General features: G+C 73.4%; 53 protein-coding genes. 38 read left to right on the forward strand and 15 right to left on the reverse strand.

Annotation, left to right across the window (positions count from 1 at the left end):
• Positions 1-42 precede the first annotated feature (42 nt).
• From E1300_RS11430 to E1300_RS11440, 3 genes are all read left to right on the forward strand, one after another.
• Positions 43-423 (forward strand): TraR/DksA family transcriptional regulator, encoded by a 381-nt coding sequence (locus E1300_RS11430; RefSeq protein ID WP_131756993.1) that lies wholly within the window; start codon positions 43-45, stop codon positions 421-423.
• A gap of 68 nt (positions 424-491) precedes the next feature.
• Complete coding sequence (gene lspA, locus E1300_RS11435) at positions 492-1,136, forward strand: signal peptidase II (RefSeq protein ID WP_242619082.1); 645 nt, start codon at positions 492-494, stop codon at positions 1,134-1,136.
• Positions 1,136-2,068, forward strand: a complete 933-nt coding sequence (locus E1300_RS11440) for an RluA family pseudouridine synthase (protein WP_131756940.1) — start codon at positions 1,136-1,138, stop codon at positions 2,066-2,068. Before lspA ends, E1300_RS11440 begins: the two co-directional genes overlap by 1 nt.
• Positions 2,069-2,154: 86 nt before the next feature.
• Here the strand turns inward: E1300_RS11440 and E1300_RS11445 are convergent, their stop codons facing one another.
• Positions 2,155-2,541, reverse strand: coding sequence for a chorismate mutase (locus E1300_RS11445; RefSeq protein WP_131756941.1), 387 nt, complete (start codon positions 2,539-2,541; stop codon positions 2,155-2,157).
• Between the two features lie 536 nt (positions 2,542-3,077).
• Here E1300_RS11445 and dnaE point away from each other — a divergent pair.
• Complete coding sequence (gene dnaE / locus E1300_RS11450) at positions 3,078-6,608, forward strand: DNA polymerase III subunit alpha (RefSeq protein ID WP_131756942.1); 3,531 nt, start codon at positions 3,078-3,080, stop codon at positions 6,606-6,608.
• Between the two features lie 28 nt (positions 6,609-6,636).
• Positions 6,637-7,017, forward strand: coding sequence for a hypothetical protein (locus E1300_RS11455; RefSeq protein ID WP_131756943.1), 381 nt, complete (start codon positions 6,637-6,639; stop codon positions 7,015-7,017).
• 7 nt (positions 7,018-7,024) lie between these two features.
• On the opposite strand, the gene E1300_RS11460 is transcribed toward E1300_RS11455, so the two are convergent.
• Positions 7,025-7,735, reverse strand: coding sequence for a DUF6882 domain-containing protein (locus E1300_RS11460; RefSeq protein WP_131756944.1), 711 nt, complete (start codon positions 7,733-7,735; stop codon positions 7,025-7,027).
• 154 nt (positions 7,736-7,889) lie between these two features.
• Between E1300_RS11460 and E1300_RS11465 the strand changes: the two genes are divergently transcribed.
• Positions 7,890-8,492, forward strand: coding sequence for a hypothetical protein (locus E1300_RS11465; protein ID WP_242619083.1), 603 nt, complete (start codon positions 7,890-7,892; stop codon positions 8,490-8,492).
• Here the strand turns inward: E1300_RS11465 and ybaK are convergent.
• Together ybaK and E1300_RS11475 are read right to left on the reverse strand one after the other, a co-directional pair.
• Entirely contained in the window at positions 8,376-8,873 is a 498-nt protein-coding gene (gene ybaK, locus E1300_RS11470; protein WP_131756945.1) for a Cys-tRNA(Pro) deacylase, read from the reverse strand. The genes E1300_RS11465 and ybaK overlap by 117 nt on opposite strands.
• Before the next feature lie 49 nt (positions 8,874-8,922).
• The gene (locus E1300_RS11475; RefSeq protein WP_131756946.1) at positions 8,923-9,585 is read right to left on the reverse strand and encodes an LON peptidase substrate-binding domain-containing protein; all 663 of its coding nucleotides are present in this window, start codon (positions 9,583-9,585) and stop codon (positions 8,923-8,925) included.
• A 167-nt stretch (positions 9,586-9,752) separates the two neighbouring features.
• On the opposite strand from E1300_RS11475, the gene E1300_RS11480 reads away from it, so the two are divergent.
• The 7 genes from E1300_RS11480 to hisF all read left to right on the forward strand — a co-directional run bounded on the left by E1300_RS11480 (position 9,753) and on the right by hisF (position 15,882).
• Positions 9,753-10,577, forward strand: coding sequence for a PhzF family phenazine biosynthesis protein (locus E1300_RS11480; protein WP_131756947.1), 825 nt, complete (start codon positions 9,753-9,755; stop codon positions 10,575-10,577).
• Positions 10,578-10,664: 87 nt separating this feature from the next.
• Complete coding sequence (gene hisD, locus E1300_RS11485) at positions 10,665-11,972, forward strand: histidinol dehydrogenase (RefSeq protein ID WP_131756948.1); 1,308 nt, start codon at positions 10,665-10,667, stop codon at positions 11,970-11,972.
• The gene (locus E1300_RS11490; protein WP_131756949.1) at positions 11,969-13,081 is read left to right on the forward strand and encodes a histidinol-phosphate transaminase; all 1,113 of its coding nucleotides are present in this window, start codon (positions 11,969-11,971) and stop codon (positions 13,079-13,081) included. Before hisD ends, E1300_RS11490 begins: the two co-directional genes overlap by 4 nt.
• Positions 13,078-13,671 (forward strand): imidazoleglycerol-phosphate dehydratase HisB, encoded by a 594-nt coding sequence (gene hisB / locus E1300_RS11495; protein WP_131756950.1) that lies wholly within the window; start codon positions 13,078-13,080, stop codon positions 13,669-13,671. Before E1300_RS11490 ends, hisB begins: the two co-directional genes overlap by 4 nt.
• A complete protein-coding gene (hisH, locus tag E1300_RS11500; protein WP_131756951.1) occupies positions 13,671-14,318 on the forward strand; it encodes an imidazole glycerol phosphate synthase subunit HisH in 648 nt (215 codons plus the stop codon). Before hisB ends, hisH begins: the two co-directional genes overlap by 1 nt.
• Before the next feature lie 71 nt (positions 14,319-14,389).
• Positions 14,390-15,109: a bifunctional 1-(5-phosphoribosyl)-5-((5-phosphoribosylamino)methylideneamino)imidazole-4-carboxamide isomerase/phosphoribosylanthranilate isomerase PriA gene (gene priA, locus E1300_RS11505; protein WP_131756952.1), complete on the forward strand. Its 720-nt coding sequence runs from the start codon at positions 14,390-14,392 to the stop codon at positions 15,107-15,109.
• The gene (gene hisF / locus E1300_RS11510; protein ID WP_131756953.1) at positions 15,106-15,882 is read left to right on the forward strand and encodes an imidazole glycerol phosphate synthase subunit HisF; all 777 of its coding nucleotides are present in this window, start codon (positions 15,106-15,108) and stop codon (positions 15,880-15,882) included. The genes priA and hisF overlap by 4 nt, the downstream gene beginning before the upstream one ends.
• Positions 15,883-15,906: 24 nt before the next feature.
• Here hisF and E1300_RS11515 read toward each other — a convergent pair whose 3' ends face one another.
• From E1300_RS11515 to E1300_RS11525, 3 genes are all read right to left on the reverse strand, one after another.
• Positions 15,907-17,649, reverse strand: a complete 1,743-nt coding sequence (locus E1300_RS11515; protein ID WP_207399651.1) for a CocE/NonD family hydrolase — start codon at positions 17,647-17,649, stop codon at positions 15,907-15,909.
• Positions 17,650-17,782: 133 nt separating this feature from the next.
• Positions 17,783-18,751: an acyl-CoA dehydrogenase family protein gene (locus E1300_RS11520; RefSeq protein WP_131756954.1), complete on the reverse strand. Its 969-nt coding sequence runs from the start codon at positions 18,749-18,751 to the stop codon at positions 17,783-17,785.
• Positions 18,751-19,884 carry an acyl-CoA dehydrogenase family protein gene (locus E1300_RS11525; RefSeq protein WP_242619084.1) on the reverse strand — a complete coding sequence of 378 codons (1,134 nt, stop codon included), beginning with the start codon at positions 19,882-19,884 and terminating at the stop codon, positions 18,751-18,753. Before E1300_RS11525 ends, E1300_RS11520 begins: the two co-directional genes overlap by 1 nt.
• A 103-nt stretch (positions 19,885-19,987) precedes the next feature.
• Here E1300_RS11525 and E1300_RS11530 point away from each other — a divergent pair, with 103 nt between their 5' ends.
• Genes E1300_RS11530 through E1300_RS11545 form a run of 4 tightly spaced genes read left to right on the forward strand, consistent with a single transcriptional unit; the run spans position 19,988 to position 22,770 of the window.
• The gene (locus E1300_RS11530; RefSeq protein ID WP_131756956.1) at positions 19,988-20,638 is read left to right on the forward strand and encodes a hypothetical protein; all 651 of its coding nucleotides are present in this window, start codon (positions 19,988-19,990) and stop codon (positions 20,636-20,638) included.
• Positions 20,639-20,695: 57 nt separating this feature from the next.
• Entirely contained in the window at positions 20,696-21,235 is a 540-nt protein-coding gene (locus E1300_RS11535; RefSeq protein WP_242619085.1) for a sigma-70 family RNA polymerase sigma factor, read from the forward strand.
• Positions 21,232-22,422 (forward strand): hypothetical protein, encoded by a 1,191-nt coding sequence (locus E1300_RS11540; RefSeq protein ID WP_131756957.1) that lies wholly within the window; start codon positions 21,232-21,234, stop codon positions 22,420-22,422. The genes E1300_RS11535 and E1300_RS11540 overlap by 4 nt, the downstream gene beginning before the upstream one ends.
• Positions 22,423-22,440: 18 nt before the next feature.
• On the forward strand, positions 22,441-22,770 hold the full coding sequence (locus E1300_RS11545) for a hypothetical protein (protein WP_131756958.1): 330 nt from the start codon (positions 22,441-22,443) through the stop codon (positions 22,768-22,770).
• Here E1300_RS11545 and E1300_RS11550 read toward each other — a convergent pair.
• Together E1300_RS11550 and E1300_RS11555 are read right to left on the reverse strand one after the other, a co-directional pair.
• Positions 22,760-23,935 carry a winged helix DNA-binding domain-containing protein gene (locus tag E1300_RS11550; protein ID WP_131756959.1) on the reverse strand — a complete coding sequence of 392 codons (1,176 nt, stop codon included), beginning with the start codon at positions 23,933-23,935 and terminating at the stop codon, positions 22,760-22,762. The two genes, E1300_RS11545 and E1300_RS11550, sit on opposite strands and share 11 nt — an antisense overlap.
• Positions 23,936-23,986: 51 nt before the next feature.
• Positions 23,987-24,319 (reverse strand): hypothetical protein, encoded by a 333-nt coding sequence (locus E1300_RS11555; RefSeq protein ID WP_131756960.1) that lies wholly within the window; start codon positions 24,317-24,319, stop codon positions 23,987-23,989.
• 144 nt (positions 24,320-24,463) lie between these two features.
• On the opposite strand from E1300_RS11555, the gene E1300_RS11560 reads away from it, so the two are divergent.
• Positions 24,464-25,159: a phosphorylase family protein gene (locus tag E1300_RS11560; protein ID WP_165502798.1), complete on the forward strand. Its 696-nt coding sequence runs from the start codon at positions 24,464-24,466 to the stop codon at positions 25,157-25,159.
• Positions 25,160-25,213: 54 nt separating this feature from the next.
• Here the strand turns inward: E1300_RS11560 and E1300_RS11565 are convergent, their stop codons facing one another.
• Positions 25,214-25,786, reverse strand: a complete 573-nt coding sequence (locus E1300_RS11565) for a TetR/AcrR family transcriptional regulator (protein WP_131756962.1) — start codon at positions 25,784-25,786, stop codon at positions 25,214-25,216.
• A gap of 116 nt (positions 25,787-25,902) precedes the next feature.
• On the opposite strand from E1300_RS11565, the gene E1300_RS11570 reads away from it, so the two are divergent.
• Entirely contained in the window at positions 25,903-27,087 is a 1,185-nt protein-coding gene (locus E1300_RS11570) for an FAD-dependent oxidoreductase (protein ID WP_131756963.1), read from the forward strand.
• Between the two features lie 40 nt (positions 27,088-27,127).
• Here the strand turns inward: E1300_RS11570 and E1300_RS11575 are convergent, their stop codons facing one another.
• From E1300_RS11575 to E1300_RS11590, 4 genes are all read right to left on the reverse strand, one after another.
• A complete protein-coding gene (locus E1300_RS11575; RefSeq protein WP_242619086.1) occupies positions 27,128-27,583 on the reverse strand; it encodes a hypothetical protein in 456 nt (151 codons plus the stop codon).
• A 94-nt stretch (positions 27,584-27,677) separates the two neighbouring features.
• On the reverse strand, positions 27,678-28,931 hold the full coding sequence (locus E1300_RS11580; RefSeq protein ID WP_242619087.1) for a hypothetical protein: 1,254 nt from the start codon (positions 28,929-28,931) through the stop codon (positions 27,678-27,680).
• A gap of 145 nt (positions 28,932-29,076) precedes the next feature.
• Positions 29,077-30,885, reverse strand: a complete 1,809-nt coding sequence (locus tag E1300_RS11585) for an ABC transporter ATP-binding protein (RefSeq protein ID WP_131756964.1) — start codon at positions 30,883-30,885, stop codon at positions 29,077-29,079.
• A complete protein-coding gene (locus tag E1300_RS11590) occupies positions 30,882-32,765 on the reverse strand; it encodes an ABC transporter ATP-binding protein (RefSeq protein WP_207399652.1) in 1,884 nt (627 codons plus the stop codon). Before E1300_RS11590 ends, E1300_RS11585 begins: the two co-directional genes overlap by 4 nt.
• A 141-nt stretch (positions 32,766-32,906) precedes the next feature.
• Between E1300_RS11590 and E1300_RS11595 the strand changes: the two genes are divergently transcribed.
• The 19 genes from E1300_RS11595 to E1300_RS11685 all read left to right on the forward strand — a co-directional run bounded on the left by E1300_RS11595 (position 32,907) and on the right by E1300_RS11685 (position 54,555).
• The gene (locus E1300_RS11595; protein ID WP_131756965.1) at positions 32,907-33,632 is read left to right on the forward strand and encodes a TIGR03085 family metal-binding protein; all 726 of its coding nucleotides are present in this window, start codon (positions 32,907-32,909) and stop codon (positions 33,630-33,632) included.
• A gap of 254 nt (positions 33,633-33,886) precedes the next feature.
• Entirely contained in the window at positions 33,887-34,093 is a 207-nt protein-coding gene (locus E1300_RS11600; protein WP_018657218.1) for a cold-shock protein, read from the forward strand.
• A gap of 1,016 nt (positions 34,094-35,109) precedes the next feature.
• Positions 35,110-35,493, forward strand: a complete 384-nt coding sequence (gene hisI, locus E1300_RS11605; protein ID WP_131756966.1) for a phosphoribosyl-AMP cyclohydrolase — start codon at positions 35,110-35,112, stop codon at positions 35,491-35,493.
• The gene (locus E1300_RS11610; RefSeq protein ID WP_131756967.1) at positions 35,490-36,074 is read left to right on the forward strand and encodes a Trp biosynthesis-associated membrane protein; all 585 of its coding nucleotides are present in this window, start codon (positions 35,490-35,492) and stop codon (positions 36,072-36,074) included. The genes hisI and E1300_RS11610 overlap by 4 nt, the downstream gene beginning before the upstream one ends.
• The gene (locus tag E1300_RS51475; RefSeq protein ID WP_131756968.1) at positions 36,071-36,736 is read left to right on the forward strand and encodes a response regulator transcription factor; all 666 of its coding nucleotides are present in this window, start codon (positions 36,071-36,073) and stop codon (positions 36,734-36,736) included. The genes E1300_RS11610 and E1300_RS51475 overlap by 4 nt, the downstream gene beginning before the upstream one ends.
• Before the next feature lie 9 nt (positions 36,737-36,745).
• Positions 36,746-37,165, forward strand: a complete 420-nt coding sequence (locus tag E1300_RS11620) for a DUF2752 domain-containing protein (RefSeq protein WP_131756969.1) — start codon at positions 36,746-36,748, stop codon at positions 37,163-37,165.
• A gap of 136 nt (positions 37,166-37,301) precedes the next feature.
• Positions 37,302-38,108, forward strand: a complete 807-nt coding sequence (gene trpC / locus E1300_RS11625) for an indole-3-glycerol phosphate synthase TrpC (protein ID WP_131757000.1) — start codon at positions 37,302-37,304, stop codon at positions 38,106-38,108.
• Between the two features lie 115 nt (positions 38,109-38,223).
• The gene (trpB, locus tag E1300_RS11630) at positions 38,224-39,453 is read left to right on the forward strand and encodes a tryptophan synthase subunit beta (RefSeq protein ID WP_131756970.1); all 1,230 of its coding nucleotides are present in this window, start codon (positions 38,224-38,226) and stop codon (positions 39,451-39,453) included.
• Positions 39,450-40,274, forward strand: coding sequence for a tryptophan synthase subunit alpha (gene trpA, locus E1300_RS11635; RefSeq protein ID WP_131756971.1), 825 nt, complete (start codon positions 39,450-39,452; stop codon positions 40,272-40,274). Before trpB ends, trpA begins: the two co-directional genes overlap by 4 nt.
• Positions 40,275-40,464: 190 nt before the next feature.
• Positions 40,465-40,959, forward strand: coding sequence for a vitamin K epoxide reductase family protein (locus E1300_RS11640; protein WP_131756972.1), 495 nt, complete (start codon positions 40,465-40,467; stop codon positions 40,957-40,959).
• 56 nt (positions 40,960-41,015) lie between these two features.
• Entirely contained in the window at positions 41,016-41,792 is a 777-nt protein-coding gene (locus E1300_RS11645; protein WP_131756973.1) for a DsbA family protein, read from the forward strand.
• A 215-nt stretch (positions 41,793-42,007) separates the two neighbouring features.
• Positions 42,008-42,727 (forward strand): DsbA family protein, encoded by a 720-nt coding sequence (locus E1300_RS11650; protein ID WP_131756974.1) that lies wholly within the window; start codon positions 42,008-42,010, stop codon positions 42,725-42,727.
• Between the two features lie 137 nt (positions 42,728-42,864).
• Positions 42,865-44,331 (forward strand): prolipoprotein diacylglyceryl transferase, encoded by a 1,467-nt coding sequence (gene lgt, locus E1300_RS11655; RefSeq protein ID WP_131756975.1) that lies wholly within the window; start codon positions 42,865-42,867, stop codon positions 44,329-44,331.
• Positions 44,332-44,360: 29 nt separating this feature from the next.
• Positions 44,361-45,077: a VIT1/CCC1 transporter family protein gene (locus tag E1300_RS11660; RefSeq protein WP_131756976.1), complete on the forward strand. Its 717-nt coding sequence runs from the start codon at positions 44,361-44,363 to the stop codon at positions 45,075-45,077.
• A 71-nt stretch (positions 45,078-45,148) separates the two neighbouring features.
• On the forward strand, positions 45,149-45,952 hold the full coding sequence (locus E1300_RS49970) for a hypothetical protein (RefSeq protein ID WP_165502799.1): 804 nt from the start codon (positions 45,149-45,151) through the stop codon (positions 45,950-45,952).
• A 52-nt stretch (positions 45,953-46,004) separates the two neighbouring features.
• Entirely contained in the window at positions 46,005-47,483 is a 1,479-nt protein-coding gene (locus E1300_RS11670) for a hypothetical protein (protein ID WP_131756977.1), read from the forward strand.
• 350 nt (positions 47,484-47,833) lie between these two features.
• On the forward strand, positions 47,834-52,390 hold the full coding sequence (gene gltB, locus E1300_RS11675; protein WP_131756978.1) for a glutamate synthase large subunit: 4,557 nt from the start codon (positions 47,834-47,836) through the stop codon (positions 52,388-52,390).
• Between the two features lie 18 nt (positions 52,391-52,408).
• Positions 52,409-53,872, forward strand: coding sequence for a glutamate synthase subunit beta (locus tag E1300_RS11680; RefSeq protein WP_131756979.1), 1,464 nt, complete (start codon positions 52,409-52,411; stop codon positions 53,870-53,872).
• Between the two features lie 107 nt (positions 53,873-53,979).
• Positions 53,980-54,555 (forward strand): GNAT family N-acetyltransferase, encoded by a 576-nt coding sequence (locus E1300_RS11685; RefSeq protein ID WP_131756980.1) that lies wholly within the window; start codon positions 53,980-53,982, stop codon positions 54,553-54,555.
• 186 nt (positions 54,556-54,741) lie between these two features.
• On the opposite strand, the gene E1300_RS11690 is transcribed toward E1300_RS11685, so the two are convergent.
• The gene (locus E1300_RS11690; protein ID WP_131756981.1) at positions 54,742-56,172 is read right to left on the reverse strand and encodes a pyridoxal phosphate-dependent decarboxylase family protein; all 1,431 of its coding nucleotides are present in this window, start codon (positions 56,170-56,172) and stop codon (positions 54,742-54,744) included.
• Positions 56,173-56,615: the final 443 nt, after the last annotated feature.

Raw genomic sequence — 56,615 nt, forward strand, 5'->3', positions numbered from 1 at the left:
GGGTCCGGCGGGGCCGGGCGGGCCTCCGCGAAGGCGGCCGAGCTGCCGGTCCGCGCGGGCGAGGGCCACTGGACCGCCGCCGAGCTCGCCGAGGTCCGGGCCGGGCTCCAGGAGCAGGTCGCCGCCCTGCGCGCCGAGATCGCGGCGACCGCCAGCCAGATCGCCCAGGGCGACAGCAGCGAGGGCGCCGGCGACGACCAGGCGGACGCGGGCGCGAAGACCTACGAGCGCGAGCACGAGCTCGCCCTGTCCTACAATGCGCAGGACCTGCTCGCCCAGACCGAGCGGGCCGTCCAGCGGATGGACGCCGGCACGTACGGGATCTGCGAGTCGTGCGCGAAGCCGATCGGCAAGGCGCGCCTCCAGGTCTTCCCGCGTGCGACCCTGTGTGTGACATGCAAACAACGCGAGGAACGTCGCTGAGCGACTCAACGAACCCAGAGGGCGGGGCCGGGGAATCCACGGGATCTCCTCGGCCGCGCCGCGTCGGCGTGCTGGTCGCCGTGGCCCTGGCCGCGCTCGCCGCCGACATCCTGTCCAAGACGATCGTCGTGGCGGCGCTTCAGGACGAGGAGCCGATCCGGCTGCTGGGCGGCCTGCTGACGCTGCGCGAGACCCGCAACAGCGGCGCCGCGTTCTCGATCGGCACCGGCTACACGATCGTGTTCACCGTGATCGCGTGCGGGGTCGTGGTCGCGATCCTGCGCACCGCCCGCAACCTGCGCAGCCTGCCCTGGGCGGTCTGCCTCGGACTGCTGCTCGGCGGCGCGATCGGCAACCTCATCGACCGGCTGTTCCGGGCCCCGGCCCCCCTCAAGGGCCACGTCGTGGACTGGATCCAGCTGCCGCACTACCCGGTCTTCAACCTCGCCGACTCCGCGATCGTGTGCGGCGGCGTCATCGCCGTCGTGCTGGCCGCGCGCGGCCTCCAGATCGACGGGACGCGCATCTCCGGCAAGGACGGCGAGGACCCCTCCGGCGACGCCGCCGAGAAGGCGCCCGCCGAACCCGAGCCGGAGCCCGCGCCCGCGAAGCCCGCGCCCGCGGCGGCGAAGGCCGCGGAACCGGCCCCGGAGCCTGAGAAGGCCGCCGAGCCGGACTCCGGTGAGGTCGCCTCCCCGGGGGAGAAGGCCTGATGGCGGACGTGCGCGGCCTTCCGGTGCCCGACGGCCTGGAAGGCGAGCGGATCGACGCCGCGCTGGCCCGGCTGTTCGGGCTGTCGCGGGGCAGCGCCGCCGACATCATCGCCGCCGGGGACGTCTCGCTGGACGGCCAGGCCGTGGCGACCAAGTCCGAGCGGCTGCACGCCGGGGCCTGGCTGGAGGTGGCGCTGCCGCCGCCCGCGGCGGCCCCGGCGCCCGTCGCCGAGCCCGTCCCGGGCATGGGCGTCCTGTACGAGGACGACGACATCGTCGTGGTGAACAAGCCGATCGGTGTCGCCGCGCATCCGACCACCGGCTGGACGGGCCCGACCGTCCTCGGCGGGCTGCTTGGGGCCGGGCACACGATCGCCACGAGCGGCGCGTCCGAGCGGCAGGGCATCGTGCACCGGCTCGACGCCAACACGACCGGCGCGATGGTCGTGGCGAAGAGCGAGGTCGCCTACTCCCGGCTGAAGCGGGCGTTCAAGGAGCGCCGCATCGACAAGCGGTACCGGGCGCTCGTCCAGGGCCATCCCGACCCGTTCCGCGGGACGGTGGACGCGCCGATCGACCGGCACCCGTCCGGGGACGGCCGCTTCGCGGTGGTGGCGGGCGGCAAGCCGTCGGTGACGCACTACGACACCGTCGAGGCGTTCCGGGCGGCGACGCTGCTCGACATCGACCTGGAGACGGGCCGCACCCACCAGATCCGGGTGCACATGTCCGCCATCCGGCACCCCTGCGTGGGCGACATGGCCTACGGCGCCGACCCGACCCTCGCGGCCCGGCTCGGTCTCACGCGGCAGTGGCTGCACGCCGCCCGCCTGGGGTTCGAGCACCCGACCCGGGGCGACTGGGTCGAGTTCGAGAGCCCTTACCCGGACGACCTGGCCCGCGCCCTGGAGATCGTGGCCGAGGAGTCCTGACCGAGGCCGGGCCGTGGCCGGGCCGTGGCGGGGCTGCGCCGGGCCGCGCCGGGGCCGTGGTGGGTTGCGGCGGCGTCGCGGCCGGCTCAGGCGTCGGATGCGGCGGCGGCGTCGAGGCCCGCCTCGATGACGGCGTTCATGATGCGGGCCAGCCGGTCGGGGCCGAGGGAGGGCGCGCGGGCGGCCATGGCCGCGACGATCTCGCGCTCGCGCTCGGGGTTGCGGCCGGCGAAGCCGCCCACCGGCTTCAGGCGCTGGACGGCGGCGGCGACCGCGGCGCGGTGCTCCAGCAGGACGGCGAGGGCGGCGTCGAGGCCGTCGATCGCGGCGCGGGCGTCGCGCAGCGTCGTGAGGTCCGCCGCGGACGGCAGCGGGACGCGGAGTTCGCCGGGCCCGTGGGGCTCCGGGCAGGCGGGGCAGGCGGCGGTGCCGTCCGTCCCAGACGCGGCGGGGTCGATGACCTGGTCGTGCATGCGCGGGGTCTCCCTCTGTCGCGGCGGCCGTGCGCAGGGGAGTCGAGGCCCGGGGCCGCCTGGTCGATGTGACGGGGTCGTCCATGACGAAAGGCAGAGCCCTCGGGGGCTCTGCCTCGGTGCCGGCTCCGGGGTCGTCGCTCAGGTCGTGGCGCCGACCGGCTCGCCCGGAGCCGGCCGCGTAAACCTGGGATGGCGACGTTCCATGCCCGCGATGGTAGGCGCGGGAGGCGGGGCGGCGTCAAACCCGCGGACGGAACGTCCCACATGCCGAGACGCCGAGGAATGTCGGCGGAGGCCGGAGGAGGTCGCGGGGAAGCGGCGGCCGTGCACCCTCTGTAGTGGGACGAATGGGACACACGAGGCATCCGGAGTGTCGGGAAGCGCCGCCCCGGATCAGCGGTTAGGCTCTCAGAACCGCGTCATCCCGGCGGCCGTCCGGGATGGCGATCTTCCCCCGGGGACCGAAATGCCGACGACCGCGTGCCGACCGCACGCGGGCGGTCGCATGTCGACGATCAGGAGGCGCATCAGGCATGGCGGACTCGTTCGTTCATCTGCATGTTCATACCGAATACTCCATGCTCGACGGAGCGGCGCGGTTGAAGCAGATGTTCGAGGAGGTCGGCCGGCAGAAGATGCCCGCGATCGCCATGACCGACCACGGCAACATGCACGGCGCCTACGACTTCCACAAGCAGGCGACGGCGGCCGGGGTCACGCCGATCATCGGCATCGAGGCGTACATGGCGCCGGAGTCGCGGTTCCACAAGAAGAAGGTCCAGTGGGGCGAGCCGAGCCAGAAGCGCGACGACGTCTCCGGCGGCGGCCTGATCAACCACATGACGCTGTGGGCGCGGAACAAGGCGGGCCTGCACAACCTGTTCAAGCTGTCGAGCCGCGCGTACACCGAGGGGTTCGTCTTCAAGTACGCCCGCATGGACGAGGAGCTCCTCGCCGAGCACGCCGACGGCCTGATGGGCACGACCGGCTGCCCGTCCGGCAAGATCCAGACGCGGCTGCGGCTCGGCCAGTTCGACGAGGCGCTGAAGGCGGCCGCGACGTTCCAGGACATCCTGGGCAAGGACAACTACTTCCTGGAGCTGATGGACCACGGGCTCGACATCGAGCGCCGGGTGCGGCAGGGGCTGCTCGACATCGGCAAGAAGCTGAACATCCCGCCGGTGGTGACCAACGACTCGCACTACACGCACGAGTCGGAGGCGACGGCGCACGACGCGCTCCTGTGCGTCCAGGTGGGCAAGCAGCTCGCCGACCCGGACCGGTTCCGGTTCGACGGCAGCGGCTACTACATCAAGACCGCCGACGAGATGCGCGGGATCGACGGCTCGGACGCGTGGCTGGAGGGCTGCAAGAACACGCTGCTGATCGCCGAGAAGGTCGATCCGGCGGGGATGTTCGAGTACCGGGACCTCAGCCCGCGGTTCCCCGTCCCCGAGGGGGAGACGGAGGAGAGCTGGTTCCGCAAGGAGGTCTGGAAGGGCCTGGAGCGGCGCTTCCCGCAGGGCCTGCCCGAGGGGTACAAGGAGCAGGCCGAGTACGAGATGGGCGTCATCCTCGGCAAGGGGTACCCGTCGTACTTCCTCGTCGTCGCGGACTTCATCATGTGGGCGAAGGAGAACGGCATCCTCGTGGGGCCGGGCCGCGGCAGCGCGGCGGGGTCGCTGATCGCCTACGCGATGGGCATCACCGACCTGGACCCGATCCCGCACGGGCTGATCTTCGAGCGGTTCCTGAACCCCGAGCGCGCGTCGATGCCCGACATCGACATCGACTTCCCTGAAGACCGGCGGGCCGAGGTCATCCGGTACACGACCGAGAAGTGGGGCGCCGACAAGGTCTCGTTCATCGCGACGTTCGGCACCATCAAGGCGAAGGCCGCCATCAAGGACGCGGGCCGCGTCCTCGGCTTCCCGTACGCGCTCGGCGACCGGATCTCCAAGGCGTTCCCGCCCGCGGTCATGGGCAAGGACATCCCGCTCTCGGGCATCTTCGACGAGAAGCACCCGCGCTACGGCGAGGCGGGGGAGCTGCGGAAGCTGTACGAGGAGGAGACCGACGTCAAGCAGATCATGGATCTGGCGCAGGGCCTGGAGGGGCTGATCCGCCAGACCGGTGTGCACGCGGCCGGGATCATCATGTCCGGCGAGACGATCACCGACCATGTGCCGATCATGCGCCGGGACGCCGACGGCGCGATCATCACGCAGTTCGACTATCCGACCTGCGAGACGCTCGGCCTGCTGAAGATGGACTTCCTGGGCCTGCGCAACCTGACGATCATCGACGACGCGCTCAAGGGCATCAAGAAGAACAAGGGCGTGGACGTCGACCTCCTGGCGCTGCCGCTGGACGACAAGCCGACCTACGACCTCCTCGCCCGCGGCGACACGCTCGGGGTGTTCCAGTTCGACGGCGGCCCGATGCGGTCGCTGCTGCGGCTGATGAAGCCCGACAACTTCGAGGACATCTCCGCCGTCGGCGCCCTGTACCGGCCGGGCCCGATGGGCGCGAACTCGCACACGAACTACGCGCTCCGCAAGAACGGCCAGCAGGAGATCACCCCGATCCACCCGGAGCTGGAGGAGCCGCTCAAGGAGATCCTCGACACGACCTACGGCCTGATCGTCTACCAGGAGCAGGTCATGGCGATCGCGCAGAAGGTGGCGGGCTACACGCTCGGCAAGGCGGACCTGCTCCGCCGCGTCATGGGCAAGAAGAAGAAGGCGGAGCTGGACGCGCAGTTCGTCGGCTTCGAGCAGGGCATGATCGACAACGGCTTCTCGAAGGACGCCGTGAAGACCCTGTGGGACATCCTCGTCCCGTTCTCCGACTACGCGTTCAACAAGGCGCACAGCGCCGCGTACGGGCTGGTCTCCTACTGGACGGCCTACCTGAAGGCGAACTACCCGGCGGAGTACATGGCGGGCCTGCTCACGTCCGTCGGCGACGACAAGGACAAGAGCGCCCTCTACCTGTCCGAGTGCCGCCGCATGGGGCTGAAGGTCCTGCCGCCGGACGTGAACACGTCCGAGGCCGACTTCACCCCGCTGGGCGACACCGAGATCCGCTTCGGCCTGTCCGCGGTCCGCAACGTGGGCACGAACGTGGTGGACGGCATCGTCGCGGCCCGCCGCGAGAAGGGCGCCTACACCGACTTCAACGACTTCCTGAACAAGGTCCCGCCGATCGTCTGCAACAAGCGGGTCGTGGAGTCGCTGATCAAGGCGGGGGCGTTCGACGAGCTCGGCCACCAGCGCAAGGCCCTGCTGATGGTGCACGAGCAGGCGATCGACTCGGTGATCGACATCAAGCGCAAGGAGGCCATCGGGCAGGACTCCCTGTTCGGCGCGCTGGAGGACGACGGCGGCGAGGACGCGTTCGCCGTCGCGATCCCCGAGGGCGAGGAGTGGGACAAGACGACCCTCCTCGCGTTCGAGCGGGAGATGCTCGGCCTGTACGTGTCCGACCATCCGCTGCTCGGCGTCGAGCACATCCTGGAGCGGGAGGCCGACTGCACCATCGCCGTCCTCAACGAGGGGGAGCGCCCGGACGGCCAGGTCGTGGTCGTCGCGGGGCTGCTGTCGGGCCTCCAGCGCAAGGTGACCAAGCAGGGCAACTCGTGGGCCATGTTCAGCCTGGAGGACCTCGGCGGCTCGATCGAGGTGATGTGCTTCCCGTCGTCCTACCAGCTGTGCTCGACGCTGCTGGCCGAGGACGCGATCCTCGTGGTCAAGGGCCGGCTGGACCGCCGCGAGGACGTCGCGAAGATCATCGCGATGGAGGTCACGCAGCCGGACCTGACGGTCACGGACGCGACGGGCCCGCTCTCGGTCACGCTCCCGATCGGCCGGTGCACGCCGCCGACCGTGTCGCGGCTGAAGGAGGTCCTGGTGACCCACCCGGGCACCGCGGAGGTGCACCTGCACCTGCTGAACGGCCCGCGCACCACCGTCGTCCGGCTGGACGACAAGCTCCGCGTGGCGCCGTCCCCGGCCCTGATGGGCGACCTGAAGCAGCTGCTCGGCCCGTCCTGCCTCGGCTGACGTGCCGCTCCGCCCGTCCCGCTGCTGCGTGGACCCCAGGACGACCCCGCTGATCGTCCTGGGGCGCGACGCCGCGGGCCACTACCTGGTCGGCGCGTGCGCGTCCTGCGGCGGCGGGGTGATCGAGAAGTACTCGTTCGACGACTGGGACACCGGCGCCCCGGAGACGTACGACATGTACTGGTGGTGGCGGATGGACGCGGCGGACACGGCGGCCTTCCGCGAGATGCTGCGACCCTGCCCCGCGCCGCTGGACCCGGACTGCGCCTGCCCGATCCACGAGAGCCTCCGCGCCGAGACACCACGCCCCCTGCCACCGGCGACGAACTCATCGGCGGCCCCAGCCGAAGTACCCCGCACCCGCTGGAAACTGACCGACGGCATACCGCACTGGACGGAACCCGCCTAGAACCCGTCTAGGCGAGTGCGGTGGGCCGGGATTGAGTCAACACCGACTCCCACTCAACGAAGCGGCCCAGGCCGTCGAAGTGGGCGCGGGCGGTGCCGCCGCCGGGCGGCCACAGCTCGGTGAGGACGTCGGACTGCCGGTAGGGGACGCGGTGGTGCGAGAGGAGGCCCGCGAGGGTGAGCCGGGGCTCGTGCGGGAAGAGGCTCACCGCGTTGGTCAGCAGCCGCGGGACGGGGATCGGGTCCCAGGCGGCGGGCGGGGCCTGGGGGTCGTCCACGTGCAGGTAGGCGGAGCCGCCGTCGTAGCCGGCGCCGATGTAGCCGGCGCCGCCGAGGACGCCGCCCGCCGCCATGGCGATCAGCTCGCCGCCGTGCCCGGCGGGGCCGTCGTACCAGGACAGGTCGACCTCGGGGGTGGTGAACTCGGTGACGCCGAGCCGCTCGCCGAGGGAGCGGATGACGAGGGTCGGGACGACGGCGGGATGCGCGTCGCCGAACTGGGGGTTGGCCCAGCCCCACAGCCAGGTGCGCTCGCGCGCGGCGTAGCTGCCGAGCAGCGACACCCGGACCGTGACCCCGCCGCTGGCGTAGGTGCGCGCGGTCAGGTCGGCGCTCCAGTCCTCGCGCGGGAGGAACTCGGCGAGCGTCTCCTGCTGCTGCAGGACGACGGCCGCCAGGGCGGCGCCGAGGCGTTCGAACGCGGGGCTGAATCCGGACATGTCGGGCACATTATCCCAGTGATCGGGGCGGCTGTGGGCGGGAATCGGGCACCGTGCGGTGGTCGATTCGGCTGACCTGGGCAGGCTAGGCTTTCGCTGGCGGCAACACCCCATCAGGACATCCATCGAGTCTCTTCCCCTAGGAGCGTACGAGGTGCGGCGACCGACCGGGAGGCACTTCGCGACCTGGCTGGTCACCACCGCCATCGTGGCGCTCCTCGGCCCCCTCGCCGGGCTGCTCTGGGCGAAAACCGTCCCCGGGGTGAGGTACGTGATCGTGCAGGGTGAGCCCCTGCTGGCCGACCCCGAGGGGCAGGGCCCCATCGGGATCGACGCGCGGTTCGCCCTGATCGCGCTGATCGCCGGGATCCTCTGCGGCGCCGTCGCCTACCTGGCGGGCGGGCGCGGGAACGACGTCGCGCTGCTGCTCGGGCTGGCCGCGGGCGGTGCCGCCGCGGCCGTCCTCGCCTGGAAGACCGGCCACCTGATCGGCCTCGACCGGTTCCACGACGCGGCGCGGCACGGCAGGGACGGCACGGCCGTGACCGGCGTCGCCGACCTGCGGGCCAAGGGCGTGCTCGTGTTCTGGGCGCTGCCCGCGGTCGCCGTGTACGGGCTGCTGGAGCTCGTGTTCCGGCGGCTACCCGCGGGCGATGGCCGCGACGAGGGCGCCGGTGAGGCGGACGAGGTCGGCGGGGGCGAGCTCGATCTGGAGTCCGCGCCGTCCGGCGGAGACGTAGAGGGTCGCGAGCGCTGACGCGGACGCGTCCACCACGGTCGGCAGCCGCCTGCGCTGCCCGAGCGGGCTGATCCCGCCGACGACGTACCCGGTGGCGCGCTCGGCGACGTCCGGGTCGGCCATCCGCGCCTTCTTCCCGCCGGCCGCCGCGGCGAGCGCCTTCAGGTCGAGGCTGGCCGACACGGGGACGACGCCGACGGTGAGCCGCCCGTCCACCTCGGCCAGCAGCGTCTTGAAGATCCGGTCGTGCGGGATCCCGAGCGCGTCGGCGGCGGCCGCGCCGTAGGACTCGGCGTCCGGATCGGGCTCGTAGGGGTGCAGGGTGAAGTCGATCCCGGCCTTGGCCGCGGCGACGGTGGCCGGCGTGCCCTTGCCTCCCTTGGGCCTCGCGGTGCTCATGGCCCCAGTCTCCCGCACCGGCGGAGCGGTTCCCTCCCGGCCGGCAGCGTCAGTTGGGCGTGAACGCGCCGTCCAGGAACTGCCCCGCCGGGATCATGGGGAGCGCGTCCAGGATGCGGTTCTCGCGGGCGAGCAGCTCGGCCTCCGCCCGCAGCCGCAGCGTCGCGTCCTCGTGCTCCAGCAAGCGCTGCTTCTCGTGCGGGTCCAGGACGACGGAGGCGGCGATCAGGTAGGACAGCCGCACCGGGTCGTCCGGCAGGTCGATCTCCTCGGCCGGGCTCGCGCCGGTCGCGGCGAGCCGCTCCCGGTACACCCGGAACATCCGCCGGACGCGCCGGGCCGACGCCTCCGCCCCGGCGCCCGGCTCGTCGGGCAGGAACTCGACCTCGCCCTGGAGGTAGGGGCGCGACCGGTCGACCCGCTTGAGCCGGAACCGGCGGGCGCCGACGGTGACGATGTCGTACCGGCCGTCCTCGTGCGGGGTGACGTCGTGCAGCTCGGCGACGCAGCCGACCGCGGCGAGGCGGCGCGCCGCGTCCGCGCCGACCTCGTGCCCGAGCTCGATGCCGACGACGCCGAACCGGCGCGGCTCGGGCCGCTCCAGCAGGTCGCCGATCATCAGCCGGTAGCGCTCCTCGAACAGGTGCAGCGGCAGCACCAGGCCCGGGTACAGGACGGTGCCCAGCGGGAACAGGGCGATCCGCTCGGTCACTGGTCCTCCCGGCGGTCCGGGCGCCTCCGGGACGGCGCCCCCGGCGCCAGGGTACGTCCCGGAATGATGATCTTGTAGGAGTGAGATTCTCACAGTTTGAAGCGCGCGGGCCACTTTCCCGGGATTGGCCCTCCTGCCTGCGGCGGGACGCTCGGTACGGTCGCGGCATGAGGATGCTCGTCGTCGACGCCTTCACCGGCCGGCCGTTCGCCGGCAACCCCGCGGGCGTCTGCCTGCTCCAGGACGCCGCCGACCCGGGCTGGATGCAGCGGGTCGCCGCGGAGATGAAGCACTCGGAGACGGCGTTCGTCCGTCCGCTGGGCGCCTCCTCGGCGGGAGGCGGGCCGGAGTTCGAGCTGCGCTGGTTCACGCCGCTGGTCGAGGTCGCGCTGTGCGGGCACGCGACGCTCGCCTCCGCGCACGCCCTCTACGACACCGGGACGGTCGCGCCGGGCGACCCGATCCGCTTCCAGACGCTGAAGAGCGGTGTGCTCACCGTCACACGGGAGGCGGACGGCTCGCTGTCCATGGACTTCCCGTCCGTCCCGCCGATGCCGGAGGAGGTGCCCGAGGGGCTCGCCGAGGCGCTCGGCACGGCGGTCGTGCGGACCGGCCGCAACGCCCAGAACGACGTGCTCGCGGAGGTGGCGGACGAGACGGCCGTCCGCGACCTCGCCCCGGACATCGCCGCGCTCGGCCGCATCGACGCCCGCGGCGTGATCGTCACCGCCCCGGCCGGTTCCGGGCGCGACCACGACTTCGTGTCCCGGTTCTTCGGCGCCCGAGTGCTGCTCGGCGACGGCGAGGACCCGGTGACCGGGTCGGCGCACTGCGCGCTCGCCCCGTACTGGGCGGAGCGGCTCGGCCGGGACGATCTCGTCGGCTACCAGGCGTCGGCCCGCGGCGGGTACGTCCGCGTCGCGCTGCGCGGCGACCGGGTGGTCCTGTTCGGCGCGGCCGTCACGGTTCTGGACGGCGTCCTGAAGGTCTGATCCCCGCGGCCCGAGGGCGTCCCGACAGGGCGTCTCGGCACGTGAGACGGTGCGCGAGGGACCGGAGGCACTCCGTAGACTGGACGGGTGATTTCCCGTATCGACCTGCGCGGCTCGCTTCCCGGCGACCTGCGCTCCGTGCTGCCCCGCGCCGAACTCGACGTCGAGGCCGCCCTGGACAAGGTGCGGCCCATCTGCGAGGACGTCCGCCATCGGGGCTCGGAGGCGGTCCGGGAGCACACCAAGGCGTTCGACGGGGTCGAGGTGGAGCGGCTCCGCGTCCCGGTCGAGGCGCTCGGGGCGGCCCTGGAGGCCCTCGACCCGGCCGTCCGCGACGCCCTGGAGGAGAGCATCCGCCGCGCCCGCGCGGTGCACCGCGCCCAGCGCCGCACGGACGTCACCACCCAGGTCGTGCCCGGCGGCACCGTCACCGAGCGGTGGATCCCGGTCGGGCGGGTCGGGCTGTACGTGCCGGGCGGCCGGGCCGTGTACCCGTCGAGCGTGGTCATGAACGTCGTCCCGGCGCAGGAGGCGGGCGTCGAGTCGCTCGCCGTCACGTCGCCGCCGCAGAAGGAGCACGGCGGCCTGCCGCATCCGGCGATCCTCGCCGCGTGCGCCCTCCTCGGCGTGGACGAGGTCTACGCGGCGGGCGGCGCGCAGGCGATCGCGATGTTCGCCTACGGCACCGGGGAGTGCCCCCGCGCCGACCTCGTCACCGGCCCCGGGAACGTGTACGTCGCCGCCGCCAAGCGGCTGCTCAAGGGCGTGATCGGCATCGACGCCGAGGCGGGCCCGACGGAGATCGCGATCCTCGCCGACGGCACGGCGAGCGCGGTGGAGGTCGCCGCCGACCTGATCAGCCAGGCCGAACACGACACGCTCGCCGCCGCGGTCCTCGTCACCGACTCCGTCCGGCTCGCCGACGAGGTCGAGGCGGAGCTGAAGGTCCAGGTCGGCCGCACCCGGCACACCGAGCGGATCACCGAGGCGCTCGCCGGGCGGCAGTCCGGCATCGTGCTCGTCGACGGCGTCGAGGACGGCCTGAAGGTCGTGGACGCCTACGCCGCCGAGCACCTGGAGATCCAGACCGCCGACGCCGCCGCGGTCGCCGCCCGCGTCCGCAACGCCGGCGCGGTCTTCGTGGGACGGCACGCGCCGGTGTCGCTCGGCGACTACCTGGCCGGGTCCAACCACGTCCTGCCGACCGGCGGGTGCGCCTGCCACTCGTCCGGGCTGTCGGTGCAGTCGTTCCTGCGCGGCGTCCACGTCGTGGAGTACGACCGCGACGCCCTCGCCGAGGCCACCGCGCGCGTCGTCGCGCTGTCGGAGGCCGAGGACCTGCCCGCGCACGGCGCGGCCCTGAAGGCCCGCTTCGACTGGGAGGTCCCCTCATGACCCCGCCGAAGACGACCCTGGCCGACCTGCCGATCCGCGACGACCTGCGCGGCAAGGAGCCTTACGGGGCGCCGCAGCTCGACGTCCCGTACGCGCTGAACACCAACGAGAACCCCTACCCGCCGTCCGAGGGGCTGGTGAAGGCCCTCGGCGAGGCCGTCGCGGACGTCGCCGGGACGCTCAACCGCTATCCCGACCGCGACGCCGTGGCCCTCCGCGAGGACCTCGCCGCGTTCCTGAACGCCGACACGCCCGGCATCGGCCTGACCGGTCGCCGGGTGTGGGCCGCGAACGGCTCCAACGAGATCATTCAGCAGATCCTCCAGGCGTTCGGCGGCCCCGGCCGCACCGCGCTGGGTTTCGAGCCGTCCTACTCGATGCACCCGATCATCACCCGCGTGTCGGGGACCCGCTGGGTGGACGCGTCCCGCGCCGAGGACTTCGGCCTGGAGCCGGAGCGGGCGGTCGCCGCGGTCGAGGAGCACCGCCCCGACGTGGTGTTCCTCACCTCGCCGAACAACCCGACCGGCACCGCGCTGCCGCTGGAGGCGATCGAGGCGGTCCTCGCCGCGGCGCCCGGCATGGTCGTCGTGGACGAGGCGTACGCCGAGTTCCGGCGCGCGGGCACGCCGTCCGCGCTGACCCTCCTCGACGGGCACCCCCGGCTGATCGTCACGCGGACGATGTCGAAGGCGTTCGCGATGGCCGGCACCCGGCTCGGCTACCTGGCCGCCGACCCCGCCGTGATCGACGCGCTGCTGCTCGTCCGGCTGCCCTACCACCTGTCGGCCGTCACCCAGGCGGTGGCGCGCACCGCCCTCGCGCACGGCGCCGAGCTGCTCGGCGGCGTGGAGGCGCTGCGCCGCGACCGCGACGCGATCGTGGCGTGGCTGCGCGCGGAGGGCCTCGCGGTGGCCGACTCCGACGCCAACTTCGTCCTGTTCGGGACCTTCCCGGACCGGCGGCGCGTGTGGGAGGCCCTGCTGGCGGACGGCGTGCTGATCCGGGAGGTGGGGCCGCCCGAGTGGCTGCGGGTGAGCGTCGGCACCCCCGACGAGATGGCCGCCTTCCGGGCCGCACTGAAGAACGCGATGAAGGAGAGTTCGTGACGCGCAAGGGCAGAGTCGAGCGCGGGACCAAGGAGACCTCGGTCCTCGTCGAGATCGACCTGGACGGCACCGGGCAGGTGGACGTGGCGACCGGCGTGGGGTTCTTCGACCACATGCTGGCGCAGCTCGGCAAGCACGGGTCGTTCGACCTCACCGTCAAGACGGCCGGCGACCTGCACATCGACAGCCACCACACGATCGAGGACACCGCGATCGCGCTCGGCCAGGCGTTCCGGCAGGCCCTTGGCGACAAGGCGGGCATCCGCCGGTTCGCCGACGCGTCGATCCCGCTGGACGAGGCGCTCGCCCAGGTTACCGTGGACGTGTCCGGCCGCCCCTACCTGGTGCACGTCGAGCCGGACGGCATGGCCCCGATGATCGGGCCGGAGTACGACACGACCCTGACCCGGCACATCTTCGAGTCGTTCGTGTCGAACGCGCAGGTGGCGCTGCACGTCCACGTCCCGTACGGGCGCAACGCCCACCACATCGTCGAGGCGCAGTTCAAGGCCCTCGCGCGCGCCCTCCGCGACGCCGTCGCGTTCGACCCGAAGGTGCACGGCATCCCGTCCACCAAGGGGGCGCTGTAGTGGCCGCGGGCCCGAACGTCGTCGTCCTGGACTACGGGTCCGGGAACCTGCGCTCCGCCGAGCGGGCCGTCGCCCGCGCCGGCGCCGACGTCACCGTGACCGCCGACTGGGACGCCGCGGTCGAGGCCGACGGGCTCGTCGTGCCCGGCGTCGGCGCGTTCGCGGCGTGCATGGCGGGCCTGCGCTCGGTGCGCGGCGACCAGATCATCGGCCGGCGGCTCGCCGGGGGCCGCCCCGTCCTCGGCATCTGCGTCGGCATGCAGATCCTGTTCGGCAAGGGCATCGAGCACGGCGTCACCACCGAGGGCTGCGACGAGTGGCCCGGCACGGTGGAGCGCCTGGAGGCCCCGGTCGTCCCGCACATGGGCTGGAGCACCGTGGACGCCCCCGCGGGGTCCGCGCTGTTCCGCGGCATGGACGCGGGCACCCGGTTCTACTTCGTGCACTCCTACGCCGTCCGCCGCTGGGAGCTCGAACCCGACCCGACCGGCCGGATCGCGCCGCCGCTCGTGACGTGGGCCGAGCACGGCGACCGGTTCGTCGCGGCGGTCGAGAACGGGCCGCTGTGCGCCACGCAGTTCCACCCGGAGAAGTCCGGCGACGCGGGGGCCGAGCTCCTGCGCAACTGGCTGTCCACCCTGTCCTGACCGATCTCCCCGTCCCGACCGCGCCCGCCGCGGCGCGTTCCCGTCCCCACCAGCCCCGATAGGGTTCCCGCATGACACTGACGCTCCTTCCCGCGGTCGACGTCGCCGACGGCCAGGCCGTGCGCCTGGTGCAGGGCGAGGCCGGCACCGAGACCTCCTACGGCGCCCCCCTCGACGCCGCGCTGGCCTGGCAGGACGCGGGTGCGGAGTGGATCCATCTCGTCGACCTCGACGCCGCGTTCGGCCGCGGCTCCAACCGCGAGCTGCTCGCCGAGGTCACCGGCCGCCTCGACGTGAAGGTCGAGCTGTCGGGCGGCATCCGCGACGACGCGTCCCTGGAGGCGGCCCTCGCGACCGGCTGCGCCCGCGTCAACATCGGCACGGCCGCGCTGGAGAACCCGGACTGGTGCCGGAAGATCATCGCCTCGCACGGCGACCGGATCGCGGTCGGGCTGGACGTGCGCGGCACGACCCTCGCCGCCCGCGGCTGGACCCGCGAGGGCGGCGACCTGTGGGAGGTCCTCGACCGGCTGGAGGCCGACGGCTGCCCCCGCTACGTGGTCACCGACGTCACCAAGGACGGCACGCTCCGCGGCCCGAACACCGAGTTGCTCCGGGACGTCTGCAAGCGCACCGCGAAGCCCGTGGTGGCCTCCGGCGGCGTCTCGTCCCTGGACGACCTGCGGGCGCTCGCCGGGCTCGTCCCGGACGGCGTCGAGGGCGCGATCGTCGGCAAGGCCCTCTACGCGGGCGCGTTCACCCTCGAAGAGGCCCTGGAGGCCGTCCGGTGAGCGTGGCCGTCCGCGTCATCCCCTGCCTGGACGTCGACGCCGGCCGCGTCGTCAAGGGGATCAACTTCCAGAACCTGCGCGACGCAGGCGACCCGGTCGAGCTGGCCCGCCGCTACGACGCGGAGGGCGCCGACGAGCTGACGTTCCTCGACATCACCGCGTCCAGCGGCGACCGCTCCACCACCTACGACGTCGTGCGCCGCACCGCCGAGCAAGTGTTCATCCCGCTGACCGTCGGCGGCGGCGTCCGCACCGTCGAGGACGTCGACCGGCTGCTGCGGGCCGGCGCCGACAAGGTCTCGGTCAACACCGCCGCGATCGCCCGCCCCGAGTTCCTCCGCGAGGCCGCGCACCGGTACGGGTCGCAGTGCGTCGTGCTGTCGGTGGACGCCCGCCGCGTAGCCCCCGATGGCGGACCCGGCACGGAGTCCGGCTTCGAGGTCACCACGCACGGCGGACGCAAGGGCACCGGCATCGACGCGGTCGAGTGGGCCCGCCGCGGCCAGGAGCTCGGCGTCGGCGAGATCCTGCTGAACTCCATGGACGCCGACGGCACGAAGAACGGCTTCGACCTGGAGATGCTCGCGCAGGTCAGGGCCGCGGTGTCGGTGCCGGTCATCGCCAGCGGCGGCGCCGGGGCCGTGGAGCACTTCGCGCCCGCCGTGGGCGCGGGCGCCGACGCCGTCCTCGCGGCGAGCGTCTTCCACTTCGGCGACCTGAAGATCTCCGAGGTCAAGGCGTCGCTCGCAGCGGCGGGCCACCCCGTCCGCTAGCCGAGGCCCGTCAGACAAGGCCCGCTAGGCGAGGGGCTCCTCCTCCGCCGGGGCGGGCACGACCGCCTCGGGGGAGCGCTCGACCACCGGCAGCAGGATCGCCGACGGGTGGTCGGGGTCGTGGAAGACCTCCTGCTCCGCCGGGACCATCGTGCGCGCCGTCGCGAGCGGCTCGCCGGTGCCGGGGTTCGGCGCGACCTTCGGATGGGCGCCGCTGGTCACGTGGACGCGGACGCGGTGCCCGCGCGGGAACCGGTGCCCGGTCGGCCACAGGTCGATCGCGACGCGGCGCACGCCCTCGGTCCCGACGGGCTTCTCCGCGGCGGCGGGCAGCCGCAGCCCGCCCTCGCAGACGTTGCGGGACACCCCGTCCGGCGCGACGTCGCAGAGCCGCACGACGAAGTCGGTGTGCTCGCGGTCGGACCGGACGAACAGGTCCGCCGCGACCGGCCCGACGACGTCGAGGTCCGCGGTGAGCGGCGGCGAGGAGAACACCAGCACGTCGGCGCGCCGCTCCAGCGGCCGGTTGTCGACCGGCCGGGAGCTGCCGAGCAGCGTCGGGCCGCCGAGCGCGGGCGTCGGCCGCGCCGGGTCGAACCGGTAGGAGCTCGGCGGCGCGTCGCGCGGGCCGTCCTCGCCGAGGCCGCCGCCGGGGTGCAGGTGCCAGCGCTCCTGCCGCATCCCGGGCGGGGGCCAGTCCCGGTAGTGGCGCCACTCGCGCGCACCGGTCACGTACACCCGGACGGGGTCGCGGCGCAGCGCGCGCAGGTCGCCGCGCAGGTGCGCGCGGAACCAGGCCAGCGACTCGCGGAACGACACGATGCCGTGCCGGGCGTCGGCGTGCCACCACGGCCCGATGGTGAGGTACGGGTGGTGGCCCGCGGAGCGCAGCGCCAGGTAGTCCCGCAGCTCCCACGGCAGGAACACGTCGTACCAGCCGCCCAGCAGGCTGACCGGGGCCGTCACCTCGCCGACCGTGCCGCTGAAGTCGCGCTTGTCCCAGTAGCCGCCGCCCGGCGCGGCGTCCGGGCCGCCCGCGCCGTTGCCGTGGTTGGCGAGCAGGTCCTGGTAGAACCGCATGGGCGCGCCGCCGGTCAGCACGTCCAGCTCCGCGAGCGGCCGGCCCGACTGCGCGGCGCGGATCGCGCGGCGCCGCGACAGCAGCGGCGCGGTCAGCATCCCGAACGGCTGCTGCTGCCGGTGCGTCAGGTCCGTCCAGGTCAGCGTGGACTCCAGCGCGAACGACCCGCCGACGTAGGCGGCGTCGCGGAACGACGAGGCCGTGATCTGGAGCGACATCGCCTTGAGCTCGGGCCCGGCCTCCGCCGCGATCGCCCATGCCGCGTAGCCGAGGTAGCTGGCGCCGTAGGTGCCGAAGGAACCGCTGAACCACGGCTGCCGCTTCAGCCACTCCACGGTCGCGAGCCCGTCCTCGCGCTCGCTGCCGAGCGGGTCGAACTCGCCCCCGGACCCGAACGTCCCGCGCGCGCTCTGGACGACGAGCTGGAAGCCGAACGGCACGAACGGCAGGCCGTTCAGCACCGCCGCCGGGCCGCGGCGCCCGTACGGCGTGCGCACGAGGATCGTCGGCGGCGGCCGGCGCACTCCCGTTGGAACGTACCGGTCGGCGAGCAGCGTCACGCCGTCCGGCATGGTCACCGGCAGGTCGCGCTCGACGGTGTAGCGCGGCAGACCGCGCGGGCGGCGGAACCCGCGCGGACGCCGGACCCGGATCGGTGGAGCGGGCAGTCGGTCCCAGGGGGCCATGCTGTCTCCCGTACGCGCCGTACGACCCCGGCGGGGTGGCGGGTGTCCGTCGGCCGGATCGGTGGGGGCTACTACCTAGTAAGGTAACCGTTCGGCCCGGGGACGACACCCCTAGGGTGCCCTTACGCCCCTTCTAGGAACCGGTGATGAGGGCCCACGGGTCGGACGCCGAGGCGGCCAGCGCGCCCAGGGTGTCGGCCCATTCCGCCTCGTTGCCGTACTCGTCCCGCCACGCCCAGAGCCGCGCCGTGACCCGTCCGAGGACGTGCTCGCCGGTGACCCCGATCGCGCCGTGCACCTGGTGCGCGATCGCCGCGACCCGTCCCGCCGCGCGCGAGGCGTTCGCCTTGGCCGCGGCCACCGCGACCGGGTCGTCCGGCGCGCGCACCGCCGCGCGGACCGCGACGTCCGCCACCGTGACCTCCCCGGCCAGCTCGGCCAGCGCCTGCTGGACGGCCTGGAACCGCCCGATCGGCCGCCCGAACTGCTCCCGCTCGCCCGCGTACCGGACCGCGAGGTCGAGGGCTCCCCGCATCGCCCCCGTGAGCTGGACGGCCCGCGCCAGCGCCCCGCGCCGCCGCAGCTCCGCCGCGTCCACCGGACAGGGCGCCGCCGCCTCCGCGCGCACCCCGGCGAGGACGACGTCGTCGCGCGGCTCGCCCGCCACGTTGGCCCCCTCCTCGACCTGGAGGCGCGACGGGTCGACGAGCGCGACCAGGCCGCCCGCCGGGGTGGTCGTGAGGACCGCGAGACGGTGCGCCGACCGCGCCCATGGCACCCTGCGCAGCGTCCCGTCCAGGATCCAGCCGTCACCGTCGCGGACTGCGCGGACGTCGCCGGAGGCGGCCGTCAGCGGCCCGGAGGGGACGGTGAGGCCGCTCTCGGCCAGCAGCCGCCCGGCGAGCCAGCCCGTCTCCGCCAGCGGCACCGCCGCGGCGTGCCGCCCGGCCGCCCGCAGCAGGACGGCGGCGTCGGCGAGATCGCCGCCGCTGCCGCCTGCCTCCTCGGGGACGCCCGCCAGCGCGAGCCCGGACTCCTCCAGTGCCGGCCACGGGTCGTCCTCGGCGAGGATCGTGTTCGCGGTCTCCTCCAGGGGCTCCATCAGCGCACTCCCAGGCCGCGCGCGACGATGCCGCGCAGGATCTCGTTGGTGCCGCCCCGCAGCGTGAAACCGGGGGCCTGGACGACGGCCTCCGCCAGCGCGCGCGCCAGCGGATCCGCCGAGGCCGGATCGGGCTCCACGCCCGCGTGCTCCCGGACGACCTCGATGACCTCGCTCTCGAAGCGCGTCCCGAGGTCCTTGACGAGCGCGGCGGGCACGTCCGGGGTCTCGCCCGCGGCCAGCGCCCCCGCGACCGCCAGGGACGCCTGGCGCAGCGACCACAGCCGGGCGGTGAGCGCCCCGAGCGCCCGCCGCGCGGCCGGGCCGTCGGCGCGCGCGTGCAGCAGCCGGACGAGCAGGAACGTGCTGAGCAGCCGCTCCGGGCCGCTGCGCTCGTACGCGAGCTCGGCCGTCACCTGCCGCCAGCCGTCGCCGGGACGGCCGAGGACCAGGTCGTCCGGGACGAACGCGCCGTCGAACACGACCTCGTTGAAGTGGTGCTCGCCGGACAGCCCGAGGATCGGGCGGATCGCCACCCCCTCGGCGGGCAGCGGCACGATGAACTGGCTCAGCCCGGCGTGCCGGTCGGTGTCCTTGGGGGCGCTGCGGGCGAGGACGAGGATCGCGTGCGCGAGGTGCGCGCCGCTCGTCCAGACCTTGGTGCCGTGCAGCCGCCAGCCGTCCCCGTCCCGCTCCGCGCGGGTGCGGACGGACGCGAGGTCGGACCCGGAGTCCGGCTCGCTCATCCCGATCGCGAAGAAGCACTCGCCGCGCGCGATCGCCGGGAGGAACCGGTGCTTCTGCTCCTCGGTGCCGTGGTTCAGCAGGCTCGGCCCGATCTGCCGGTCGGCGATCCAGTGCGCGCCGACCGGCGCGCCCGCGGCGAGCAGCTCCTCGATGACGGCGAACCGCTCCAGCGGCGACCGGCCGTGCCCGCCGTAGCGCTCCGGCAGCGTCATGCCGAGCCAGCCGCGCTCCCCGAGCCGGCGGCTGAACGCGGGATCGGCGCCGGTCAGCCAGCAGTCGCAGCGCGGGGTGAACGGCGTCGCCGCCAGGAACTCCCGCACCCGCGCCCGCAGCTCGCCGGTGCCCGGCGGGAGCGTTCCCGGCTCCAGGACGTCGCTTCTCGCCACGCGCGCCTCCTCCATGTCGGTGCCCGGGCGAGGTTACAGAGCCGCCCGGCCGCCGCGGTCAGCACCCCCTTACCGTTGGCGGGCGGGCGCGACATCTGCGATCGTGGCCACGCACACGAAACAGGGGGAGGACGACATGTGGCCCGGGGCGAACATCGGACCGCCGCCCATGGACCCCGGACCGGCGGGCGCGCCCTGGACCGCGCCGCCGCGCGTCAAGCCCAGCGCCGGGTGGTACACCGTGCCGATCGTGCTGGCGGCCACGGCGGTCGTCGGCCTGGTGATCATGCTCGTCCTCTTCCTCGACGACTCGATGGCCGCCGAGAAGCCCGGCGTGACGGGCGGCGCCTCGACGGGCGTGACCGTCGACCTCGAAGCGGGCCGGGGCTACTTCCTCTACGTCCGCACGGGCGCCTCCGCCCCGACGTCCTGCGCCCTGCGGGCCTACGGGCAGACCGGCGCCGTCGAGCTGACGAGGAAGAACTCCTGGGCCCAGTCCGACCACACCGGCTACCGCTACACCGCCTCCTTCCAGGCGCCGGTCGGCGGCGAGGGGGTGCTGACGTGCCGCGGCACGTCCGGCACGATGCTCGTCACGCCGGACGACACCGCCGACTTCTACCTCGGGCTGTCCGTCCTCATCGGGGTGGTGTGCGGCGTCCTCGCCATCGTGGGGTTCGTGTTCCTGTTCGTCCGGCGCAGCCACGCCAGGCGCGCCGCGGTCTCCTCCGTCCCGGGGGCGTTCCCGTACTGAGCCGGAGAAAGTCGTCGGCCGGAGTAAACCTTCCAAGCGCACGTTCGTCTCTGCTCCGTGACGTACCAACGGACAGCGAAGGTCATCGCCTTGCCGCTCCCGCACGCCGATGACGGGTACGAGGAATTATTCACGGCGCACTTCTGGGGGCTCGTCCGGCTCGCGACGCTCCTCGGCGCCGACGACGCCGAGGACGTGGTCCAGGACGCGTTCGTCCGCCTGCACCGCAGGCGCCGCGCCCTGCGCGACCAGAACGCCGCCCTGGCCTACCTGCGGTCGAGTGTCTGCAACGCCTCCCGCAGCAGGCTGCGGCACCTGCGCATGGCGCGCCGCAGGCACGCGCAGCTCGCCCTGCCCGGCGCGGAGGGCTCCGCCGAGCACCACGTCGTGCGGGACGAGGACGTCCGCGAACTGCTGGAGGGCGTCGCCGCGCTCCCGGCGCGGCAGCGCGAGGTGCTCGTGCTGCGGTACTGGCTCGACCTGAGCGAGCGCGACACCGCCGAGACGCTGGGCATCGCCCCGGGCACCGTCAAGGCCCACACCGCGCGAGCCATCGCGGCGCTCGGCAAGCGACTGAAGGACGAGGACACGGTATGAACGGCATCGAGGAAAGGCTCAAGAGCGCCTTCGACGCGAAGGCGGACACGGTCAGCCCGCACTCCCGCGCCTGGACGGAGAACGCCCGCAGGATCCGCGGCGCACGGACCCGCCGCGCCATCACCGTCCCGTCCGCCGCGGTCGCCGTAGCCGCCGCGGCGGCCGCGGTCCCGTTGGCCTTCCCCGGGCTCGCGGACGGGGGCCCCGCCGCGGCGTCCGACACGGGCGGCTTTCCTCCCGAGCTCGTGGACGAGTCGACGATCGTCCGGATCCCCGCGAAGCTGCCGGGCGGGGCGACCTTCACCGCCGACACCCTCGGCGCGGACGGGACGGTGCTCGGACGCTCCGCCGACTCCCGCGTCTGGAAGGCCGGGCCGCGCGGCGGCACCCCGAAGCCGCTCGGCGTCCGCGCGCAGGGCGGCCTCGCCGCCGGGCAAGGGTTCGTCACCTGGATCGCACCCGGCGCCTGGGAACTCAACTGCCGCACACCGAACGGGCGAACCCGCGTGATCGGCCCCCAGGGCGCCACACCCGACAGCCCCGTCTTCGCGGGGGGTGGCCGGATCATCGCCAGCGACCCCATGGACCAGCCGTTCGTCACCACGGGCTGCACGACGGGCGATACCCTCGCGAGCCCCGGCAAGGCCGTGGCGTTCAGCTACCCCATCCTGTTCACCGTGGACGTCTACACCAAGCACGTCCTGCGCGAGGTCGACGTCCGGACGGGCCGGATCGTCCGGGAGCACCCGCTCCCCACCGGCGTGCGGACCGTGCGGATCCCGGAGCCCGAGATGCGGCTCGACAGGGAGCGGAGCAAGGGAGGAGTGAAGGCCTACACGGCGAAACCGTCGGCCGAGAAGCAGCCCGAGGAGCAACAGTGGCAGGCCGCGGCCAACGACCGCTACTTCGCCTGGGGGGTGAACGGCGTCCTGCGCGTCATGGACCGGCGGACCTGGAAGGAGCTCAAGCCGCTGCCGATGCTGCCCTCGACGCGCGAGCGGGCGGAGGGCGCGCGGCTCACGGCGGGCTCGCACGTCATCGCCTACTCCGTGCCCGGCGGCAGCACGATGCTGTACGACACGCGGTCCCGGACGGTGCCGTACCTCTATCGCAGAGAGGTCTACGCGGCGGGAGACTGGCTGTTGTGGCGGGCTCCGGACGGCTACCGGCTCGCCAAGGCACGCTGACATCGGGAGGTCATCGTCATGGCGGGACCGTACGAGACCCAGGACGACGCCGTCACCGAGGTCCGCGACATCTATGCCGGGCACTGCAAGCGCGGCGTCATGCGGGAGCGGACCCTCGACCTGCTGCTGCGGGCCTGCGCCGAGAGCGGCGTCGAGCTCGGCGGCTACGACCGGCGGGTGCTGCGCTGGCTGGCGACCCAGCCGCCGGAGGTGGCCCAGGTCGTGGCGAGCCTCATCGCCAGGGCCGCCGACCAGGCGCCGTCGCCCGCACCGCCGTCACCGGCGCCGCCCGCGCGGCCGTCGCGCCCGGCGGGGGATCCCGCGGTGGCGGCGCGCGTCAGGACGTGAGCTCGCGCTCCAGCGGGGTGCGGAAGCGCGGGACCGCGCGGACGTCGCCGTACCAGGCGGCGGTCCGCTCGGCCTCGCGCTCGATGGCGGCGCGGGCGTCGGTGCCGGCGTCCTCCAGCAGGCGGAAGACGATCTCGCCGTCCGGGCGCTGCGCCCAGCCGCCGACGATCCGGCCGTCCCACCAGACCGTCGGGCCGATGTTGCCGTTCCGGTCGAACAGGGCGGGGCCGTGGTCGCCGAGGAACCAGCTCCGCTCCTGCCAGCCCATGGGCGTCGCGTCGAGGGCGGGCAGCAGCGCCGCCCAGGGCTCGGGCGGCGCGACCGGTTCCAGGTCGCCGGCGAGGACGAGGCCCGTCGCGCCGCCGAGGTCGACCTCGGCGGTGTCCAGTCCGGCCAGGGCCTTCTTCACGTCGGCGGCGGTCCAGCCCGTCCACCACTTGAGGTCGGACACCGGGGCGGGGCCGAACGCGCGCAGCCACAGCTCCACGAGCCGCGTGCGGGCCTCGGCCGGGGGCACGTCGGGGATGCCGCCCGGTAGCCACGTCTCGATGGGCGCCCACCGGTACTGGCTGCTGATCCAGGAGCCGTTCGGGCGCCCGCGGACGATGCGGCCCTCGCAGCCGAGCGTGACGAGCACCCAGGTGGTGATGTTCGTCGGCCTTGAGTACGACTTGCCCGGCGCCGTGTCGACCTGGGTGCGCAGCAGCGGCTCGTCGGCGCTGAGCTGCGCCCCGGTCGCCTCGCCGCGGGCCAGCAGCGCCCGGTGCGCGCCCTCCTCCGCCGCCTTGAACAGCGCCTCGGCGTCGTCCGTGACGCCGGCCTGCTCGATGAACCGCGTGTAGGTGCGCCGCTGCTTGCCGGCCAGCGCGATCGAGGTGGACGCCTGGAGGATCGGGACGAGCTCGACGGGCGCCACGAACATCGTCCGGCGCATCGCGAGCATCCGCAGCAGCGTGCGGTCGTCGTAGAGGGCCCGCTCCACGGCGGCCGGACCGGCTCCGGTACTGCGGGCCGCCACCGACAGGTACACCGTGGCGGGGTCGGTGGCGTGCAGCACGACCAGCGACCGCGCGACGGCGGCGGGGTCGCCGGTCCGCTCCGCGACGGCGAGCCGGTGGCGGACGCCGAGGCGGGCGCGCCGCTCCGCGATGTTCATCGAACGCATGAGCGAATCCTATGCGGGCGCCCGCCCGCCCGTCGCGCCGTCCGGACGGTTTCAGCCGTTGTTGGAGATCTTGACGACGACGTTGTCCTTCGTGACCGACTGCACCGACACGTTGAACCCGTCCGCCTGCTCGTTGTCGCCCACGGGGACGGTGACCGTCTGCCCCGCGACCTTGAGCGTCACGTTCTGGCCCTGCACGCCGACCAGCTCGGCCTTCACGCCGAGGATGGACGCGTTCGCGTCCACGCCGCGGTCGAAGGTCACGGTGCAGGAGTTGACGCCGCAGTCGGTCTTGCTGTTCTCACCGCCGCAGGCGGCCACCGCGCCGAGCGGGAGGAGGAGAAGGGGGAGGACGGCCAGCTTCCGGCGTACGGAGGAGGTCATGGGGCCGAGTCTATGAGGCCACGACCTGCCCTCCCGCCCTCCCAGGGGCGGATTCGCGCGAGCCGCGCGTAGTACCGGGTGATGACACGCCGTCGCCGGTGGGCGGAGCTGGATCTTCGGCGGGCGCCGTGTTTCGCTGGGTGGGTGACCAGCGACGACGCGGGCGGACGGCGGCCGATCCTCGGCCCGGTGGTGTGCGCGGGGCTGCGGATGGAGGCCCGCGCGGTCCGCCGCGGCCTGAGCCGCGTCCCGGTCGTGGTCGTCGGCTACCGGGCGCGCCGCGCCGACCGGCTCCCGGCGGCGTGCGCCGGGTTCGTGCTGGTGGGCTTCGGCGGCGCGCTCGACGAGCGCCTGCGGCCCGGGGACGTCGTGGTGGCGGACGAGATCCGCGGCGGCGGTCCGCCCGTGGCCTGCGGCGGGGCGCACGCGCTGGCGCGGGAGCTGATCCGGGACGGCCTGAACGTCCAGGTCGGCCCGCTCGTGACGACCGACCACGTGGTGAGCGGCGCCGAGCGGGCGGTGTGGGCGGCCCAGGGGGCGCGCGTCGCGGACATGGAGTCGGCCGTGATCGCCGCCCGCGCGGGCGGGAGGCCGGTCGCCGCCGTCCGCGTCGTCGTCGACGGCCCGGGCCATCCGCTGCTGCATCCCGGGATGGTCTCGCGCGGCCTGGGCGCCCGGCGGGTCCTCGCGCGCACCGGCCCCGCGCTGGAGCGCTGGAGCGCCTTCCTGCTCAGCAGCGGATCCCGCCCGGACGAGACTGCGGACGGAGACGGGAGCGGCGACGCGGGCACGGCCGTGGACGCCGATGGGAGCGAGGGAACCGAGGTCCGCACGCCCTGACCATCCCGTCCGCCCGCCCGTGCGCGCTTCACGAGCCGTTCCGGACGGGACGTGTCAGCCGTCGAGCGGCCCGGTGAGGTACCGCTGGACGGTGGGGGACAGGCTCGCCACCAGCGCGTCCACGTCCAGGGCGACGACGGGCGGCAGCCGCAGGATGTAGCGGCACAGCGCGACGCCCAGGAGCTGGGTGGAGACGAGCCCGGCGCGCGTGGGCAGCTCGGACGGGTCGTCCACGCGCGGGGCCAGCGCTCCCGCGACCTGGGCGCCGAAGATGGAGCGCATCCGCTCGGCCGCCGCCTCGTTCGTGATAGCCGAGCGGAACAGGACGGACAGCACCTCGTCGGCGAGCCCGCCCTCCCAGCGCTCCACGAAGTGCCGGACGAGGACCTCCCCGGCGCGCTCCGGCGGCACCGCGGCGAGGTCGGGCAGCCGCAGGTCGATGTCCGTCGCGGCCGCGAACAGGCCGTCCTTGCTGCCGTAGTAGCGCATGACCATCGACGGGTCGATGCCGGCGTCGGCGGCGATCGCGCGGATCGTCGCCCGCTCGTACCCGTCGGCGGCGAAGCGGTGGCGGGCGGCGTCGAGGATCGTCGCCCTCGTCCGGTCGGAGCGCTGCGTGAAGGCCATGCGGGCAAGCGTAGGCCAACATTCGTGGGCCAACAAGTGTTGGCATTGCGGGCGGAACGGGTTACCGTTGTGCCAACAGACGTTGGCAAACGCTCGTTGGTCATCAGGAGGCCGCCATGTCCGAGCACACCGGAACCCCGCTCCCCGCCGCCACGGACGTGCTGATCGTCGGCGCGGGCCCGGTCGGCCTGACGCTCGCCGCGGCCCTCGCCGATCGCGGCGTGGACGTGACGCTCGTCGACCGCCAGGCCGAGGGCGCGAACACCTCCCGCGCCGCCGTCGTCCACGCCCGCACCCTGGAGGTGCTGGAGACGGTGGGCGTCGCGGGCGAGCTCGTCGACCGGGGCGTCGTCGTCCCGCGCTTCACCGTCCGCGATGGTGACCAAGCGCTGCTGTCGGTCCGCTTCGACGGCCTCCCGACCCGGTACCCCTACACGCTGATGGTCCCGCAGGACGTCACCGAGCAGGTGCTCCTCGACCGCCTGCACGCCGCCGGCGGCCGCGTCCACCGCCCGCACGAGGTGGCCTCGCTCGTCCAGGACGGCGACGGCGTCACGGCGACCATGGCCACGGGGGAGACGGTCCGGGCGCGCTACGCCGTCGGCGCGGACGGCATGCACAGCACGGTGCGCGAGCAGGCGGGCATCGGCTTCACGGGCGACACCTACGCGCAGTCGTTCGTCCTCGCCGACGTGCGCCTCGACTGGGAGCTGGACGCCCGCGAGGTCATGCTCTACTTCGCGCCCGCCGGGCTCGTCGTGGTGGCCCCGCTGCCGGGCGGCCGCCACCGGATCGTCGCGACCGTGGACGACGCGCCCGAGCACCCGGACATGGCCGACGTCCAGGCGCTGCTGGACGAGCGCGGCCCCCGCAAGCGTCCCGCGAAGGTCACCGAGGTCGTGTGGAGCTCGCGGTTCCGCGTCCACCACCGGCTCGCCGACCGCTACCGCGAGGGGCGGATCCTCCTCGCCGGGGACGCCGCGCACGTGCACAGCCCGGCCGGAGGCCAGGGGATGAACACCGGCATCCAGGACGCGGTCGCCCTGGCGCCCCTGCTGGCCGCCGCGCTGCGCGACGGTGGCTCCGCCGCCGACCTGGACGCCTACGAGGCCGGCCGCCGCCCGGTCGCCGCGTCGGTGGTGCGGTTCACCGACCGGATGACCAAGGTCGCGACGGCGGGCGGCGCCACGCAGCGCCGGATCCGCAACCTGCTGCTGCGGGGCCTCGACCGGATCCCGGCCGTGCACCGCACGATGGCGATGAACCTCTCGGAGCTGGCCGTGGACGGCCACCGCTCATGAACCGCCGGGGCAGGCCCGCGAGCAGGCGGGCGGGCGCGGGTCAGCCGTGGTTCATTCCCGGCATGTCGCCCATGCCGTGCTGCTCGCCGGCCTGGATGCGGCCGCCGAGGTCCTTCTGCAGCGACTGGAGCGTGGGCTTGGTGCTCACCACGACCCAGCGCGTCCCGACGAGGTAGGTGCCGCCCCAGGGCTTGGCCTCCTCCATCCAGGCGTTCTGGCCCTGGTCGGAGGTGAAGCTGACCAGCACGTACTTGCCGCGCGAGTTCGCGCAGTTGGCCTGCTGGAGCTCCTGCGCCTTGCGCTGGCCGGTCATGGAGCAGCCGGTCCGCGCGGCGAGCTGGTCCAGGCTGGCGGGGGTGCCCTCCCGGTCGCCGGCGGCCGCCGTGTCCGACTTGCCGTTGCAGCCGGCCACCGCGGGCAGGGCGAGGGCGGCGGCGCAGCACAGCAGCGCCGCTGTTCGCCGGGGGTGCGGGATGCTCGAACGCGTGGAGCCCATGGCTCGTCCTCTCCGGGGTGAGAAACGATTCGACCGGGGAATACGCGTCCCGGTGCCCGGAGGGTTCAGCGGCCGGCCCGGCGGCGGCCGGATGTCAGTTCATGAGGCGCGCCGCCGCGGTGGCCCGGATGCCGGGCTCCTCCGCGGGGTCCAGATGCAGCCGTTGCAGGCGGACGCGCGTCTCGCCGGTGAGAGGGGCGAACCGGGCCGCCTCCTGGCGGACGCCCTCCTCGCAGTCCCAGAGGCCCTCGACGGTGTAGGCCTCGGCGGTGTGGGGGGCCGTGCGGCCCAGCGCGGTCAGAATTCGCGGTCGCAGGTAGGCGTAGGAGGACTCGGTCCAGGCGGTCTTCAGCAGGGGGACGGCCTCGCCGGCGCGCAGGCGGCCGAGCCCCTCGATCGGGCTGGCGGCGTCGCTCCAGTCCCGCCGCTCGACGGCTCCGCGCAGCTCGTCCATCAGCAGCGGGATGTCCTGCCGGGTGCCGTGGCGGGCCAGGATGTTCAGCCCCATGTCCTCGCAGCCGTTCCGGGACGCGGCCCAGGCGCGAGCCCACGGCAGCGTCTCCGGCCCGTACTCCCGCAGCGCCCGGCAGACGGCCCCGCCGAGCCTGCTCGGACGTTCGGGGAGCAGCTCCTCGGCGAGGTCGAGCAGCGCGAGCGTCCGCCGGCGGCCGAGCTCGAAGATCGCGGAGACGGATCCGTCGTCCCGCCGCCGCGCGAGGTCGAGCAGCTCGGCCTCGGAGCGGCCCGCGCGCTCGCCCGCCGGCGCGGCCGGCCGGCGCGCCCGCCCGGCCTCGCGGTGCCGGGCGAGGGCCTCGGCGATCCGCGGCTGCCGCGCCGCCCACGTCTCGATCACCGGATTGTGCCCGGCCGGTATCAGCATCCGCAGCTCCGCCTCGTCGCAGCGGGCGGCGACCAGGGCGTCCAGCCCGGCGGTCAGCGACGGGTCCTCCAGCCAGATGAGCTCGTCGAGGGCGTCGAACCACTGCGCGCCGTCCTCGGCGTACCGCCGCAGCAGGGACGCGGCCTCCCGGCGGCTCAGCCGGACGAGGCCGGCGAGCACGTCCAGCGCGAGCTGCACCCGCCACTCGTCGGGATCGGCGGCGTCGGACGGGTCGAACAGGTGCTCGGCTATCGGCCCGATCGGCAACTCCAGGTCGACCATCAACCGGGCGTAGTACAGCCCCCGGGACTCGCACTGCCGGTCCCAGCGCGGATCCCTGCGGACGCACTCGTAGACGTACTCGCCCGCGCCCGGCTTCTCCGCGGCGCGGCGCGCCGCCCGGCCCAGTCCCCGCTGCAGCTGACCGTGCAGGGTGCTCGCTGATTCCACCACGACCTCGTTGCTCACCCCAGCAGAATGCGCACGCGACCAGATATCGGGCAAGTGCTTTACCCCAGGTCGTCACGTCCTCACTCCGCCCGGACGGCCCGCCGCCGCGCTCCTGGAACCCGCCGCCGCGCTCCCGGAAGCCCCCGGAACGCGGCGGCGCGGCTCAGAGCGCGCGCTGCGCCGCCCAGGACGCGTGGAGGTCGGCGTAGACGCCCGGGCGCGCCACGAGCTCCGCGTGCGGGCCCCGCTGCACGATCCTGCCCGCCTCGAACACGATGACCTCGTCCGCCGCCTCGGCCGTGGACAGCCGGTGCGCGATCGAGATCGCGGTCCGGCCGCGGGTCACCCCGTCCAGGGCCCGCTGGATCCGCACCTCGGTCGCCGGGTCGACCGCGGAGGTCGCCTCGTCCAGCACCAGCAGGTCCGGGTCGGCGACGTAGGCGCGGGCCAGCGCGACGAGCTGCCGCTCACCGGCCGACAGCGACTCGCCGCGCTGCCCGACCGGCGTGGCGAGCCCCTGCGGGAGCCTCTCCAGCCAGTCCGCGAGCCCCAGCTCCGTCAGCGCGAGGACGAGGTCCTCGTCGGACGCGTCCGGCCGCCCGTACCGGATGTTGTCGGCCAGCGACGCGTCGAAGAGGAAGCCGTCCTGCGGCACCATCACGACCCGCTCCCGCAGCGACGAGAACCGCACCCGGTCGAGGGGGACGCCGTCCACCAGCACCCGCCCGGACGTCGGGTCCATGAGCCGCGTGAGCAGCTTCGCGAACGTGGTCTTGCCCGACCCCGTCTGGCCCACGATCGCGACGCGGCTGCGCGGCTCGATCGCCGCGTCCACCTCGTGCAGGACGGGCGGGCCGCCCGGGTAGGCGAAGCCCACCGACTCGAACCGCACCTCGATCGGCCCGCGCGGCAGCGTCACCCCGTCCTCGCCCGGGTCGGCGACGTCGGGCACGGTGTCCAGCACGCCGAGGACCCGCCGCCACCCGGCGATCGCGTTCTGGGCGTCGTTCAGGACCTCGGTGGCCGTCTGCATCGGGCTGACGAACAGCGTCACGAGGAACAGGAACGCCACCAGCTCGCCCGCCGTGAGCTGCCCGTCCACGCCGAGGAGCACCCCGGCGACGACCACGGCCGCGGTCGCGGCGGCCGCGACGAGCTCGCTCACCGGGAACGTCAGCGCGACCATCGCCTGCGCGCGCGTCTGCGTGGCGCGGTGCGCCTCGACGGTCTCGTCCACCCGCCGCCCGGTGCGCTCCTCCGCCGCGTACGCGCGGATCACCGGCGCGCCCACGACCGACTCGCTCACCGCGGCCAGCAGGTCGCCCATGCGCTCGCGCACCCGCGTGTACGCCGCCGAGACGATCCGCTGGAAGCGGCGCAGCACGAACGCCAGCGGCAGGAACGCCGCCCACACCAGCAGGGCGAGCTGCCAGGAGTAGACGAGCATCAGCACGCTCGCCACGACGAGCTGGCCCATCGACATGATGAACATCAGCCCGCCCGACTGCATGAACTGGCTGATCTGGTCCACGTCCCCGGTGACCCGCGACACGAGCGCGCCGCGGCGCTCGCCGCTCTGGGTCAGCATCGACAGGTCGTGGACGTGCCGGAACGCCCTGACCCGCAGCCCCGCCAGGCCGCTCTCGGACGACCTGTACAGCCGCACGTTCATCGCGTACGCGCACAGGGCCGTCAGCAGCACCGCCACGGCGCACAGCAGCACCGCCGTCCGGATGAAGGGGATGTCGGGGCCGTCCGGCCCGCCGAGGCCCTTGTCGATCGTCTGCTGGACGGCGACGGGCACGACCACGCGCCCCGCCGTGGAGGCCAGGGCGAGCGCCAGCGTCCCGGCGAGCCCCGCCCGGAACTCCGGGCTCAGCCGCAGACCGCGCCGCAGCGTGCTCATCGCGCCCTCGGTCGCCGACTGCTCGCTCAGCCCCACGCCGGCCGCCGTATCGGTGGTCACCGTCATGCCAGGGCCTCCTCTCCGCCCTCGACCGCCTCTTGCTCCGCCTCGGCGCGCTCGTAGGCGTTCACGAGATTGCGGTACCCCTCCGACTCCCGCAGCAGCTCCGCGTGCGTGCCGCGTGCGGTGACCCGGCCGTTCTCCAGGTAGACGACCTCGTCGGCCAGCGCGATCGTGGCCTTGCGGTAGGCGACGACCACCACGGTCGCGCCGCCCTCGCCGTCCGCCGACTGCGCCTCGCGCAGCCCCTGGAGGATGCGGGCCTCCACCTGCGGGTCCACACTGGACGTCGCGTCGTCCAGCACCAGCAGCCGGGGGCGCCGGACCAGAGCACGCGCCAGCGCCAACCGCTGCCGCTGCCCGCCCGACAGCGTCGCCCCGCGCTCGCCCACCCGGGTGTCGAGACCCTCCGGGAGCGCGGCCACGAACCCCTCCGCCTGCGCGAGACTCAGGGCCTCCCACACCCGCTCGTCCGGGACGTCCAGCCCCAGCGTCACGTTTCCCCGCACCGTGTCGTCGAACAGGAACGTCTGCTGGGGGACCAGGGCCGCCGTCGCCGCCACACCGCCCCGCCGCACGTCCCGGACGTCCACGCCGTCCAGCAGGACCGACCCGTCCGCCGGATCCACCAGCCGGACGAGCAGCGACGTCAGCGTCGACTTCCCCGAACCGGTCGGCCCGACCAGCGCGACCGTCCGTCCGGGCTCGGCGGTGAACGACACGTCGTGCAGCACCGGCCGGTCCTCGGCCTCGTCCGCGCCCTCATAGGCGAACCGGACGTCCCGGACCTCCAGCGCCGCCGCCTTGTCCTCGTCCAGGACACCGTCGCCGAACGGCAGCGACCCCGTGGCGTCCAGCACGCCCCGCACCCGCTCCCAGCCGACGACGCTCCGCGGCGTCTCCGCCAGCACCCAGCCCAGCGCCCGGATCGGCCACGCGAGCAGCGTGAACAGGTAGGCGACGTGCACCAGGTCGCCCGCCGTCATCGCGCCCGACTCCATCCGCACCGACCCGATCAGCAGCACGGCCAGCACGCCCAGGTTGGGCAGCGCCTCCAGCACCGGGTCGAACAGCCCGCGGATCCGGCCGACCGCCACGTTCGCGTCCCGCAGCGCCCGCGCCCGCTCGGCGAACCGCTCGGTCTCGGCGCCCTCGCGGCCCAGCGTCTTCACGACCAGGCCGCCCTCGAAGCTCTCGTGCGCGACCTCGCTCACCTCGGCGCGCAACTGCTGCGCCCGCGTCGCGACCGGGGACAGCCGGCGCTGGTAGACCACGTTCACCAGCGCGACCGCCGGGAAGATCAGAAAGCCGACCGCCGCCACCGCTAGATCGGTCACCACGATCGACACCGCCGCGATCAGCAGCATGAACACCACCCCGACCGCCATCGGCAGCGGCGCGATCGGCGCCCACACCGCCTCGACGTCGGCGTTCGCGTTCGACAGCAGCTGCCCCGTCGGATGGCGGTGGTGCCAGGCCAGCGGCAGCCGCAGGTACTGCCGCGTCACGGCGCGCCGGTACGACGCCTGCATCCGGTACTGCATCAGCCCCGCGTAGAACCGGCGTCCGGCCACCCCGAGCGCCTTCAGCAGCGCCACCCCCACGATCGCCGCGGCAGCCCCGGCGAGCGCCCCCGCCGTCGTGTGCCCGGACCGGAACGCGGGCAGCACGACGTCCTCCGTCACCTGCCCCAGCACCTGCGCCGTCGCCACGGTCATCGCGGCGTACAGGGCGCTCGCGGTCACCGAGACCGCGAACACCCGCGGCTCGGCGCGGACGGCGACCCCCAGCACCCGCAACCCGTCCCGCAGGACGTGCGGGCCCGCGCGGTCGGAGACGGGGCGTTCGGAGGCATGGGGGGACCCAGGTCCGGAGGCAGCTGGCACGGCGACTCCTCAATCACGGCGGCGCCCGCGCGATATGCCCCCAGTTGATCGGCGCTGTGGGGGTTTGCGGGCCCGGATATTCCCTACCATCCGCGCCCGACGCTTATTCCCCGCCCCGGCGCGGCGGCTTACGATCACCCAATGAGCACGCCCGAGGACGGCCCCCCGCGGCCCCCGTCGGCCGACCCCGCGCCCGCGCCCCCGGGCCCGGTCCGCCGCGAGCGCGAGCTGCTGGCCGCGGCGCTCCTGGAGGCCGGCCCCGACGCCCCCACCCGCTGCGCCGGATGGGACGCCCGCGACCTCACCGCCCACCTCGTCGTCCGCGAGCGCCGCCCCGACGCCGCCCCCGGAATACTCCTGCCCCCGCTCGCCTTCTACACCGAGCGCGTCCGCCGCCGCACGGCCCGGAGCGTCCCGTTCGACCGCCTGGTGGATCGGTTTCGGCACGGTCCACCCAAGTTGTCGCCCTACGCCCTTCCGGGCGTGGACAAAAGCGCCAACGCCGTGGAGTTTTTCGTCCACCACGAGGACGTCCGCCGCGCGCGCCCGGACTGGGAGCCCAGGGACCTGTCCGGCGAACTGGAGGAACTTCTCTGGAAGAGGATAAAAATTGCCCGCTTTGTCCTAAGGAAAGTTCACGTCGAGGTAACGCTCGTCCAGCCCGACGGCCGCAGCCTGCGGGTCTCCGGCGGGGGCCGCGGCGCCCCCCGCGGCCCCCGCGGCGCGTCCCGGGGCCCGGTGCGCGTCCACGGCCCCGTAGGCGAACTCGTCCTGTGGACACTGGGCCGCGGAGACGTCGCGAAGGTGCGGCTCACGGGGGCCACGGAGGCTGTCAAGAGCCTGACCGAGACCGGTTGGACTCTTTAACGGGCAGGTAACGGCGAGGTTCGCCGAGAGGAGAAACGGAAGCCTTGTAGCTCCTCCGCTTTACGCGGAACCGGTGATACGGTGGGGCCCGTCGGTTGCAGTCGTGGTTCTCGATCGTTTGTCCAGACGCCCGCGGACTGATGGCAGCGGGCGTTTTGGCTTTTCCGGGACCGTACCGGTGGGCGAGAGCGTTCCGCAGCGACCGCGCCGGGCCCGCGAGGTGTGGGCCCGTGTTTTGCCGCAAGGAGAAAGACATGCCCCAGCAGGGCACCGTGAAGTGGTTCAACGCCGAGAAGGGCTTCGGCTTCATCGCCGTCGACGGCGGAGGGCCGGACGTCTTCGTCCACTACTCGGCCATCCAGTCCTCCGGATACCGCACGCTGGACGAGAACCAGCGCGTCCAGTTCGAGGTGACGCAGGGTAACCGGGGTCCCCAGGCCGACCAGGTGGTCCCCCTGTAACACCCGCAGTCGTACGTCAGGGCCTGTCGAGTTTTCGGCAGGCCCTTGGCGTCGGCCCTGGCGGGCCTCCTTCAACGGGCCTGCGGCGATCGCTGGCATCGCTCCGAACTCGCCTGGCGGCTCGCTTCGCGATCAAGTTCTCGCTTCGCTCGAACTTGGCTTCGCACGCGATCGCAACGTGTCGCGTCCGATCGGGGCTCAGCTTCACACCACCCCCGACCCCGTGACGACCGTCACCACCCCTGCCAGACCTCTCGGCGTCGGCGCGATCACCCACCGCCACGCGCACCCCGGGCCCACTCCCACACCAGCCTCCCGGCCCTGTGACGGTCATCACGACGCCCGTCGACCCCCTTGCCATCGGACGCGATCACCCACTGCGGCGCCCACCCCTGGCACCCCACACCTGCCTCTCGCGCCTGTGACGGTCATCACCGCGCCCGTCAACCCTCTCGGCGTCGGGCGCGGTCACCCACTGCCACGCGCGCCCCGGGCTCGCTCCCCACACTCCCTTCCCGCGCCCGTGCCGGTGTCCGCCACGCCTCTCAGACTCTCGGCATCGGACGCGATTGCACTCCCACACCACCCGCCCACGCCCGTTGCGGCCCTCGCCGCGGCTCACTGCCCCCTCGGTGGCAAACGCGATCGCGCCCTGACGCGCGAGACCGGGGGGCGGTAGCCACGCCAGCTCCCGCGCCGTGCTGCGTGCGGTCTCCCGCGCGGTTCCGCACTACCCGCGCACCCGCCATGTCTGTGCCGCAAGTGTCGGTGGCCTCGGCGTTGCGATCGCGTGCGAAGCCAAGTTCGAGCTTGCGAGAACTTGATCGCGCAGCGAGCCTCCAGGCGAGCCGAAGCGATGCCAGCGATCGCCGCATCGCCCGTTGAAGGAAGGCCCGCTAGGGCCGACGCCGAGGGTGATGCAGTCAACACAGCGATCGCCGCAGTGTCCGTTGAAGGAGGCGCGCCAGCGCCGACGCCGAGGGCACTGCAATGAACACGTGCAATAAACTCCTCCCATGTCGGTTCGACCGTCCAACTTGGACCCCAAGATCGCTGATCGGCTGAAGCGCGACCCGAACGGGCTCGTGGCGGCCATCGTCCAGCAGTACGACACCGGTGAGGTGCTCATGCTCGGGTGGATGGACGACGAGGCGTTGCATCGGACGCTGACGACCGGGCGGTGCACGTTCTGGTCGCGGAGCCGGCAGGAGTACTGGGTGAAGGGCGAGACGTCCGGGCACCAGCAGTGGGTGAAGTCGGTCGCGCTGGACTGCGACGGCGACGCGGTGCTCGTGAAGGCGGACCAGGTGGGTGCTGCTTGTCACACCGGTGACCGGACCTGCTGGGACGCCGACGTCCTGGACGCCGTGGTCGGGGAACGCCCTGACGCGGGGTCATGAGCCCCGGGCGTGAACGCGGGCTGGTGGCGCTGCTGTGCGCCGCCGGGGCCGGGCTCGTCCTGCTCGCCGCCGGGCGCACCTGGGTGACCGTGCGGGCCGGTGCCGCGATCACGCCCGTCCCGCAGGATCTGAGCGGCCGCGACCTCGGCGGTACGGCCGGGGCGCTGGGGCTCGCGGGGCTGGCGGGGCTGGCCGCGCTGTTCGCCACGTCGGGCCGAGTGCGGGCGGCGGTGGGCGTTCTGATCTTCGTTTTCGGGGCCGGGATCGTCTACGGGTCGGCGAGCGCGGTGCAGCGGTCGAACGTCCTGGACGCGGTGGGGGAGCGGAGGACGCTCCTCACGCTCGACGCGCATCCGGTCCTCGATGTGAACCTCTGGTGGATGGTGTCGGTCACCGGTGGTGTCGTGCTCGCCGTGGGCGGGCTCGTCACGGTCGTGCGCGGGGCGCGGTGGCCCGGTATGTCCGCGCGGTATGAGCGTTCGGCGCGTCCGGCGGCCGTGGTCGGCCAGGATTCGTCCGCGATGTGGAAGTCCCTCGATCGGGGCGAGGATCCGACCGAGTCCCGAGACGGACGGCCGTGACCGGCGACGGTGGCGGTCTCGTCCTCGTGGTCGAGCACGACCCCGCCGTCGCCGAGTTGCAGCGCCGCTACCTCGTCCGCGAGGGGTTCGACGTGGAGATCGAGGGTGATCCCTCGAAGGCGGCCGCCGTGGCGGAGCGGGTCGGGCCGGCCGCGGTGGTGCTGGACTTGTCCACTGTCGCGCTGCCCGTGGACCTTTATCGGCGTGTTTGCGAGGCTGTGCGGCCTGCGCCGGTCATCGCGGTGACGGGGGCGGTGGACGCGGCGGTGGCGCGGGGTCTCGGGGAGTACCGGGTCGAGCGGCCGTTCGGTCCGCGTGTGTTAGTTGGGGCCGTAGGCGAGGCGTTGCGGCGGGGTGGGCCGGCGGAGGCGCCGGGTCTGCTGCGTGCGGGTTCCGTGGCCCTCGATCCGGGGAACCGCACCGCCATGGTGGGGGACGAGCGCGTGGCGCTGACCGTCACGGAGTTCGACCTGCTGGAGTTCCTGATGGGCAATCCCGGGCGGGTCTTCACGCGTGAGCAGCTCCTCGACGCCGCGTGGGGGCCCGGCGCGGGCGCGGGGAGCCGTACCGTCGATGTCCATGTCGCGCAGTTGCGCGCGAAGCTCGGCGAGGGCAGTCCCATCCGGACCGTCCGCGGTGTGGGGTACGTCCTCGACGCCTAGGCTGGGCGTGTGACTCGTGTTGACCCGCGTCCTCGCGTGCGGGCGTTGCTGCCGCAGGGGGCCGTGCTCGCGGGGGTCGCGGGGGCGACCGTGCTGGTCGCGTTCGTGGATCCGAACGAGCCGGGCCACTATCCGACCTGCCCTTTCTTCGCGCTGACCGGCTACTACTGCCCGGGGTGCGGGATGATGCGGCTCGTCAACGCCCTGGCGCACGGCCGGGTCGGGGTCGCGTTCGGGTTCAACCCGCTGCTGTTCCTGTTGCTGCCGGTGTTCGGATACCTGTACGTCCGGTGGACCGTGCTGGCCGCTCGCGGCCTGCCGATGCGGTCCGTCCTGTTCAGGCCGGCGGTGGTCTACGGGCTCATCGGCCTTCTGTTCGTCTACTGGATCGTGCGGAACCTGCCGTTCGCGCACGCGCTGGCGCCCTGACGCGAGTGATCCGCCGCTGGACGCGCCCGGATTCCCCTTGCGGCGGGGGTGCGGGGCGCCTCCCTGGTGCGGGGGGCGTCCGAGGGGGCGGCTACGATCGGTGCACGGAACGACGTGGATGAGGGGGCCTACCACCTTGAGCGTGCTGGACGAGATCATCGAGGGCGTCCGGGCCGATCTCGCGGAACGGCAGCGCGAGGTTCCGCTCGACGCCCTCAAGGAGAAGGCGGCCGCGGCGCCGGCCCCGCTCGACGCGCTCGCCGCGCTGCGCGGCCAGGGGGTCTCGGTCATCGCCGAGGTCAAGCGCAGCAGCCCGTCCAAGGGCGCTCTCGCCGCGATCGCCGACCCCGCGGCGCTGGCCCGCGACTACGAGGCCGGCGGCGCCAAGGTGATCAGCGTGCTCACCGAGCGGCGCCGGTTCGGGGGCAGCCTGGACGACCTCGCCGCGGTGCGCGCCAACGTCGGGGTCTCCGTGCTGCGCAAGGACTTCATCGTCACCTCCTACCAGCTCTGGGAGGCGCGGGCCCACGGCGCCGACATGGCGCTGCTGATCGTCGCGGCGCTGCCGCAGGACGCGCTCGTCTCGCTGGTCGAGCGGGCCGAGTCGATCGGGCTGCTGCCGCTGGTCGAGGTGCACACCGAGGAGGAGGCGGAGCGCGCCGTCGAGGCGGGCGCCAAGGTCATCGGCGTGAACGCCCGCGACCTGCGCACCCTCCAGGTCGACCGGGGCGTGTTCGCCCGGGTCGCGCCGCTGATCCCGAAGGACGTCGTCAAGGTCGCCGAGTCCGGCGTGCGGGGGCCGCACGACCTGCTCGCGTACGCCTCCAGCGGCGCCGACGCGGTGCTGGTGGGGGAGAGCCTGGTGATCGGCAAGGACCCGCGGTCCGCGGTCGCCGACCTCGTCGCCGCCGGTGCGCACCCGGCGCTGCGCCAGAGCGGCTGACGGACCGAGTAGGGTACGGCCATGCAGGTTGAGCCGCTGCACGAGCGATGGCGGGCTTGTCCGAAGTCCCACTGACCGGATCGCCCTTCGACGCACGACAGGACGCGTTTCTCTCATGACCATCGATACCGCGCGCGGCGCGGCCGTGCCCGATGCCACCGGGCATTTCGGGCCCTTCGGCGGCAGGTTCGCCCCCGAGGCCCTCATGGCGGCGCTCGACGAGCTCACCCGCGAGTTCGAGACCGCCAAGAACGATCCCGCCTTCACCGCCGAGCTGGACGACCTGCTCGCGAACTACGCGGGCCGGCCGAGCCTGCTGACGGAGGCGAAGCGGTTCTCCGAGCACGCGGGCGGCGCCCGGGTGCTGCTGAAGCGCGAGGACCTCAACCACACCGGCTCCCACAAGATCAACAATGTGCTGGGGCAGGCGCTGCTGACCCGGCGGATGGGCAAGTCCCGCATCATCGCCGAGACCGGCGCCGGCCAGCACGGCGTCGCGACCGCGACCGCGGCGGCGCTGCTCGGCCTGACCTGCACCGTCTACATGGGCGAGGTCGACACCGAGCGGCAGGCCCTCAACGTCGCCCGGATGCGGATGCTCGGCGCCGAGGTCGTCCCGGTGCGGACCGGCAGCCGCACCCTCAAGGACGCCTGCAACGAGGCGTTCCGCGACTGGGTCGCGAGCGTCGGCGACACCCACTACTGCATCGGCTCCGTCATGGGCCCGCACCCGTTCCCGATGATGGTCCGCGACTTCCAGCGGATCATCGGGGTCGAGGCGCGGCGGCAGTGCCTGGAGCTGACCGGGGCCCTGCCGGACGCGGTCGTCGCCTGCGTCGGCGGCGGCTCCAACGCCATCGGCACCTTCCACGCGTTCGTCCCGGACGAGTCCGTGCGGCTGTACGGGTTCGAGGCTGGCGGTGACGGCGTCGCGTCCGGCAAGCACGCCGCGACGCTCGTCGGCGGGTCCCTCGGCGTCATCCACGGCATGCGGACCTACCTGCTCCAGGACGACGACGGCCAGACGATGGAGACCCATTCGATCTCCGCCGGGCTCGACTATCCCGGCGTCGGCCCCGAGCACTCCTGGCTGCGCGACTCCGGCCGCGCCGAGTACCGCGAGATCACCGACGCGGAGGCGATGGAGGCGTTCTCGCTCCTGTGCCGGACGGAGGGGATCATCCCGGCGATCGAGTCGGCGCACGCCCTCGCGGGCGCCCTCAAGGTCGGCGCGGAGCTCGGCCCGGACGCCGTCGTCGTGGTGTGCCTGTCCGGGCGCGGCGACAAGGACATGCACACGGCCGCCGCCTTCTTCGGCCTGATGCCGGAAGGGGAGGCCCAGTGACCGCCCAGACCGCCTACGACCGGGCCCGCGCCGAGGACCGCGCCGCCCTCGTCGGCTACCTGCCCGCCGGGTTCCCCACGGTCGACGGCGCCGTCGAGGCCGCGAAGACCATGGTGGACGCGGGCTGCGACGTCATCGAGATCGGCCTGCCCTACACCGACCCGATGATGGACGGCCCCGTCATCCAGGACGCCGTCCACCAGGCGCTCGTCGGCGGCGTCCGCGTCGCCGACGTGTTCCGCACGGTCGAGGCGGTCGCCGCGACCGGCGTCCCGACGCTCGTCATGACGTACTGGAACCCCGTCGACCACTACGGCGTGGACGCGTTCGCCCGCGACCTCGCCGGGGCGGGCGGGGCCGGGCTGATCACGCCGGACCTCGGCCCGGAGGAGGGCGGCGACTGGCTGGAGGCGTCCGAGGCGCACGGCCTGGACCGCGTCTTCCTGGTCGCGCTCAGCTCCACCGACGAGCGCATCGAGTCGATCACGGCCGCGTGCCGCGGGTTCGTCTACGCGGCCTCGCTGATGGGCGTCACCGGCGCCCGCACCGCCGTCGACACCGGCGCGCCGCGGCTGGTGGAGCGCACCCGCGCGATCATCGGGAAGCGGGCGCCGGACGCGGGCGGGACGCTGCCCGTCGGGCTCGGCCTCGGCGTCGGCAACGGCGCCCAGGCCGCCGAGGTCGCCCGGTTCGCCGACGGCGTCATCGTCGGGTCCGCGTTCGTCCGCCGCCTCCTGGACGCCCCCGACCTGGCCACCGGCCTGGCGGGGCTCCGCGCCCTCACCGAGGAGCTCGCGGAAGGCGTCCGCAAGGGCCGCTGAACCGCTTCCCGGGGGAGCACGCTCCAACGCGGGACGACGTCCGTGAAAGCGCCGGATTCCGGGCTTTCACGGACGTCGTCCGCCGTTCCGGGAACTCACCGGCGGCGCCGATCGGTTCATGCTTGTGGTGCCCCCGCTCTCCCGTAGGGTGTGTTCGCCGACCCAGCGAGGCGGTCCTGGAGGGATTCCGATGACGCAAGAGACGAAGGCCCGGGAACGGGGCGCGGCGGCCGCGCCGCCGCCGCTGCCGCCGCTGTGGTTCCAGGCGGCCGCGTGGATCCTGACCCTGGCCGGGCTCGGGATCTCGGTCTACCTGACGGTCGCGCACTACGACGACGACGCGCTGGTGTGCTCGGCGTCGGCCACCGTGGACTGCCACGCCGTCACCACCAGCAAGTACTCCGAGCTGCTCGGCGTCCCGATGCCGCTGCTCGGGCTGGCGTTCTTCGTCGCGTTCGCCGCGCTGATCACGCCGTGGGCGCTGCGGTCGACGTGGCCGCCGCTGCGCTGGGGACGGATCGCGAGCACGTCCGTGGGCGTGCTGATGGTCGTCTACCTCGTCACCGTCGAACTGGCGATCCTGCACAAGATCTGCCTGTGGTGCACCGGGGTCCACGTCGTCACTATCCTGCTCTTCATCCTCGTTCTGTTCGACGAGTTCCGGCGGATCGGTCAGGTCGACTAGTCCCGCCGGGCCCGCGCCGCGCGACGGTGGCGCGGCACCCACGCATAGGAGAACCAATGAGCAAGGCCGCACGAGAGCGGTCCGCGAGGGACCGCCTGGCCGCGGAGCGCAAGCGGCAGGCGGCGCGGGAGAGGCAGCGGCGGCTGCTCGCCATCGTCATCGGGTCCGTGGTCGCGGTGGCGGCGGTCGTCGTGGCCACCGTCCTGATCATGAACCAGCGGGAGAAGAACGGGAAGGCCGAGGTCCACCAGGGCGCGCTCGCCCCGCTCAGCCGCGAGGCCGACGGCTCCATCGTCATGGCCAAGGCGGGCGTGACCAAGCCGGTGCTGGAGATCTTCGAGGACTTCCAGTGCCCGATCTGCAAGCAGTTCGAGGAGTCCAGCGGCTCGACCGTCGAGCAGCTCGCCGCCGAGGGCAAGGTGAAGGTCGTCTACCGGCCGTTCCACCTGTTCGGCCAGCAGAAGGACCCCGTCAGGATCAACTCGCTGCGGTCGGCCGAGGCGGCGCTCTGCGTCCCCGCCGACAAGTGGATCTCCTACCACGACGCGCTCTTCAAGTTCCAGCCCGCCGAGGGCACCAAGGGCTTCTCGCCCGACGACCTCGTCAAGTGGGGCAAGGACGTCGGCGTCACCGACCCGAACTTCGAGAAGTGCGTCCGGGACGAGCAGAAGAAGTCCCAGGTCGACTCCATGACCAAGTACGCCCTGGAGACCCGGAAGGTCGAGGGCACGCCCACCGTGTTCCTGGACGGCCAGGCGCTCGACCTCCAGAGCCAGCTCATGAGCCCCGACGGCCTGAAGGCGGCCGTCACCGCGGCCGGGGCCGGCAAGTGACCGGCTGAGCGGCCCCCGAGCATCCCGGCGCCGCGCCGTTCCGCCCTGGAACGGCGCGGCGCCGCCGTCCTCGCCGCCGGACGCTCGTACGCTGCTCGCAAGCAGGTGACGGGCCGATCGGGGGATCGATGAAGAGGGCCGGAGGGCACCATGCCGCGGGGCGGCGGGGCGGGCGGAAGCGGGCACGGAAGGAGCGCGCGGCACGGCACGCGCTCATGATCGGCATCGGGGCCGTCACGGCGGCCGCGGCCGGTGTCGCGATGGTCGTCGTCGTGGCCGCGCGGCACGGCGGCGAGCGGACCGTCGGCGCCTACGACGGCGCCCTCGCGCCCGCCGTGCGGCAGCGGGACGGGTCGGTCGCCATGGCCGCCGCCGGGGTCGCCAAGCCCGTCCTGGAGCTGTACGAGGACTTCCAGTGCCCCGCCTGCCTGTCCTTGGAGGAGCGGCAGGGCGGCACGATCAAGGAGCTCGCCGCGCAGGGCAAGGCCCGCGTCGTGTACCGGCCGTTCCAGCTCTTCCAGCAGGAACCGCTGATGTCGAACTCGCGGCGTGCCGCGAACGCCGCCGCCTGCGCGCCCGCCGGGCGCTGGGTCGCCTACCACGACAAGCTCTACGCCAACCAGCCCGAGGAGGGCACCGTCGGCTTCACCACCCCGGACCTGATCCGGTGGGCCGCCGAGGTCGGCATCCGGGACGCCGCGTTCGGCGCGTGCGTCCGCCAGTACCAGCGCATGAAGGCCGTCGACCAGGCGTCCGCGCACGCGGGCCGCGCGGGCGTCAACGCCACCCCGTACCTCGCGCTCAACGGCGCGAAGGTCGGCGACGAGGCGCTCGACTCGCCGGACGCCCTGAAGGAGGCCGTCGCGGACGCCGCCGCCGGCCGTCCGGTGCCGCGCCGCACCGCCATCACCGGCACCCTGTCCGCGCGGCACTGACGGCGCCGTCCGGGCCCCGCGGGACGCGCTCCTGACGTCCCGCGGCGGTCTCGGACGGATGTCCGCCGGGTGGCGATCCGGGGTCCTTGGCGGGGACGCGCGCCCGGCGCCCGCCGGAGGCGGTAACGTCAACGCCCATGCAGCCGCTCGCCTCCATCCCGAGTCCCTCGCAGGGCGTCTGGCACCTCGGGTTCATCCCGATCCGCGCCTACGCCATCATGATCATCATTGGCATCGTCGTCGCGGTCTGGCTCGGCGAGCGGCGGTGGGCCGCCAAGGGCGGCACACCCGGCGTGATCATCGACGTGGCGGTGTGGGCCGTGCCGTTCGGCCTGGTCGGCGGCCGCCTCTACCATGTGATCACCGACTACCAGCGCTACTTCGGCGAGCACGGCGACCCGGAGCGGGCCCTGGAGATCTGGCAGGGCGGCCTCGGCATCTGGGGCGCCGTCGTGCTCGGCGCGGTCGGCGCGGTGATCGGCTGCCGCCGCCGCGGGATCTCGGTGCTCGCCCTCGGCGACGCCGTCGCCCCCGGCATCGCCCTCGCCCAGGCCATCGGCCGGTGGGGCAACTACTGGAACCAGGAGCTGTACGGTCGTCCGCTGGACGCCTTCTGGGCCATCAGGATCGACCGCGACAACCGCCCGCGGCTGCCCGACGACGGCGGCCTGGCCCCGCTCGACCCCAAGTACGCCGACGTCGCGACCTACCACCCGACGTTCCTGTACGAGTCGCTGTGGTGCATCGGCGTCGCCGTCCTCGTCATCTGGGCCGACCGCCGCTTCAAGCTCACGCACGGCCGCGCGTTCGCCCTCTACGTCGCCGCCTACACGGTCGGCCGTTTCTGGATCGAGGCGCTCCGCATCGACGAGGCGCACCACTTCCTCGGCCTGCGGCTCAACGACTGGACCTCGATCATCGTGTTCGCCGGCGCGGTCGCCTACCTCTACCTGGCCCGCAACCGCACCGGCCCCGAGGACGTCAAGGCCCGCTTCCCGGGGGCCGCGAGAGGCGACAAGCCCGCCGAGCCCGTCCCCGCGGGCCTCGGCCCGTCCGCGACCGAGGCCACGGCGGCGAAGGACACCGAACCCGCGACCGGGGACGCGCCGGAGTCGACCAAGGATTCCGAGCCGTCGGAAGCCCCTGAGCCGTCGAAGGCCCCCGAGGCGCCGGAGGAGGCGGGAGCTTCGCAGGAGGCCGAGGAGTCGGGGGAGGGGACGTCCGCGCCCGAGCTCGGCAAGAAGGCCGACGCGAAGGAGGCCGAGACCGTCGACGACGTCCCGGCGCCCGTCGCGGACACGCCCGAGAACGAGCCGGAGCCCGCGGGGGAACCCGCCGCCGAGCCGGAACCCGCCGAGGACACGCCGGAGAAGCCCGTCCCAGCCGCCGAGACCGAGCCCGCAGAGCGTGAAGCGGAGCCGGAGACCGAGGCGGAAGCGAAGCCCGGAGCGGACGAGCCGGTGCCCGCGACGTCGGCGGACGACGCGGCGAAGGGCGACCCCGGAGACGAGCGGAACCACGCCGACGTGCAGAATGACGGCGACGGGACCGCCGACGCCTCCGGGCGCGCCGGCAAGGGGGAGCCCGTCACGGACGGGAAGTAGGAGGGGCCGTCGTCGGCCGGGCAGGTGAAGTGACGAGCGAGCAGACCGAATCGGCGGAGCACCACCATCGCCACCGCGACGTCAGCGGGGGCTGGCTGCGCCCCGCCGTGTTCGGCGCGATGGACGGCCTCGTCTCCAACTTCGCGCTGATCGCGGGCATCGCGGGCGGGCAGGCGAGCCAGAAGGTCATCCTGCTCGCGGGCCTCGCCGGGCTCGCCGCGGGCGCGTTCTCGATGGCGGCCGGGGAGTACATCTCGGTCGCCTCGCAGAGCGAGCTGGCGCGCGCGGAGATCGAGGTCGAGCGGCTGGAGCTGATCCGGCACCCGGTGGCCGAGCAGCGGGAGCTGGCGCAGGTCTTCGAGGCCCGCGGCGTGGACGCCGAGACGGCCGCGGAGGTCGCCCGGCAGCTCTCGCGCGACCCGGACGAGGCCCTGGAGGTGCACGCCCGCGAGGAGCTGGGCGTCTCCCCGGCGGACCTCCCGTCCCCGGTCGTCGCGGCCGGCTCGTCGTTCCTGTCGTTCTCCGTCGGCGCGCTCCTGCCCGTCCTGCCCTACCTGCTGGGCGCCACGAACCTGTGGCCCGCGGCGGGCCTGGCGGCCCTCGGCCTGTTCCTCGCGGGCGCGATCGTGTCCCGGGTCACGACCCGGGCGTGGTGGTACGGCGGGCTCCGCCAGCTGGCCTTCGGCGCCGCCGCCGCGGCGATCACCTACGGGGTCGGCGCGCTGATCGGCACCAACGGGTTGTGACCCCGCAATAAACGCCTCAAAACCCCCTTTTGGGGGCCGCGGGTGCGGCGGGGGCGCTAAGCTCCCGAGTCGTGATCGAGGCTCGTGACACAGGCTCCCCCGAGGCGCCCCGGACCGGTGCCGGGCGGGACTTCTGGCCGGCGGACGACCAGCCCGCCCGCAAGCGCCCCAGCCCGAAACTGCTCTACGGCGCCGTGGCCGCCGTGGTCGTGGTGGTGATCGCCGTCGTGGCGGCGGTCGTGCTGTCCGGCGGCGGCGGTGACGAGAAGAAGGCCGCGAACAAGAACGTCCTGCCGACGGCCTACACGCCCGACTTCAGCGGCGAGGGCTTCAGCAGGCTCGCCACGCGCACCGCGGACCCGCGCCCCATCACGGAGGGGGAGGCGCTGTCCGGCGACGCCAAGACCCTCACGTCCGCCAAGTACACGCTGAACCTGGCGGCCTCGAACCTCACCGGCGACTGCAAGAGCGTCACGTGGGGCGCCCGCCTCCAGGGCGACCTGCAGAAGTACGGCTGCTCGCAGATCCTGCGCGGCGCCTACGTGAGCGGCGACAAGAAGTTCGTCGGGCAGTTCATCGTGGTCAACCTCGCGACCGAGGAAGGGGTCAAGCAGATCCAGCGCGACCTCGACCGCGCGACCGGCGCCGGATGGATCGAGCCGCTCAACCCGCCGGGGGTGCCCGCGTTCGGCTCCGGCTTCAGCGCCGCCTACGCCAAGACCTACGGCCACTACGCCGTGATCACGTGGGTGGAGCGGGCCGGCGGCGCCCAGCCCGCCTCGCTGAACGAGATGATCGACGTGAGCCTCGTCGTCGAGAAGCCCGCCGACTTCGTGTGGGGACGCCTCGACCTCGCCGGCGGGAAGCAGCGGTGAACCGGCCGGGAACGGACGCCGCACCGGCCCGCGGGCAGTAGTCTGCGCCGTCGTGGACGCCGATGAACCGGGCCGCCGCAAGGGCGGCCCCCGCCGCACCCCGGCGAGCCGGACCGGCCGCCAGCCCGCCCAGCGCAGGACGCTGGGCCGCCCGGCCGCGCCGCGCCGCGCCGGGTCGTCCGGCGGACCCCGCCCGGAACGTTCCGGACGCCGGTCCCGGCCCGCGCCTCCCCAGGCCGAGCCCGTCCAGTACGACGAACCCGGCTACGACGCGACCGGATACGAGTCGGCTGGTTACGGGACGCCCGGGTACGAGGCAGGCGGGTACGACGCGACCGGGTACGGCGACGCCGGATACGGCGATCAGGGCTACCAGGACCCGCAATATCAGGACGCCCCGTACGCCGGTGCCCCAACGCCGGCACAGCCTTACCAAGACCCGGGTTACTCGGGCGGCGGCTACCAAGACGCCAGGTATCAGGACGCCGGGTACCAGGAGGCTGGCTACCAGGACGCCGGGTATCAGGGTGGCGAGTATCCCGAGGTCGCCTACGAGGAGTCCGGTGCGGCGGACGTCCAGCCTGCGAAGCGGGCCCCGGGGCGCAAGGGGAAGGCTCAGCAGCGGGGTAAGGGTGGAGCGGTCCGCAAGGGTGCCAAGGCGCCTCAGCAACGTCCCGCCAAGAAGGGCCGGGGCGGCGTCGTCAAGCCGCCCGCCGCGTCCACCGCGCCCCCTCCGCCCGCGGCGGCTCCAGTGCCTGGGAGTCGTCCTGCCGGACGGGCCGGAAAGGCGCTCGCCGGGCCGAAACTGTATTTCGGCGCCGCGGGAGCGCTCGGCGCGGTCGTGACCATCGGGTTGGCCGCCGTGGCCGTCCTCGGCGGTGGCGGAGACGATCAGCAGGGGCGCCGGGCCCCCGCCGCGCCGCCCGCCGGCGCCGCCGCGACCGGCCCGTCGCCCGCGTCCTACTCCAGCTCGGGGTCGTCCGCCGCCTACGCGGCCATCGCGGCGCGGACCTCGGACGCGGCGCCGCTGACCGAGGCGGAGGCGTTCCCCGAGTCGGCGTCGAGCGTGTCCGTCCCGGACGGGTCCGGGAAGCTGACGCTGCGGGCCAAGAAGCTGGACCGCGACTGCTCGGCGGCCGTGTGGGGCGCCACCGTGGCGGCCGACCTGGCCAAGGGCGGCTGCACGCAGGCGGCCCGGACCCTCTACGCCGACACGAAGCGGGGCTACGGGCTGGCGGTCGCGGTGTTCAACCTGGCGGGCTCGGCCGACGCCGACCGGTTCGTGGAGACCCTCGACCAGAGCCGCGGCGGCGGTTTCGTCCGGCCGCTGAGCGCGCCCGCGCCGCTCGCCTCGTTCGGGCAGGGCTTCGGGATGGCCCGCGGCCTGGCGGAGGGCCACTACGCGGTGGTCGCCTGGGCGCAGCGCCTCGACGGCCGCGGCGACGAGACCGACGAGACGCTGCTGTCGCTGCTGATCGAGGGCGGGAAGGCCCCCGCCGTCCTCGGCCGCGCCGCCGGCGCCGGGCACTGACTCCGCCGGGCACTGACCGCGCCGGAAGCTGACCGCGCCGGACGCTGACTCCCGGCGCTGACCCCGGCCGAGGCCGGTTCCGGGCGCGTTTACGGACCGCCGGGTAAACATCGGGTCCCGGTGACGATCCTCACCGAGGTCAGGGCGATATGCCCTGGACATGGGCCGGTATCCTGGTCTAAACCACTCAGGGATGACTTGCGGCGACCGGTACGGAGTAAGTTTCGCGATCCGGTGCGACCGGGCATGATCCCGGCAGTGATGTAATGTCATCTCACCGCAGCAGGGCCAACGTCGTCCCGGGACTGCACTGACATCGAAGCAGTGACACGACGACGACGGGAGGGTTGATGGCTGCTGCTGCCCTCACGCCGGGCCGCCCCCGCCCCCAGGGGCTGTACGACCCGGCTAACGAGCACGACGCGTGCGGCGTCGGCATTGTCGCCGACCTGCATGGACGCAAGAGCCACGACATCGTCCAGAACGCCCTGACCGTCCTGAAGAATCTGGACCACCGCGGCGCGGTGGGCGCGGAGCCGGACGACGGCGACGGCGTCGGCATCCTCGTCCAGATCCCGGACGCGTTCTTCCGCGAGGTCCTCGACTTCACGCTTCCCGAGGCGGGCGCGTACGCCGCCGGGATCGCCTTCCTGCCCGTGGACGGCGACGAGCGCGCCGCCGCGGTCGCCCGGGTCGAGACGCTGTGCGTCGAGGAGGGCCTGACGGTCCTCGGCTGGCGCGAGCTCCCGCACGACCCGCGCTTCACCGGTCCCGCCGCCCGGCGGGTCATGCCGCACTTCGCCCAGCTGTTCGTGGCGCCCGCCGCGGGCGGCCCCCACGACGGCCTGACGGGCCTGGAGCTCGACCGCGCCGTGTTCTGCATGCGCGAGCGCGCCGAGCAGGACGTCGACGTCTACTTCCCGAGCCTGTCCAGCCGGACGCTCGTCTACAAGGGCATGCTGACGACGCCGCAGCTGGAGCCGTTCTTCCCCGACCTGTCGGACCGCCGGTTCACCAGCGCGATCGCGCTCGTCCACTCGCGGTTCTCGACGAACACGTTCCCCGCCTGGGAGCTGGCCCACCCGTACCGGTTCATCGCCCACAACGGTGAGATCAACACGGTGAAGGGCAACCGGAACTGGATGCGGGCCCGCGAGGCGCTGCTGAAGTCCGACGTGATCCCGGGCGACATCTCCCGCATCTTCCCGGTGATCGACATCGAGGCGAGCGACACGGCGTCGTTCGACGAGTGCCTGGAGCTGCTGCACCTCGGCGGGCGGTCGCTGCCGCACGCGGTGCTGATGATGATCCCCGAGGCGTGGGAGAACCACACCGAGATGGACCCGGAGCGCCGGGCCTTCTACGAGTTCCACTCGACCCTCATGGAGGCGTGGGACGGCCCCGCGAGCGTCAGCTTCACCGACGGCACGCTCGCCGGCGCCGTCCTGGACCGCAACGGCCTGCGCCCCGGCCGCTACTGGGTGACCGACGACGGCCTGGTCGTGCTGGCCAGCGAGGCCGGCGTGCTCGACATCCCGGCGGACAAGGTCGTCCGGAAGGGCCGGCTCCAGCCCGGCAAGATCTTCCTGGTGGACACCGCGGCCGGCCGGATCGTCGAGGACGACGAGGTCAAGGCCGAGCTGGCCGCCGAGCACCCGTACGGGCAGTGGCTGCACGAGGGCCTCGTCCGGTTCGAGGAGCTGCCGCAGCGCGAGCGGGAGATCCCGACGCACGAGACGCTGGTCAAGCGGCAGCAGACGTTCGGGTACACGCTCGAAGAGCAGCGGATCATCCTGACGCCGATGGCCAGGACCGGCGCCGAGCCGATCGGGTCGATGGGCACCGACACGCCGATCGCGGTGCTGTCGGAGCGGCCGCGGCTGCTGTTCGACTACTTCAAGCAGCTGTTCGCGCAGGTCACGAACCCGCCGCTGGACGCGATCCGGGAGGAGCTCGTCACCTCCCTCCAGTCGACGCTCGGTCCCGAGGGCAACCTGCTCCAGCCGGGCCCGGACTCGTGCCGGCGGCTGGTGCTGCCGACCCCGATCCTCGACAACGACGAGCTCTCCAAGATCATCCACATCGACGACGAGGGCTCGCTGCCGCACCTCCAGGCGTACGTCGTGCACGGCCTGTACGACGTCGCCGGCGGGGGAGAGGCCCTGGAGGCGCGCCTCGAAGAGATCAACTCCGAGGTGAGCCGGGCCATCGAGGCCGGCGCGCGGATCATCGTGCTGTCGGACCGCGGGGCGGACTCGGCCCGCGCGGCGATCCCGTCGCTGCTGCTGACCGGCTCCGTCCACCACCACCTGATCCGGGAGAAGGCCCGCACCCGCGTCGGCCTCGTGATCGAGACCGGCGAGGCCCGCGAGTGCCACCACATGGCGCTGCTCATCGGGTACGGCGCGTCCGCGATCAACCCCTACCTCGCCATCGAGACCGTCGAGGACCTCGTCCGCGGCGGCGTGATCGAGGGCCTGGAGCCGGCGAAGGCCGTCCGGAACCTCGTGAAGGCGTACGGCAAAGGCGTCCTGAAGGTCATGTCGAAGATGGGCGTGTCCACGGTCGCGTCCTACACCGGCGCGCAGATCTTCGAGGCGATCGGCCTCGGCGAGCAGGTCGTCGGCCGCTGCTTCACCGGCACCACGTCCCGGCTCGGCGGCGTCGGCTTCGACGTGCTGGCCCGCGAGGTCGCCGAGCGGCACGCGCGCGCCTACCCGCCCGGCGGCAACGAGGCGGCGCACCGCACGCTGGAGATCGGCGGCGAGTACCAGTGGCGCCGCGAGGGCGAGCCGCACCTGTTCAACCCCGAGACGGTGTTCAAGCTCCAGCACGCCACCCGCACCCGCCGGTACGAGATCTTCAAGGAGTACACCGCCAAGGTCGACGCGCAGGCGGAGAAGCTCATGACCCTGCGCGGGCTGTTCCGGCTCCGCGAGGGCGACCGCGCGCCCGTGCCGATCGACGAGGTCGAGCCCGTATCGGAGATCGTCAAGCGGTTCTCCACCGGCGCGATGTCCTACGGGTCCATCTCGGCCGAGGCGCACGAGACCCTCGCGATCGCGATGAACCGCCTCGGCGGCAAGTCCAACACCGGCGAGGGCGGCGAGGACCCGCGGCGCTTCACCCCCGACGAGAACGGCGACCTGCGCCGCAGCGCGATCAAGCAGGTGGCGTCGGGACGGTTCGGCGTGACGTCGGAGTACCTCACGAACTCCGACGACATCCAGATCAAGATGGCGCAGGGCGCCAAGCCCGGCGAGGGCGGGCAGCTGCCCGGCCACAAGGTCTACCCGTGGATCGCCAAGACCCGGCACTCCACCCCGGGCGTGGGCCTGATCTCGCCGCCGCCGCACCACGACATCTACTCGATCGAGGACCTGGCGCAGCTCATCCACGACCTGAAGAACGCCAACCCCGCGGCGCGCGTGCACGTCAAGCTCGTCGCCGAGGTCGGCGTCGGCACGGTCGCGGCCGGGGTGTCCAAGGCGCACGCCGACGTGGTGCTGATCTCCGGGCACGACGGCGGCACCGGCGCGTCCCCGCTCACCTCCCTCAAGCACGCCGGCGCGCCCTGGGAGCTCGGCCTCGCCGAGACCCAGCAGACGCTGCTGCTCAACGGGCTCCGCGACCGCATCGTCGTGCAGACCGACGGGCAGATGAAGACCGGCCGGGACGTCGTGGTCGCCGCGCTGCTCGGCGCCGAGGAGTACGGCTTCGCGACCGCGCCGCTCGTGGTGTCGGGCTGCATCATGATGCGGGTCTGCCACCTCGACACCTGCCCGGTCGGCGTCGCGACGCAGAACCCCGTCCTGCGGGAGCGGTTCTCCGGCAAGCCCGAGTTCGTCGTCAACTTCTTCGAGTTCGTCGCCGAGGAGGTCCGCGAGTACCTGGCGGCCCTCGGCTTCCGCTCGCTGGACGAGGCGATCGGGCACGTCGAGATGCTCGACACCCGCGACGCCGTGGACCACTGGAAGGCGTCCGGGCTGGACCTCGGCCCGATCCTGCACACCCCCGAGCTGACCGCGGGCGCGGCCCTGCGCCGCGTCACCGTCCAGGACCACGGGCTCGCGAAGGCCCTGGACAACACGCTGATCCAGCTCGCCGAGGGCGCCCTCGCGTTCGGCGACAAGGTGAAACTCGACCTGCCGATCCGCAACGTCAACCGGACCGTCGGCACCATGCTCGGCCACGAGGTGACCAAGAAGTGGGGCGGCGAGGGCCTGCCCGACGACACGATCGACGTCACCTTCACCGGCTCGGCGGGCAACTCGTTCGGCGCGTTCGTGCCGCGCGGCGTCACCCTCCGGCTCGTCGGCGACGCCAACGACTACGTCGGCAAGGGCCTGTCGGGCGGTCGGCTGACGCTGCGCCCGCCCGCGGACGCGGCGTTCACCGCCGAGGACCAGATCATCGGCGGCAACGTCATCCTGTACGGCGCCACCTCGGGCGAGCTGTTCGCCCGCGGCGTCGTCGGCGAGCGGTTCTGCGTCCGCAACTCCGGCGCGACCGCCGTCGTCGAGGGCGTCGGCGACCACGCCTGCGAGTACATGACCGGCGGCCGCGCGATCATCCTCGGCCGGACGGGCCGCAACCTCGCGGCCGGGATGTCGGGCGGCGTCGCCTACGTCCTGGACCTCGTCCCCGAGCGGGTCAACGGCGAGATGGTCGACCTGGAGCCGCTCGACGAGGCCGACGCGGCGTTCGTCCGGTCGCTGGTCGAGCGGCACCTCGCCGAGACCGGCTCCGAGGTCGCCGGGCGGCTGCTCGGCGACTGGGACGCCGCCGCCGGCCGCTTCACCAAGATCATGCCGCGCGACTACCGGCGCGTCCTGGAGGCCATGGCGAAGGCCGAGGCCGAGGGACGCGACGTCGACGAGGCCGTCATGGCCGCGGCGCAGGGCTGAGAGAGGGGGACATCCCACATGGCTGACCCGAAGGGTTTCCTGACCGTACCGCGGGAGCTCCCGAAGCGCCGCCCGGTCGACGTGCGCATCCGGAGCTGGTCCGAGGTCTACGAGGACTTCGGCAAGGACCGGCTGGAGAAGCAGGCGAGCCGCTGCATGGACTGCGGCATCCCGTTCTGCCACCAGGGCTGCCCGCTCGGCAACCTCATCCCCGAGTGGAACGACCTCGTCTACCGCAAGGACTGGCACGAGGCCATCGAGCGGCTCCACGCCACCAACAACTTCCCGGAGTTCACCGGGAGGCTGTGCCCCGCCCCGTGCGAGAGCGCCTGCGTCCTCGGCATCAACCAGGACCCGGTGACGATCAAGCGGGTCGAGGTCGAGATCATCGACCGGGCGTTCGCCGAGGGCTGGGTGCGCCCGCAGCCGCCCGCGGTCAAGACCGGCAAGAGGGTCGCGGTCGTCGGCTCCGGGCCCGCCGGCCTCGCCGCCGCCCAGCAGCTCACCCGCGCCGGGCACGACGTCAAGGTGTACGAGCGCGCCGACCGCATCGGCGGGCTCCTCCGCTACGGCATTCCCGAGTTCAAGATGGAGAAGCGGCACCTCGACCGGCGCCTCGCCCAGATGCGCGCCGAGGGCACCGAGTTCAAGACCTCGGTCAACGTCGGCGTCGACATCACCGTGGACGAGCTCCGCGAGGGCCACGACGCCGTCGTCCTCGCCGGCGGCGCCACCGCCTGGCGTGACCTGCCCATCCCGGGCCGCGAGCTCAAGGGCGTCTACCAGGCGATGGAGTACCTGCCCCCGTCCAACAAGGTGCAGGAGGGCGACTACACCGAGTCGCCCATCTCCGCCGCGGGCAAGCACGTCGTCGTCATCGGCGGCGGCGACACCGGCGCCGACTGCATCGGCACCGCGATCCGGCAGGGCGCCGCCTCCGTCACCCAGCTGGAGATCATGCCGCGCCCGCCGGAGAACCGCTCCGACGCCCAGCCGTGGCCGACCTACCCGATCCTGTTCAAGATGGAGAGTGCCCACGAGGAGCTCGCCGAGCAGGGCGGCGACCGCCTCTACGCGGTCTCCACCACCGAGTTCCTCGGCGACGAGGACGGCAACGTCCGCGCCCTGAGGCTCGTGGAGGTCGGCGGCCCCGAGACCCGCTTCGCGCCCGTCGAGGGCACCGAGCGGGAGATCCCGGCCGAGCTGGTCACCCTCGCCATGGGCTTCCTCGGCCCGCAGCGCGAGGGCCTCCTGGACGAGCTCGGCGTCGAGCTCGACCAGCGCGGCAACGTCGTCCGCGACAAGGACTACGCCACCTCCGTGGACGGCGTCTTCGCCGCCGGCGACATGGGCCGCGGCCAGTCGCTGATCGTCTGGGCCATCGCCGAGGGCCGCGCCGCGGCGCACGGCGTCGACCGGTACCTGTCCGGGCAGACTGCCCTGCCGTACCCGATTCCGCCCACCGCGCGTCCGATAGCCTGATCCGCGATCATTGTCCGCCGTGCCTCCGGTGTCCGCCGGAGGCGCGGCGGCGTCGTGTGACGCGCCGAGCCGGGCGCCGCGCGAACGCGCCGTGGACAGGGGACCCCATGCCGACCCGCCAGACCGAGGTGACCCACTGGTACCTGGAGCAGCTCAGCCCCGCCGAGCTGCGCCCGGCCAAGGCGCCCGACATCCGGTTCGACATCGTCCGGGCCGAGATCCCGAGCCCGGAGTTCGGCCGCTTCCTCTACACCGCCGTCGGCGGCGACTGGTACTGGACCGACCGCCTCGCCTGGTCCTACGACCAGTGGCGCAACTGGCTCTCCCGCCCCGGCCTCGAAACCTGGGTCGGCTACGTCCGCGGCACCCCCGCCGGCTACGTCGAACTCGACCCGCAACCAGACGGCGTCGTTGAGATCACCTGCTTCGGCCTGCTGCGCCCCTTCATCGGCCGCGGCCTCGGCGGCCACCTCCTCACCATCGGCACGTCCCGCGCCTGGGACCTCGCCACCCGCTGCCCCGACCGCAAACCCACCGAACGCGTCTGGCTCAGCACCTGCTCCAACGACGGCCCCGCCGCCCTGAAGAACTACCAGGCCCGCGGCTTCCGCGTCTACGACGTCACGACCACGACGGGCGTCCTGCCCCACACCCCGCCAGGCCCATGGCCGAATAGTTTGTAAGCCCTTGGCGTCGGGCCTTGGAGGCCCTCCTTCAACGGGCTTACGGCGATCGCTAGCATCGCTCCGGCTCGCCTGGCGGCTCACTGCGCGATCAAGTTCTCGCTCCGCTCGAACTTGGCTTCGCACGCGATCGCAACGTTCCGGTCGGCGATCATTGAGGTACCCACTGCTTCTTGGTTGCGCGATTCATGTTCGCGTCAGGGTGGCGCCTAGCTCGCGCAGCACCTCGACCAAGCGCTCCACGTCCGTCTCCGTCGTGCGCCAGTTGAGCGCCGTGGGACGGAACGCCCGCATGCCGCGGTAGAGCGACGTCCCTGCGTACACGCGCCCATCGGCTACCAGCGCCTCCCCGAGCCGGGCGTTCAGACCGTCGAGCCGCTCCTCGGGAACACCCTCCGGCCGGTACCTGAAGCACACCACGCACAACTGGACGGGCGCCAGCAGCTCCAGGTCCGGAGCCCGCTCGACGAGCGCGCCCAGGTGCGCCGCCACATCGAGATGGCGCTCCACCATCGCCCGGTACCCCTCCCGCCCGTACGCGCGCAGCGACGCCCAGATCGGCAGCGCCCGCGCCCGCCGCGACGACTCCACCCCCAACTCGTTGTAATTGACGCGCTCACCGTCCCCCGCGGTCAGGTACGCCGCCCCCCACGACCCGAACGCGCCCCTCAACAGCTCCGGATCCCGCACGAACGAGAAGCCGCTCTCCTGCGGCACGTTCAGCCACTTGTGCCCGTCCGCCGTCACCGAATCGGCACGCTCCACACCCCGCACCAGATGCGCCGTCCGCGGGGACAGCGCCGCGAACAGCCCGAACGCGCCGTCCACGTGCAACCACGCGCCATGCCGCTCCGCCAGGTCCGCGAGCTCCTCCACCGGGTCCGAATCGCCCGCGTTCACCTCCCCGACGTTCGCGACGATCACCGCCGGACCGCCCGCCTCCGCCAGCGCCGCGTCCATCCCGGCCAGATCCACCCGCCCCGCGTCGTCCCGCTCGAAGGTGCGCAGCGTGTCGCGCCCGCACCCCAAGATCTGCAGCGCCTTACGGGTACTGGCATGCACCAGCCCGCTGCTGAACACCGGCATCGGCGGCAACCCCGCAAGGCCCCGCGCCGCCACGTCCACCCCGTGCCGCTCCGCCCACCACTGCCGCGCACACGCCAGCCCCGTCACATGCGCCACCGTCGCGCTCGGCGTCAGCACCCCGCCGAACCCCGCGGGCAGCCCGAACAGCTCCTTCAACCAGCCCAGCACCACCGTCTCCGCACGGCTCGCCAGCGGCGACGCCAACCACAACCCGGCATTCTGGTCCAGCAGCGACGCCACCCAGTCACCCGCCATCGCCGCCGGCGTCGCCCCTCCCACCACCAGGTGGAAGAACCGCGGCCCGGACGAATGCGTGGCCGCCCCCGTCCCCACCCTGATCAGCCGCTCCACCCCGCCGAGCGTCCCGTCCCCCCGCTCCGGCAGCGGCCCGCCGAGCTCGTCCAGCAGCCCGTCCATCGCCCGATCATGCACCGGACGCTCCTGAAGCCCGTCCAGATAAGGCCGAGCCGCCAGCGCCACGAGATCGAGCGCGTCGGCCGCGAGGTCGCGTTCATACAGGGGATCGCTCATGCCGACAGGAGATCACGGCATCGTCCCAGGCAAAAGGATCATGCCGGACGGACCTCCCGCGGCCCCCGACGTGACACGGGCCACGACCGCACCCCTTGTGGCGGACGGAACGGTCGGCTAGCTTCGCGGCCAGAGTCAAGGTTCTCCCGTAAACCCGACACGGGACACCGAGGGCCCGGTCACCCACCGCTGGGGTGGCCGGGCCCACCCGTGTTTATTGCAATGCCCTCGGCGTCGGGCCTTGGCGGCCCTCCTTCAACGGGCATTGCGGCGATCGCTGGCATCGCTCCGGCTCGCCTGGCGGCTCACTGCGCGATCAAGTTCTCGCTCCGCTCGCACTTGGCTCCGCACGCGATCGCAACGCCTCCCCGGTGTTCCCGTCCAAACAACGCCCCTCCGGGCTCACACGGCACGCGCCCTCGAACCGCGTCCCGGGCTGCTTT

This window comes from Actinomadura fibrosa (assembly GCF_900659615.1).
Classification (GTDB): domain Bacteria; phylum Actinomycetota; class Actinomycetes; order Streptosporangiales; family Streptosporangiaceae; genus Spirillospora; species Spirillospora fibrosa.

What these genes read in the sequence shown, in the direction of transcription:
- E1300_RS11685 (WP_131756980.1), top strand. Translation starts at nt 53,980, where the DNA reads ATGCCGACCCGCCAGACCGAGGTGACCCACTGGTACCTGGAGCAGCTC.
- E1300_RS11600 (WP_018657218.1), top strand. Translation starts at nt 33,887, where the DNA reads ATGCCCCAGCAGGGCACCGTGAAGTGGTTCAACGCCGAGAAGGGCTTC.
- trpB (WP_131756970.1), top strand. Translation starts at nt 38,224, where the DNA reads ATGACCATCGATACCGCGCGCGGCGCGGCCGTGCCCGATGCCACCGGG.
- E1300_RS11610 (WP_131756967.1), top strand. Translation starts at nt 35,490, where the DNA reads ATGAGCCCCGGGCGTGAACGCGGGCTGGTGGCGCTGCTGTGCGCCGCC.
- E1300_RS11445 (WP_131756941.1), bottom strand. Translation starts at nt 2,541, where the DNA reads ATGCACGACCAGGTCATCGACCCCGCCGCGTCTGGGACGGACGGCACC.
- E1300_RS11515 (WP_207399651.1), bottom strand. Translation starts at nt 17,649, where the DNA reads ATGGCCCCCTGGGACCGACTGCCCGCTCCACCGATCCGGGTCCGGCGT.
- ybaK (WP_131756945.1), bottom strand. Translation starts at nt 8,873, where the DNA reads ATGAGCACCGCGAGGCCCAAGGGAGGCAAGGGCACGCCGGCCACCGTC.
- E1300_RS11640 (WP_131756972.1), top strand. Translation starts at nt 40,465, where the DNA reads ATGACGCAAGAGACGAAGGCCCGGGAACGGGGCGCGGCGGCCGCGCCG.
- E1300_RS11595 (WP_131756965.1), top strand. Translation starts at nt 32,907, where the DNA reads ATGAGCACGCCCGAGGACGGCCCCCCGCGGCCCCCGTCGGCCGACCCC.
- dnaE (WP_131756942.1), top strand. Translation starts at nt 3,078, where the DNA reads ATGGCGGACTCGTTCGTTCATCTGCATGTTCATACCGAATACTCCATG.
- E1300_RS11690 (WP_131756981.1), bottom strand. Translation starts at nt 56,172, where the DNA reads ATGAGCGATCCCCTGTATGAACGCGACCTCGCGGCCGACGCGCTCGAT.
- E1300_RS11440 (WP_131756940.1), top strand. Translation starts at nt 1,136, where the DNA reads ATGGCGGACGTGCGCGGCCTTCCGGTGCCCGACGGCCTGGAAGGCGAG.
- priA (WP_131756952.1), top strand. Translation starts at nt 14,390, where the DNA reads ATGACACTGACGCTCCTTCCCGCGGTCGACGTCGCCGACGGCCAGGCC.
- E1300_RS11550 (WP_131756959.1), bottom strand. Translation starts at nt 23,935, where the DNA reads ATGCGTTCGATGAACATCGCGGAGCGGCGCGCCCGCCTCGGCGTCCGC.
- E1300_RS11520 (WP_131756954.1), bottom strand. Translation starts at nt 18,751, where the DNA reads ATGGAGCCCCTGGAGGAGACCGCGAACACGATCCTCGCCGAGGACGAC.
- lgt (WP_131756975.1), top strand. Translation starts at nt 42,865, where the DNA reads ATGCAGCCGCTCGCCTCCATCCCGAGTCCCTCGCAGGGCGTCTGGCAC.
- E1300_RS11545 (WP_131756958.1), top strand. Translation starts at nt 22,441, where the DNA reads ATGGCGGGACCGTACGAGACCCAGGACGACGCCGTCACCGAGGTCCGC.
- E1300_RS11565 (WP_131756962.1), bottom strand. Translation starts at nt 25,786, where the DNA reads ATGGCCTTCACGCAGCGCTCCGACCGGACGAGGGCGACGATCCTCGAC.
- E1300_RS11585 (WP_131756964.1), bottom strand. Translation starts at nt 30,885, where the DNA reads ATGACGGTGACCACCGATACGGCGGCCGGCGTGGGGCTGAGCGAGCAG.
- E1300_RS11575 (WP_242619086.1), bottom strand. Translation starts at nt 27,583, where the DNA reads ATGGGCTCCACGCGTTCGAGCATCCCGCACCCCCGGCGAACAGCGGCG.
- E1300_RS11480 (WP_131756947.1), top strand. Translation starts at nt 9,753, where the DNA reads ATGAGGATGCTCGTCGTCGACGCCTTCACCGGCCGGCCGTTCGCCGGC.
- E1300_RS11570 (WP_131756963.1), top strand. Translation starts at nt 25,903, where the DNA reads ATGTCCGAGCACACCGGAACCCCGCTCCCCGCCGCCACGGACGTGCTG.
- E1300_RS11540 (WP_131756957.1), top strand. Translation starts at nt 21,232, where the DNA reads ATGAACGGCATCGAGGAAAGGCTCAAGAGCGCCTTCGACGCGAAGGCG.
- hisI (WP_131756966.1), top strand. Translation starts at nt 35,110, where the DNA reads ATGTCGGTTCGACCGTCCAACTTGGACCCCAAGATCGCTGATCGGCTG.
- E1300_RS11645 (WP_131756973.1), top strand. Translation starts at nt 41,016, where the DNA reads ATGAGCAAGGCCGCACGAGAGCGGTCCGCGAGGGACCGCCTGGCCGCG.
- E1300_RS11460 (WP_131756944.1), bottom strand. Translation starts at nt 7,735, where the DNA reads ATGTCCGGATTCAGCCCCGCGTTCGAACGCCTCGGCGCCGCCCTGGCG.
- E1300_RS11680 (WP_131756979.1), top strand. Translation starts at nt 52,409, where the DNA reads ATGGCTGACCCGAAGGGTTTCCTGACCGTACCGCGGGAGCTCCCGAAG.
- E1300_RS11490 (WP_131756949.1), top strand. Translation starts at nt 11,969, where the DNA reads ATGACCCCGCCGAAGACGACCCTGGCCGACCTGCCGATCCGCGACGAC.
- E1300_RS11650 (WP_131756974.1), top strand. Translation starts at nt 42,008, where the DNA reads ATGATCGGCATCGGGGCCGTCACGGCGGCCGCGGCCGGTGTCGCGATG.
- E1300_RS11555 (WP_131756960.1), bottom strand. Translation starts at nt 24,319, where the DNA reads ATGACCTCCTCCGTACGCCGGAAGCTGGCCGTCCTCCCCCTTCTCCTC.
- gltB (WP_131756978.1), top strand. Translation starts at nt 47,834, where the DNA reads ATGGCTGCTGCTGCCCTCACGCCGGGCCGCCCCCGCCCCCAGGGGCTG.